The organism is Escherichia sp. KTE159 (assembly GCF_000408805.1).
Taxonomy (GTDB): domain Bacteria; phylum Pseudomonadota; class Gammaproteobacteria; order Enterobacterales; family Enterobacteriaceae; genus Escherichia; species Escherichia marmotae.
On record NZ_KE137292.1, the window covers coordinates 1 to 41,418 of the forward strand.

A 41,418-nucleotide genomic window follows, 5' to 3' on the forward strand; every position below is an offset into this window, starting at 1 on the left:
CGTCACACTATCATTAACTGAATCCATAGGTTAATGAGGCGAACCGGGGGAACTGAAACATCTAAGTACCCCGAGGAAAAGAAATCAACCGAGATTCCCCCAGTAGCGGCGAGCGAACGGGGAGGAGCCCAGAGCCTGAATCAGTATGTGTGTTAGTGGAAGCGTCTGGAAAGGCGTGCGATACAGGGTGACAGCCCCGTACACAAAAATGCACATGCTGTGAGCTCGATGAGTAGGGCGGGACACGTGGTATCCTGTCTGAATATGGGGGGACCATCCTCCAAGGCTAAATACTCCTGACTGACCGATAGTGAACCAGTACCGTGAGGGAAAGGCGAAAAGAACCCCGGCGAGGGGAGTGAAAAAGAACCTGAAACCGTGTACGTACAAGCAGTGGGAGCCTCTTTATGGGGTGACTGCGTACCTTTTGTATAATGGGTCAGCGACTTATATTCTGTAGCAAGGTTAACCGAATAGGGGAGCCGAAGGGAAACCGAGTCTTAACTGGGCGTTAAGTTGCAGGGTATAGACCCGAAACCCGGTGATCTAGCCATGGGCAGGTTGAAGGTTGGGTAACACTAACTGGAGGACCGAACCGACTAATGTTGAAAAATTAGCGGATGACTTGTGGCTGGGGGTGAAAGGCCAATCAAACCGGGAGATAGCTGGTTCTCCCCGAAAGCTATTTAGGTAGCGCCTCGTGAATTCATCTCCGGGGGTAGAGCACTGTTTCGGCAAGGGGGTCATCCCGACTTACCAACCCGATGCAAACTGCGAATACCGGAGAATGTTATCACGGGAGACACACGGCGGGTGCTAACGTCCGTCGTGAAGAGGGAAACAACCCAGACCGCCAGCTAAGGTCCCAAAGTCATGGTTAAGTGGGAAACGATGTGGGAAGGCCCAGACAGCCAGGATGTTGGCTTAGAAGCAGCCATCATTTAAAGAAAGCGTAATAGCTCACTGGTCGAGTCGGCCTGCGCGGAAGATGTAACGGGGCTAAACCATGCACCGAAGCTGCGGCAGCGACACTATGTGTTGTTGGGTAGGGGAGCGTTCTGTAAGCCGTTGAAGGTGGCCTGTGAGGCTTGCTGGAGGTATCAGAAGTGCGAATGCTGACATAAGTAACGATAAAGCGGGTGAAAAGCCCGCTCGCCGGAAGACCAAGGGTTCCTGTCCAACGTTAATCGGGGCAGGGTGAGTCGACCCCTAAGGCGAGGCCGAAAGGCGTAGTCGATGGGAAACAGGTTAATATTCCTGTACTTGGTGTTACTGCGAAGGGGGGACGGAGAAGGCTATGTTGGCCGGGCGACGGTTGTCCCGGTTTAAGCGTGTAGGCTGATTTTCCAGGCAAATCCGGAGAATCAAGGCTGAGGCGTGATGACGAGGCACTACGGTGCTGAAGCAACAAATGCCCTGCTTCCAGGAAAAGCCTCTAAGCATCAGGTAACATCAAATCGTACCCCAAACCGACACAGGTGGTCAGGTAGAGAATACCAAGGCGCTTGAGAGAACTCGGGTGAAGGAACTAGGCAAAATGGTGCCGTAACTTCGGGAGAAGGCACGCTGATGGTAGGTGAAGCGACTTGCTCGTGGAGCTGAAATCAGTCGAAGATACCAGCTGGCTGCAACTGTTTATTAAAAACACAGCACTGTGCAAACACGAAAGTGGACGTATACGGTGTGACGCCTGCCCGGTGCCGGAAGGTTAATTGATGGGGTCAGCCGCAAGGCGAAGCTCTTGATCGAAGCCCCGGTAAACGGCGGCCGTAACTATAACGGTCCTAAGGTAGCGAAATTCCTTGTCGGGTAAGTTCCGACCTGCACGAATGGCGTAATGATGGCCAGGCTGTCTCCACCCGAGACTCAGTGAAATTGAACTCGCTGTGAAGATGCAGTGTACCCGCGGCAAGACGGAAAGACCCCGTGAACCTTTACTATAGCTTGACACTGAACATTGAGCCTTGATGTGTAGGATAGGTGGGAGGCTTTGAAGTGTGGACGCCAGTCTGCATGGAGCCGACCTTGAAATACCACCCTTTAATGTTTGATGTTCTAACGTGGACCCGTGATCCGGGTTGCGGACAGTGTCTGGTGGGTAGTTTGACTGGGGCGGTCTCCTCCTAAAGAGTAACGGAGGAGCACGAAGGTTGGCTAATCCTGGTCGGACATCAGGAGGTTAGTGCAATGGCATAAGCCAGCTTGACTGCGAGCGTGACGGCGCGAGCAGGTGCGAAAGCAGGTCATAGTGATCCGGTGGTTCTGAATGGAAGGGCCATCGCTCAACGGATAAAAGGTACTCCGGGGATAACAGGCTGATACCGCCCAAGAGTTCATATCGACGGCGGTGTTTGGCACCTCGATGTCGGCTCATCACATCCTGGGGCTGAAGTAGGTCCCAAGGGTATGGCTGTTCGCCATTTAAAGTGGTACGCGAGCTGGGTTTAGAACGTCGTGAGACAGTTCGGTCCCTATCTGCCGTGGGCGCTGGAGAACTGAGGGGGGCTGCTCCTAGTACGAGAGGACCGGAGTGGACGCATCACTGGTGTTCGGGTTGTCATGCCAATGGCACTGCCCGGTAGCTAAATGCGGAAGAGATAAGTGCTGAAAGCATCTAAGCACGAAACTTGCCCCGAGATGAGTTCTCCCTGAGACTTTAAGTCTCCTGAAGGAACGTTGAAGACGACGACGTTGATAGGCCGGGTGTGTAAGCGCAGCGATGCGTTGAGCTAACCGGTACTAATGAACCGTGAGGCTTAACCTTACAACGCCGAAGATGTTTTGGCGGAAGAAAGACATCAATATCAGCTTGATACAGATTAGATTAACCGGCGATAAGCGGGTTAATAAACAGAATTTGCCTGGCGGAGATAGCGCGGTGGTCCCACCTGACCCCATGCCGAACTCAGAAGTGAAACGCCGTAGCGCCGATGGTAGTGTGGGGTCTCCCCATGCGAGAGTAGGGAACTGCCAGGCATCAAATTTAGCAGTAAGCCGGTCATAAAACTGGTGGTTGTAAAAGAATTCGGTGGAGCGGTAGTTCAGTCGGTTAGAATACCTGCCTGTCACGCAGGGGGTCGCGGGTTCGAGTCCCGTCCGTTCCGCCACTTATTAAGAAGCCTCGAGTTAACGCTCGAGGTTTTTTTTCGTCTGCAATTTCATTATTGCCAGAATCGCAAAAATCCTCTGCATTTTACGCTCTTTTTCCGCAACAATCTGAAGTCCATAATCATCTCAGTTAACGAACATATCATTAAAAGAGGCATATTATGGCTATCCCTGCATTTGGTTTAGGTACTTTCCGTCTGAAGGATGACGTTGTTATTGCATCAGTAAAAACCGCGCTGGAACTTGGCTATCGCGCAATTGATACCGCACAAATCTATGATAACGAAGCTGCTGTAGGTCAGGCGATTGCAGAAAGCGGCATACCACGTAATGAACTCTATATCACCACTAAAATCTGGATTGAAAATCTCAGCAAAGACAAACTGATCCCGAGTTTGAAGGATAGTCTGCAAAAATTACGTACCGATTATGTCGATCTGACACTGATCCATTGGCCGTCACCAAATGATGCGGTATCAGTAGAAGAGTTTATGCAGGCGCTGCTGGAAGCGAAAAAACAAGGGCTGACGCGTGAGATCGGTATTTCCAACTTCACCATCCCGTTGATGGAAAAAGCGATTACTGCTGTTGGCGCTGAAAACATCGCCACCAACCAGATTGAGCTCTCTCCTTATCTGCAAAACCATAAAGTGGTCGATTGGGCTAAACAGCACGACATTCATATTACCTCCTACATGACGCTGGCTTATGGGAAGGCATTGAAAGATGAGGTTATTGCTCGTATCGCCGCGAAACACAATGCGACTCCGGCACAAGTGATTCTGGCATGGGCGATGGGGGAAGGTTACTCGGTTATTCCTTCTTCTACTAAATGCGAAAATCTGGAGAGTAACCTGCAGGCAGTAAATTTACAGCTTGATGCCGAAGACAAAAAAGCGATCGCCACGCTGGATTGCAACGACCGCCTCGTAAGTCCGGAAGATCTGGCTCCTGAATGGGATTAAACTTCTCTGACAGCTCCTCCGGGAGCTGTTTTTATATGCTCACTAAGGAAATCGATAAAGGCTCGTATACGGGTGCTCACTGCACGGTCGCTGTAATAAACGGCGCTGAAAGGCATTTCCACTGGCAGTACTCTATCTGCCATTAACTCTACCAGTTCACCACGTGCAATTTCTTTGTCGATCATATAGTCAGATAAACACGCGATCCCGTTGCCACTCAGGCAAAGCTGTTTCAACGTTTCCCCGCTATTGGATGACAAACCGTACTTCACCTCATGTAATTGCCCATCGCTACAGGCTATCGGCCAGGTATTGAGGGAGGCTGGTTCAGTGAATCCCAGGCAAACATGCTGCTTTAAATCGTCGATAGTTTCTGGCTTCCCGTGGCGGGCAATATAATCGGGGGAGGCGATAATTTTTCGATAGCTGTTAAACAACGGTCTGGCTCGGAGGCTGGAATCCGTTAATGCGCCGGCGCGAATCGCAACATCCACTTTTCTTTCGATCAAATTAATAATGGTTTCGGAGGAGACTAGCGATAAAGTAACTTCCGGATAGCGTTCACGAAATGGTTTAATCAACGGCATCAGAAAGTGCAATATCACGGGGGTCGCGGCATCGATTCGTAACAGTCCGCGTGGCGTATTACGTGTCTCCATGATTTCTGATTCTGCTGCGGCCATTTCCTGCAAAATCGACTGCACACGCCGAAAATAACGTTCCCCTTCCTCCGTCAGGCTAAGTTGCCGCGTGGTGCGATTAAGCAGGCTAACGCCAAGTTTCATCTCCAGCTTTTTCACCGCCCGGCTTACCGCAGAGTTCGCTTGTCCTAATTGTTCTGCCGCCCGGCTAAAACTTCCGCTTTCGACTACCGAAACAAAAATGGCGAGTTCTTCCGACGTGGCTTTCATTTTTGCTCCTGTTGCAAAATATAAAAGAGATTTTGAATTTATTTGTTATTAAACCATTCGGACAGGTGATAAGTCATCCGATTTAATGATCATCAATGATGAGCCAAATTCTGTCCGATGTAAGCACTTGCTTACATAACAATATACAATTGCTCGTTGAAAGAGTGAGCTAAAATCCCTATAACAGTAGAACCCTCCCGAGTGCGGAAGGGTTGACGTAATAGAGGTTTCAAAGTCAAAAGTGCGAAAAAACACCTATGCCATGCGCTATGTTGCCGGACAACCTGCGGAAAGGATCTTACCGCCAGGGTCTTTTGCGAGCATCGGCCAGGCATTACCCCCCGGAGAGCCGTTAAGTACCGAAGAGCGTATTCGGATCCTGGTGTGGAACATTTACAAACAGCAACGTGCTGAATGGTTGTCGGTACTGAAAAATTACGGCAAAGATGCGCATCTGGTGTTATTGCAGGAAGCGCAAACAACACCAGAGTTAGTGCAGTTTGCGACCGCTAACTATCTCGCCGCTGATCAGGTGCCTGCTTTCGTACTGCCACAACATCCTTCCGGTGTTATGACGCTTTCGGCGGCGCATCCTGTTTATTGCTGCCCGTTACGCGAACGAGAACCTATTTTGCGTCTGGCAAAGTCGGCGCTGGTGACGGTCTACCCATTGCCAGATACGCGTTTATTGATGGTGGTGAATATTCACGCCGTTAACTTCAGCCTGGGCGTGGATGTCTATAGTAAGCAGTTACTTCCTATTGGCGATCAGATAGCCCACCACAGCGGCCCGGTCATTATGGCGGGAGATTTCAATGCCTGGAGCCGTAGAAGGATGAATGCCTTATACCGCTTTGCGCGGGAAATGTCGCTGCGTCAGGTGCGTTTTACTGATGATCAACGCCGTCGGGCGTTTGGTCGTCCGCTCGACTTTGTTTTCTACCGTGGGCTGAATGTTAGTGAAGCTTCCGTACTGGTTACGCGTGCTTCCGATCACAATCCGCTACTCGTTGAATTCGGTCCCGGCAAGCCTGATAAATAAGGTATGTCAGGTCTGCCACAGGGCAGACCAATGTTTGGCGCTGCCCTTTAATACTCAAACAACTAAAGGACAGCGCAATGACAACACAATCCCACCATGACCATGTAGAAAAGCAGTTTAGCTCGCAGGCCAGTGAGTATTTAACCAGTACCGTGCATGCATCCGGGCGAGACTTGCAGCGTCTGGCTGCGCGTCTGGCCGGATATCCTGAAGCTTGCGTGCTTGATATGGGCTGTGGAGCAGGACATGCCAGCTTTGTCGCGGCGCAAAATGTGCAGGCGGTGGTGGCGTATGATTTATCTTCACAAATGCTGGATGTTGTTACACAAGCGGCCAATGCACGGCAACTGACAAATATCACTACTCGCAAGGGATATGCTGAATGCCTGCCATTTGCCGATCGCTCTTTTGATATTGTTATCAGTCGTTATTCTGCCCATCACTGGCATGATGTCGGTGCGGCACTGCGTGAAGTAAATCGGGTACTGAAGCCCGGTGGTCTGTTGATTGTGATGGATGTGATGTCACCGGGTCATTCGGTGCGCGATATTTGGTTACAGACGGTAGAAGCGTTACGTGATACTTCTCACGTGCGCAACTACTCCAGTGGCGAATGGTTGGCGTTAGTCAATGAAGCCAGTCTGGTTGTTGATAACTTGATCACCGATAAATTGCCGCTGGAATTTTCTTCGTGGGTCGCGAGAATGCGCACGCCAGAAGTATTAGCAGACGCTATTCGTGTTTACCAACAGAGCGCATCTACAGAGGTGAAAACGTATTTTGCCTTGCAGAATGATGGCTCTTTCACCAGTGATACTATTATGATTGAAGCTCATAAAGCGGCATAAATAAAAAAGGCACCGGGGGAATCGGTGCCTTTCTGTTATCTGGTTTGTCAGGAATCTGGCATGTTGTTGTTTTTTACAAACAACGTCAGCTTATCGCCTGGTTGCAGATTCGCAGTGTCGCTGTTCCAGCGCATCACATCTTTGATGTTCACGCCGTGACGCTTAGCAATGCTTGAAAGCGAATCGCCTTTGCGCACACGATACGTAATGCTATCGCTGTTGTTTGCCAGCCGCTGTGCGCTATTACCCGCGCCAATCGTCAGACTTTGGCCGGGTTTCAGCTTAGAACCGCGCAGATTGTTCCACTGCTGCAAATTCTTTGTGCTTACGCCGAGACGTGAAGCGATGCTTGAAAGCGTGTCGCCAGAGCGTACGGTGTAAACACGGCTGTTAAGTGGCGTATTGTCGGCAACCAGTGTTGATTGTACGGCAGCAATTTCGCCTGAAGCCAGAGATTCACGCAGTTGATCTGCATGTTTCTTTGGCACCATCACGTATTGCGGACCACTTGCGCCCAGCGTGGAACCTTTTACGCCAGCGTTGAATGTCTTCAGCTTGCTGACAGAAATTCCCGCCATGTCTGCAACCTTCGCCATTTCAACTGGGCTACTCAGGTGTACACGCGCCAGAGCACGGCTTTCATCGGTCGTCGGTAGACGTACGCCATAACGCTTGCTGTTCTTGAGAATATCACTCAATGCCAGCATTTTAGGCACGTACTGCTTCGTTTCCTGTGGCAACGGTAACGACCAGAAGTCCGTGGATTTACCACGCGCTTTGTTCGTTTTTATTGCCTTCATGACTCGACCTTCGCCGCTGTTATAAGCCGCTACGGTCAGAAGCCAGTCGCCGTCAAACATTTTGTTCAGACGCTGCATCATGTTCAGCGCAGCCGTTGTTGAAGCAACAACATCGCGACGCGCATCATAATTGCGGGTCTGTTTCAAACCATAATTGCGCCCCGTGCTCGGAATGATCTGCCAGATGCCTGCGGCATTGGCGCCAGACGTTGCGTGAGGATCAAAAGCGCTCTCCACTATGGGTAGTAGTACCAGTTCCATAGGCATGTTACGTTTTTTAACTTGCCCGGCAATCCAGTACATATACGGCTCTGCCCGTAAAGTTACATCGTGGAGATAGCTCTTATTGCGTAAATATTTCTGTTTCTGTTCGCGAATCCGGTCATTTTCCGGAATTCCCATCTTTAGCTCGTCGCCTATGAAAGCCCACAAGTCACCATCTGGCGCGATAGACGTCCCATCGTCCATCCATCGTGCCTGACTTGTAAACTTTGCTGCTTCCCCTTGACCAGCTGCAGAAAGGCTCTGTGCGTGCTGTTGAACGTTACCGGTACTCTGGCAACCTACGAGCAGGACAGAGGCGAGTAATATCGCTTTTGCCTTCATGTGTGTGTCAATAGTTGCTTAAAAGACGACCGATCATAACGGCGAACGAAGCCAATGACAAGAAAGTTTTATCAGAACCTATCTTTCTTTGACCTTAACCATGCAAAACGCTCTTCAGGTTGTTGCAATAATGTTTCTTTATTAATTACATTAATTAAATCAATATCTTCTGTTCTCAAAAAAACATTAATTTGTCGCTCATTTTTCAGAATTACGGGGAGTGTTATTTGATTTTTTGCCCGTAACTCCTTAACTTTACGATAATAATCATTTATGGACAAATCGTGCGGAAGAATACTCAAGGCAAACTTCATATTTGATAAAGTATATTCATGAGCACAACACACCAATGTATCATCAGGAAGTTCACTTAGTTTTTTAAGTGATTGATACATCTGTGGTGGAGTACCTTCAAATATCCTCCCGCATCCTCCAGAAAACAAAGTATCGCCGCAAAATAGATAAGGATTACTGAAGTAACAGATATGTCCTAAAGTGTGACCTGGTGTAGCAATTACACTAAATTCATGCCCTAAAACGAAGGCAGTATCGCCATCTTTGACTACCTGCGTTGTTCCCTTATCTTGTGTCTCTTCGGGTCCATACACCACAATTTGCGGATACTTTTCTACCAGTTCTTTTACACCGCCAACGTGATCGTGGTGATGGTGAGTGAGGAAAATCGCTACTGGTTGCCAGTTGTTATCTGAAATCGCCTTTAATACAGGTTCTGCCTCTCCCGGATCGACAATCAGGCAACGACCTGCTTCATCAGATAAAACCCAGATGTAATTGTCATCAAAGGCGGAAATACTGTTAAGATTCATAGATTACCTCTCAGTGCGAAACGGAAGGTTGTGATGAAACCGGCAAGGAACCCTCAAACTGTCGTGGCTCCTGATTGCTGGGGCGATTTGCCCTGGGGAGAGCTTTATCGCAAGGCGCTGGAGCGTCAGCTCAACCCATGGTTCGCTAAAATGTATGGTTTTCATCTGCTTAAGATTGGCAATTTAAGCGCAGAAATCAATTGCGAAGCGTGCGCGGTTTCTCATCAAGTGAATGTTTCTGCACAAGGAACGCCCGTACAAGTGCAGGCGGATCCGCTTCATCTTCCTTTTGCCGATAAATCCGTCGATGTTTGTCTACTGGCGCATACGTTGCCGTGGTGCACTGACCCGCATCGTTTATTACGCGAAGCCGATAGGGTATTGATTGATGATGGTTGGCTGGTTATTACTGGCTTCAATCCCATCAGTTTAATGGGATTACGTAAACTTGTGCCGGTATTGCGAAAAACATCGCCCTATAATAGCCGGATGTTTACCCTGATGCGGCAACTGGACTGGCTTTCTTTGTTGAATTTTGAAGTAGTGCATGCCAGCCGTTTCCATGTTCTCCCGTGGAACAAATATGGTGGAAAACTATTGAGCACGCATATTCCTGCGCTTGGTTGCTTACAACTTATTGTTGCCCGGAAACGGACTATTCCTCTAACGCTCAACCCGATGAAACAGAGCAAAAACAAACCGCGAATTCGCCAGGCGGTTGGTGCCACCCGGCAATTTCGTAAGCCGCAGGCTTAAACTTCGGCTTGATAGCCCGTATCTTCCAGCGTGGGATTCATCGCTGCTGCGCGAGCCAGTTCATCGCAACGTTCGTTTTCCGGATGCCCGGCATGGCCTTTAACCCATTCCCATTTGATTTGATGCTGACCCAACGCGGCATCGAGACGTTGCCAGAGATCGACATTTTTTACCGGTTTTTTGTCTGCGGTTTTCCAGCCCCGTTTTTTCCAGTTATGGATCCACTGGGTGATCCCCTGGCGGACATACTGGCTGTCGGTACTCAAAATGACTTCGCAATGTTCTTTTAACGCTTCCAGCGCAACAATAGCAGCCATCAACTCCATACGGTTGTTGGTGGTGCGGGTGTAGCCTGCGCTAAAGGTTTTTTCGCGTCCGCGATAGCGTAAAATAGCGCCATAACCACCCGGCCCGGGATTACCCAGACACGAACCATCGGTGAAAATTTCTACCTGTTTAAGCATCTCTGGTAGACTTCCTGTAATTGAATCGAACTGTAAAAAGACAAGTCTGACATAAATGACCGCTATGAGCACTGCAATTACACGCCAGATCGTTCTCGATACCGAAACCACCGGTATGAACCAGATTGGCGCGCACTATGAAGGCCACAAGATTATTGAGATTGGTGCCGTTGAAGTGGTGAACCGTCGTCTGACGGGCAATAACTTCCACGTTTATCTGAAGCCCGATCGGCTGGTAGACCCGGAAGCCTTTGGCGTACACGGTATTGCCGATGAATTTTTGCTTGATAAGCCCACGTTTGCCGACGTAGCTGATGAGTTTATGGACTATATCCGCGGCGCGGAGCTGGTGATCCATAACGCAGCGTTCGATATCGGCTTTATGGACTACGAGTTTTCGCTGCTCAAGCGCGATATTCCAAAGACCAATACCTTCTGTAAGGTAACCGATAGCCTTGCGGTAGCGAGGAAAATGTTTCCTGGCAAGCGCAACAGCCTCGATGCGTTATGCGCTCGCTATGAAATAGATAACAGTAAGCGTACGCTGCACGGGGCATTACTCGATGCTCAGATCCTGGCGGAAGTTTATCTGGCGATGACCGGTGGTCAAACGTCGATGGCTTTTGCGATGGAAGGAGAGACACAGCAGCAACAAGGCGAAGCGACAATTCAGCGTATTGTGCGCCAGGCAAGTAAGTTACGCGTTGTTTTTGCGACAGATGAAGAGCTTGCAGCGCATGAAGCCCGTCTTGATCTGGTGCAGAAGAAGGGCGGAAGCTGCCTCTGGCGGGCATAATTATCCGTTGAAGGCGCTAAAAATAGCACGTTGGGCGATTTTTGCAGCAAACGATTCAAAAGATGAGAAAAACCGTTGACGAAGAACGAGGCAGTCCGTAATATTCGCCTCGTTCCCAACGGAACACAACGCGGAGCGGTAGTTCAGTCGGTTAGAATACCTGCCTGTCACGCAGGGGGTCGCGGGTTCGAGTCCCGTCCGTTCCGCCAGTATTCAGAAAGCCCGAATCAGTAATGATTCGGGCTTTCGTCGTTTTGGACGCTGAGGGAATTTGTTGCCCCAGAATTAAAACGGATATGATTTAAAAAATGGCCACATAATATAATGGCCAGCCGTTATACATTCCGTCCATTTCTGTTATTCCAGCGCATCCCATTTCTCCAGCAGTTCTGCTGGAATTTCATTTATTACCTCCGAGAAGCGTTTTCCAATCAGCCGTTCCGCCTGGCGCAGCAAGGGAATAGTCGGGCTGCTCGGTTCGCTGTGCTCAAACCATCGACGTATAACTCGTAAACGTTCCAGCGCGTCGTTCCGGTCACGGATCTGCCGGGGTTCTGCGCCGGGCAGCGGAGATATTCCCACCGCAGTATGTACCGGTGGCACAACGTGCTCTGCCTGTATCTGTTCAGTATGATCGATGGCGGCGTTCTCCGGCTGTTCAGCCTGCGGTTGCGGCGGGATCTCCGGCGTGGTGCTCTGCACCGCTCCTGGCAATAGGGCCAGCAATTGTGTAAGACGCGAAAAGTCCGGGGCATGATCATTCAGCGTTGCACGCGCATGACATTGCAGGCGCTCTGTGGTCTCCGAGGCCTGGCGAAAGGCATCCAGCGGCAGTGCGCCTTGAGCTTCCAGGTCGGCCAGTTGCTGGCGTACTGATTCTGGTGCCAGCGCATCCGTCGGGCGTGATGCAGACAGCGAACGCTCCACATCCCGTACCTGAAGGCGCATAGCAGCATTGTTTGACAGCATAATGCCACGAATATCCGCCATTACTCCTTCGTGGTCCAGCAGCGCCGACAGCGCGTTACTGCGTGCTACTGTAGCATCTTCGGCGGTGATATCTTCAGTCGCGAGCAGTTGTGGATGGATGGTGTCCGGGTACGTGGCGCACAGCATTTCCAGTAAGGTAAATGCCTCCGCCAGCCCTCTGGCACCGGCCTGCTGGATCCGGCAGCGCAGCAGGACAACCAGAATACGGATATCTTTACTGCGCGTCAGCAGGCGGCGGGCATCCCGCTCAAGCTCCGCCCAGTTAATGGTTTCCGGCGTACTGACAAAATCGCCGTATTGCGCTTCTTCACGTGGCGTTGCGCGGGTGAACAGCAGCAGGTATTCAGGATCGTACTCCAGATCCGGGCCACATGGGCATTCAGCCGAAACAGGGTCAGCCAGAGATGTTTCCATTAAATTATCCTCAGTACGCCAGATAGTGTTCAGGTTCGAAAATCATGCCCGTCACCGGGTTATCATGCATGGCCTTTCCAGCCCAGGCAGTCCAGCCAAGCTGGTATGGGCCGCCTGTAACAACCGGAGGTGCAGTGTGTGGTTTAAGCTGTAGCTCAATTTCCCAGCAGTATTCAAAACCGGTGAAGGCGCGAACCAGTTCCGTCAGCACCGGCAAATTATTGCCGCCAGGCAGAAAACGTTGGTAATCCTCTAGTGTCAGCGGACCAATGACCAGCCGAAACTTATACTGCATGTCCGGTACGGCCTGTCCTATGAGTGCGCCGTTGCCAATAACGGAAGAGGGGGCAGGAATGCCCAGTCGGGTGATCTCGTCATTTGCTACGGCTATCCAGTGCAAAACGTACTCCTGTACCCGGAATGGCACGCCGAAATAGTGCGCCAGCGTGGCTGCCAGTCCGTCCGGATTGCGGGATTCACGCACCAGATGAGCCGATGCCGCAAGGCGAACGTGATCCGGCAACGGGCTGTCGGCGCATTCCCGCAAATCCTGTCCGCTGAGACTGGCGATATAAAAGGCAAAGCGGTCATGTTGCGGATTATCCAGACCGCCCCCGGCGGACTGAGCGCTGCGCCATGCCTGGTAAAATTGCGTCAGCCAGCGGTGATGAAAAAGATCGGAAAAACGAGTTAGTGTCGGATCGCGGCGGCTTTCGGTCCGGTTATGTGCCAGTTCTGTGTAGTGCAGCGGTAGCGGGCCGTTCGGCCCCCACAGCCCGAGGCTGTAAAGGCTGATGTTCAGTCGTCCTTCCTGCCAGCTCACACTGGCGATTTCCCTTGGTGCAAAGGTCAGCGCAGGTGTTTGTCCCAGGCGAAATTTTTCCATCCTCGGTTGCCATGTGCCGCCAGCCGGGATGGTGCACAACTGCACATCAACGCGACGCATCAGGTTCAGAAAACCGTAACGCCAGGGAGTTTCCTGCGCCTGCGTGAAATTGCCGCTCATATGCTTCCCCGCTGTCCAGCCCTGACCGGCCAGGTCATAATTCTGCCGCGCTGCATGCTGTGTAGCGTCATTTGCGAGAAGGTGTTAATGGAAACATGACGGGCGATATAATGCTCCAGCACCAGACCGAACAGATATGGACTGATACCCGAGAAGCCTTCTTCATCCACGGTCAGTTCACAACTGACGCCTCGACCATAGACCAGCAAACCGGAACCTGGCAGACGACGTGTGACCGGTGTCGTTTTGCAGCCAACCAGACTACGCACCTGACGCGACAGCGGACTGTCATGCGCCGGAATAAACAGGCTCAGCAGATCGCGCAACGCCTGGCCGCCGGTGCGGTGATCCAGATCGGCCAGTGGCAGATAATTAAAAGATAACTGGCGGATCAACCGCCAGGCCATTTCACGTTCAGCCAGCGGGGGCTGCGGCGGTCGCGGTGGACGGATAAGCCCGACGCCCGCCACCGGGATTGCCGCATCCACGGTCAGGTCGTTCCGGCCATTGCGTGTAATAAGACAGGGGAGATCGCGGTTGGTTATCATGGCCGTGATGGTGATATGGCGCAGATTTTCCGGGTACGGCGCTTCATACTGATCAACCAGTGACAGGAACACTTCCGAACCCGTATAGGGGGTTCGGGTGCCGTAACGGCGGGCGTTTTCTGATAAGCGGCGCGGTTCCCGGCGCAGGGAAAAATAACGCCCGTGGTTGCCTTCATCGTTATTGCGCGTGTGGTAGAGCGGGCGAAAGGCTATCTTCCGTGTGGTGTCAGTTTCCAGCCCTTCCACTTCCTGAACCGAGAACACCTCATAATCCAGTGGATGGGTTCTGTCTACTATCAGATGCTGCTCCGTCGTGCTGTGCGTGACGTCGATCCGGGCGGTGACTCGGGGGAACAGGTTGACAACCGGGGTACAGAATAGACTGAGCTGTGTGGCATCCGTCTGGTGGGTAAGCCAGTCCGGCGGCAGGCGGTTCAGCAAAATGACGATTTCCGCCACGCCGCCGTGAATTTTCTGTAGCCCGGCAGACAGTCCCGTTGGTGTGAAAAAATAAAATCGCTCCGGGCAGGCGAAATATTCATGCAACAGGTTATGGCCGTGGAATACGTTCCACGCCAGCGGCAGTAGTCCCTGATCCGGCTCCAGACCCTCATACATGACGGGCTGTTTCAGGTTCACATCCAACATGCCGTCAAAATGGCCCGGAACGCCAACCAGTGTGGCGATAGCGCTGGTATGCAGCAGTTCGAACAGGTGTGAGGCCGTGCGTTCCTCGCCGCAGAGATAAAGCGGCAGCCTGTCCAGCCCGGCAAGCTGGCTGAAAGTCAGTTCACCGAAGGTGCGCAAGGTAATACGCAGCGCGCCAGCAACGTGAATGTTAGCAGGCAGGTAGCGGTGCAGGGCGGGCATATCTGGCGGTGCGGCGGTCAGACGTGCTTCTTCGATGGCAAGTGGCCACAGTGTCACATCCTGGCTGCTGCGAAACTGACAGGCGGTGCTTTCACCTTCCGGGATGGCGGAAAAAAAGGCAGTGCTGCGCGGTACGGTGAACCCCTTTGCCAGATCACCTTCTTCCGGGTCGGGATGGAGTTGCGCCACACTCATTGAGGGCGTGGGGGTAACGTAATTAGGGCTGACGACCTCCAACAGACGCTGGGTGAGTCGGGGGAATTCAGCATCAATTTTAAGCTGCGTGCGGGCGGTCAGGAAGCTGAAGGCCTCGACCATCCTTTCTACATACGGATCGGCAATATCCGTTCCATGCATACCCAGCCGGGCGGCGACTTTAGGATGACGGGCGGCAAATTCGGCTCCCGTTTCCCGCAGATAGCTCAGTTCGCGGTTGTAGTATTCCAGTAGCCGTGGATCCATCGGTCACCTTCTGTATTAAAAAAATGTAATGTGGCTCTGTTCCATATCCAGCACGCTGCGTACCCGAAATGCTGTAGGGTACGGCTGCGTGAGGATTTCGCCGCGAATTTCAAACTGTAATGTGTTATGACCGCTCTGGCGGCGCTCATCCTGGAGCGGGATGATTTGCAGAGTGGATGCTTTCAGGCGGGGTTCAAACCGAATGATGGTACGTAAAATGGCCCTGCGGATATCGTCCCATTTGTGTTCATACAGAAAGCTGCCAGCCAGCGGCGGCAGACCGTAGTTCAGTACGGAAGCCGCAGCCTGCGGGTAACGCGCGGCATCAATATTATCTTCATGACTGACCGTGTTGAGCAAAAATGACAAATCCCTACGGATGATCTCCCTGAGCTGTACCGGACTGACGCTGATATCGTGGTCGCGCTTCTGCTGTGGAGCATCGTCACACAGTCGATCAAACAATGTAGGCATCAGGTGGTTGCTATGGCGCAGGCGAAAGTCGCTCATGCGTCACTACCTTCGGGCGCATTAAAGGTACAGGCGGTCATATCCAGCAGGCTAATATCGCCGTGACTGGTGAGCCACATTTTTTGTCCCAGTGCCGTAACCAGGGTATCTCCTGGCCCGTCCTGCCAGACGGTTTCCCGGCAAAGGCGTAAGGTGTCAGAAGCACTTTCAGAACCGCTGTAGCGGGAAAACAGCCAGGCGCTGTGCGTGTCACCGTTATGCAGGGTGATGTTGACGGGTTTCCAGAGCAAATCGGTCAGATGCACGGGCCGTGGCGATTTCAGCGAACGAATTTGTGAAAATGGCAGCCAGATATATACACCGCCCGCGATCAGTTCGAGTACCGGGCCGGTACGGGAATCACTGTCACTAATCCAGTCAAATTTACCGCCATTCCACTGCCCGGTAGTGTCTGTGATGGCCTCAAGTGCGCGGTTGCGGTGGACATCAGCTTCCTGCGCTTCACCACGGGTGTTACCGGTGAGGGCGGCCAGCAAATTCTCCATCCACGCGGGCGGGGAGAGAATAAAACCGGGACGCTGTTCCCCCTGAAAGCAGGTGTGGCGGTATATCTCACAGCGGATCAGCTCCCCAAATATCTGAGCCTCTCGGGTATAATTAGCGTCTATTCGGGCGCAAAGCTGAATTTGTTGTAGCGCCCGCGACCAACAGCCTGTCACGCACAATAACTGAAACAGATTGTGCCGATGTGAAGCCAACGTCGGCTGCTTCTTTACCTGTTGCTCCGCTATCTGAATTCCTTCCGCTACAGAATAATCCCGCAACAGCGCCGACAACATCGCCGGTAGCACGTTATTATTTGTCATGATAAATATCTCCGTGTTGTACCGGGGTGACCCGGTAATGACTGTCAATGCCGATGATGCGGTGCTCACGTTGTGTCAGGTCGGGTAGAATGGCGTTATGTATCGTTTCCTGTGCATATTCCGGGGAAAGCAGATGCAGGATATCGGGGAGAATCGTTTCGACAGGCCAGGTGGTTTCTTCTTCGCCGGTGGTATCCAGCACATCGAGAATCGCGTCAATACTTAGCCCACCAGTGACTATATCCTGCAATGTATCAGTTTCAGAGGTCAGGCTGCATAAGGAGGTCAGATCCTGTGTGACTGCCTCTTCGTACAGGGGAAAAGGATCAACATGGTGATGAATATCCTGTTCGGGGGACGACAACGCCTGGCGGTATTCTTGATAAAGAAGGGGGAGTGGGTTATCTGTTTCTGGGGCAACTTCTGTGGTGACTGCGCCGTGGATCGGAATGATATCGAACGGGTTTTGCGGTTGTGTTTGCTGTTGTCGAAACCAGTCGAGATCGAGATACTCAATCATTGTTTTTGGTGAAGCGGTAATCTGCGCTGTCGTCTTTTCCACGTGTAAAGCCGTGGATGGTAGGTTACCGCGCACAAGACACCATGAAGATAATCCCCATTCAATCAAGTCTCCTTCGTTCAGGCGCATACGGTGATGCGGCTCGACAATCTGATCATTTACCGTGCAACAATATTCATCAGACTGATTAATTATCCACCATGCCTCTTCGTGGCGGGTCAGACTGAGGGCAATCTTTACATCATCATTTGCCTCAAAAACAGGGATCCAGGGAGTGGTAACGGTGAAGATAATTTGGGTTCCTGCAGTCGCATAAATTGTGTTATCGGAGATCCCATGCGCCTGTATTTTTTGTAGTCCCCAGGTAATATTTTGTTTCATTGCATATCACTGTGTAGAGTGTTTTTTTCAACAGAATAATTAATTAAAATTTTTAGATAAGCAATACTGATCAATTTGCTTTATCAATATTAGTCTTCGCAGAAATATATAGTGGTGATTTTTAGTGTAATATATTCATAATATATATGAAATTAAATTGCTATATTGAATATCACCATAAAAAAGATACTAACTGCTATATTACATTGTGTTCTGTGATATGCATCATTGTTTCATTCCGGGTTTTTGATAATTCTATTAATTAGGAATTTTAATCGATACAGTTATGCTTATGTATCATTTATATGATTTTACATCATCAGGTGTAACAGATGGACACTCCTGTTTCACGCAGTGCACTATATGGAAAGCTGACCAAATCTTTATTTAGATCTTTGGAATCCGCGACAACGTTCTGTAAATTACGTGCTAATCCTTATGTCGAACTGACACATTGGTTGCATCAACTCATACAACAACCAGAGAATGACATTCACAATGTGCTTCGACACTATCAAATAACATCTGCTGATGTAGAGAATGCGTTAATTCGACAACTGGAGATATTGCCTGCCGGGGCGAGTGTAATTAACGATTTTTCCCATCATATCGATCTATCTGTCGAAAAAGCCTGGATGTTGGCAAGTATCCGTTTTGGTGATCAAAAAATTCGTAGTGGCTGGTTATTACTTGCCTGGTTAACCACGCCAGAATTGCATCGGGTGTTAAAAAATATCTGTGCGCCTTTGGCTGGGCTACCGGTAGATGAACTATTAGATATCCTTCCGTCTTTAATCACATCATCTTCTGAAATAACAGAAATGCCATATGGCGGCTCGGGTTTGAATTCTGCAGTACCGGGGGAAGCTAGCCAGGTATTTGCCAGCGAATCAAGCGGAAGTAAATCTGCGCTGGCGAAATACTGTCAGGACATGACTACACTGGCGCGTGAAGGCAATATTGATCCGGTCACCGGCCGCGAACACGAAATTCGTACCATGACGGATATTCTGCTGCGTCGTCGGCAGAACAATCCGCTGCTGACCGGCGAGGCGGGCGTCGGGAAAACGGCTGTGGTGGAAGGATTTGCGCTGGCGATTGCCCGGGGCGAAGTGCCGCCTTCACTGCGAAACGTGCGTCTGCTGTCGCTGGATGTCGGGGCGCTGCTGGCCGGGGCGTCCATGAAGGGCGAATTTGAATCCCGCCTGAAGGCGCTGTTGGAAGAGGCTGCGCGTTCGCCGCAGCCGGTTATTCTGTTTGTCGATGAAGTTCACACCCTGGTGGGCGCTGGTGGTACATCCGGTACGGGCGACGCTGCCAATCTGCTGAAACCGGCGCTGGCGCGTGGCACCCTGCGCACCATCGGCGCAACCACCTGGAGTGAGTACAAACGCCATATCGAAAAAGATCCGGCGCTGACCCGGCGTTTTCAGGTGTTGCAGGTGGCAGAGCCGGAAGAGGTTGCTGCTGTTGAGATGGTACGCGGGTTAGTCACCACGCTGGAAAAACACCATGACGTCCTGATCCTTGATGAGGCTGTGCGCGCCGCCGTACAGCTTTCTCACCGTTACATTCCGGCCCGGCAGCTACCGGACAAGGCTATCAGCTTGCTGGATACGGCGGCGGCCCGTGTAGCGCTGTCGCTGCATACCCCACCAGCGAAAGTCCAGTATCTGCGTCAGCAGCTCAATGCCGCCGAACTGGAGCAGGAGTTGTTATTAAAGCAGGAAAAAATGGGTATCCGCGCAGAGCGGGGCGACATACTGACGATACGGATCGCCTCACTGAATGTAGATCTTTCTGACACCGAAGCGCGCTGGCAGCAGGAACTGGAGTTGGTTCATACCTTACAGGAACAGCGTGCCGCAGAGCCCGATGAGCGTGATGAAACCACGTTACAACAGTCGGAAACTGCATTACGAGTCTGGCAGGGTGAAAACCCCATTGTGTTCCCGGAAGTTAACGCGGCGGTGGTGGCAGCGATTGTCTCCGACTGGACAGGCATTCCCGCCGGGCGCATGGTGAAAGATGAAGCCAGCCAGATCCTCGAACTCCCCATCCGTCTGGCGCAGCGTGTTACCGGGCAGATGGATGCGCTGGTGCAGATTGGTGAGCGTATCCAGACCGCGCGGGCGGGTTTAGGTGACCCGCGTAAACCAGTGGGTGTCTTTCTGCTGGCCGGGCCGTCCGGTGTGGGTAAGACCGAAACCGCGCTGGCGCTGGCGGAAGCTATTTACGGCGGCGAACAGAACCTGATCACCATCAATATGAGCGAGTTTCAGGAGTCCCATACCGTCTCCACGCTGAAAGGTGCGCCGCCCGGCTACGTGGGCTATGGCGAAGGCGGCGTGTTGACGGAAGCTGTACGTCGTCATCCCTGGAGCGTGGTGCTGCTCGACGAAATTGAAAAAGCCCATCATGACGTCCATGAGTTGTTCTACCAGGTATTTGATAAAGGCGCGATGGAGGATGGCGAAGGTGTCCACATCGATTTCAAAAATACCACGCTGTTGTTGACCACTAACGCAGGAGCGGACCTTATCAGCCAGATGTGTGAGGATCCGGCGCTACTGCCTGATTTGTCAGGATTAAAAGAAGCCTTAATGCCGGAGTTACGCAAACACTTCCCGGCTGCTTTCCTGGGACGGGTGACGGTTATCCCCTATCTGCCGCTGGATGAGACGGCGCGTGGCGTTATTGCCCGCCTGCATCTTGACAGGCTGATGGATCGGATGGCAGAGCAGCATGGCGTTTCACTCGTCTATGGCGATGAATTAATTACGCACATAGTGGCACATTGCCCGATGCACGAAACCGGCGCTCGTTTGCTTATCGGCTATATCGAACAACATCTCCTCCCACAACTGTCCCGTTACTGGTTGCAGGCGATGACAGAGAAAACGGCCATCACGCAAATCCGCATTCGTGTTGATGAGGATGAACAGATTATTTTTGAAACGGTTCATGAAGCATGATTTATCCGTATGAACCAACTGTTTGCTGTGCATTTTTAAACTGTACCGTTGAACCGCTCTCCTGGCGGTCGGCGGCTGACTGATAAGGAAATGAAGGATTATGGCTATCAACAACAGCGCGCAGAAGTTTATTGCCCGCAACCGTGCGCCCCGCGTGCAGATTGAGTATGACGTTGAGATTTATGGCTCCGAAAAAAAAATCGAACTGCCGTTTGTCATGGCGGTGCTGGCCGATCTGGCCGGTAAGCCACGTGAAGAGTTGCCCACAGTAACCGATCGTAAATTCCTTGATATTGACATCGACAATTTCAACGAGCGAATGAAGGCTATTGCGCCGCGCGTGGCGTTTGCTGTCCCCAATACGCTGACGGGCGAAGGGCAGTTAATGGTCGATATTACGCTGGAGAATATGGATGATTTTTCACCTGCGCAGATTGCCCGCAAGGTGGACGCCCTGAACCAACTGCTGGAAGCACGTACTCAGCTTGCCAACCTACAAACCTATATGGATGGTAAAGCAGGAGCAGAAAATCTGATCAATAAACTCTTACAAGACCCGACGTTACTGAACGCTCTGGCCAGTGCACCAAAACCTGTCACTCAACAGGAAAGTGTCTTATCAGGTGAAACGGGAACAACAGACTAACTGCGATTTTATTAAGGAACTTTCATGGTAAACGATACTCTTCTGGCGACAGGCGATCTCACTGCTGAGCAAAGCACAGCCTATCAGGACACTGAATTTGATTCACTGCTGGATAAAGCCTTCCGTCCCAAGACACCTCAGGCTGCAAAGGCTGTTGAGGCTGCAGTTCAGACGCTGGCCCAACAGGCTCTGACAAATACAGTCACCGTCAGTGACGATGCTTACAAAAGTATTGCTACGATTATTGAGCAGATCGATTTCAAATTAACGGAACAGATCAAGCTAATCCTGAGTCATCCGGATTTTCAGAAACTGGAGTCTTCCTGGCGTGGGATGGAACATTTGGTTTACAACACCGAAACCGATGAAAAATTAAAAATCCGCTTTATGAACCTTTCAAAGGATGAATTGCGGAAAATATGAAGCGTTACAAAGGGATCGCCTGGGATCAAAGCCCCATGTTCAAAAAGCTGTATGAAGCTGAATATGGGCAGTTAGGCGGAGAACCCTACGGTTGTATCATTGCGGATTATTATTTTGATCACACCCCGCCGGATGTGGATCTGCTCGGCTCCATTGCCAAAGTGGCTGCCTCAGCCCATGCGCCGTTTATTGCCGGGGCCTCTCCGTCAGTGTTGCAGATGGACTCCTGGCAGGAACTGGCTAACCCGCGTGATCTGACCAAAATTGTGACCCAAAACCTCGAATATGCTCCGTGGAATTCGCTGCGAAAAAGTGAGGATTCTCGTTACATTGGCCTGACGATGCCACGTTTTCTCTCCCGTTTGCCTTATGGTGCGAAAACAAACCCTGTCGATGAGTTTGATTTTGAAGAAGATGCAGATGGTGCAGACCACAGCAAATATGTCTGGAGCAATGCTGCCTATGCAATGGGCGTAAATATCAACCGTTCTTTCAAACATTACGGTTGGTGTACGTTGATCCGTGGTGTGGAGTCTGGTGGTGCGGTGGAAAACCTACCCTGTCATACATTCCCTACCGACGATGGTGGTGTGGACATGAAATGTCCGACGGAAATTGCCATCTCTGACCGTCGGGAAGCTGAACTGGCGAAAAATGGTTTTATCCCGCTGATCCACCGCAAAAACTCTGATTACGCCGCCTTCATTGGCGCACAGTCGTTGCAAAAACCACAGGAATATTACGATCCGGACGCTACGGCCAACGCCAATCTCTCCGCACGCCTGCCGTATCTATTCGCCTGCTCGCGGTTTGCGCACTTCCTCAAATGTATCGTGCGCGACAAGATTGGCTCGTTCAAAGAGCGTGAAGATATGCAGCGCTGGCTCAATGAATGGATCATGAACTACGTTGATGCCGATCCGGTGAACTCCTCGCAGGAAACCAAAGCCCGCCGTCCGTTGGCTGCTGCTGAGGTAGTGGTGGAAGAAGTGGAGGGGAATCCGGGTTATTACGATGCCAAATTCTTCCTGCGCCCGCATTTTCAGCTTGAAGGATTAACAGGATCGCTGCGTCTGGTGACAAAACTGCCGTCAGTAAAACAGGGTACTTCCTGATTTTTATGAATATTTTAATGAATGATGTCGGGTAATACTCAGGGGGGATATATGGCATATGTTTATGGACTGGTAGATTCATTGCAGGGCACTGAAATGGTGGGAATGGCGGGGGCAGGAGACAGAAAGGAATGTGTGTTCTTGGTTCAGGTATATGCACATGTGGGGCATACCGGAACGTGGAAGCAGGGTCGGAAGGTTTTCGGAGACAAATCGATTCCCAGAGGAACAGCAATTGCGACTTTTGTGAATGGGAAATATCCATCGGGGGACAATGCTCATAAACATGCTGCTTTCTATCTCGAACAGGATGATTCGTATATTTATGTTATGGATCAGTGGACAGGCAAAGCCTCGAATGTATCTGCGCGCAAAATCTCCAGAAAAGGTGGGATGCGCAGTGATGGGACATATCATGATGCCAGTAATAACGCTGAAGCTTTTTATGTTATTGAGTAGAGGATAGATTCAATGGGGACCCGTTTTATTTTTTCTCTGTTATTGGGGTATATGTTGTTTTATTCACAATTTGTTGCAGCGTGGGAAGTCAGTTGCCCCGAGTTTATCAATATAAAATCCTCAACGACAGTACTGGAGTCGGATGTACCTGCATCCTGGCAGGGATCTTCCCGCTATGAACCCCGTCTGTGGCTGGACGGCGTAGGGATGTCGCAGGGAAAACCTGAAAATCGGATAGATCTAAAACCAGAGACAGAGAAAATAAAGGGTGAAACCAGGCAAATATGGGATACCACAATGACCACTAATCAGGATAGTGAGCGTTACTGGGTTTCTTGTATTTATAACCACGGACAGGTTTGGTTATCACAACCAGTACCAGCATCTGCAACACAGTGCCAGGCATCTTCTTTACAGCGTCAGCGGGAACAAGGAGAGTCATTGATATCTGTGATATGTAAATAGACGTAATACATTCAACATGTAAATTAATTAAATACTGGTATCTCATTACCGGAAATTATACAGCCTTCTGTTCTTCTGAAATAAAGGAGAGGGGGTTCTGTACGGCAATGGTTTATCTGCATTCAGCTATGCAGATAAATCAGAGATTATTTTTAAGTAATTCTTAATAAGGAAATAAAAATGGCTTATGACATTTTTTTGAAAATTGACGGCATTGACGGCGAGTCAATGGATGACAAACATAAAAATGAAATTGAGGTGCTGAGCTGGCGCTGGAATATCCACCAGGAATCCACCATGCACGCGGGCAGCGGCCTGGGATCCGGTAAAGTCTCCGTGACTAACCTGGAGTTTGAACATTATATCGATCGCGCCAGCCCGAACCTGTTCAAATACTGCTCCTCCGGCAAGCACATTCCGAAGTCCATCCTTGTCATGCGTAAAGCAGGCGGCAATCCGCTGGAATACCTCAAGTACACTTTTACTGACCTGATTGTGGCTGTGGTTTCCCCCAGTGGTAGCAAGGAGGGCGAGATCGCCTCCCGCGAAAGAGTCGAACTCTCTTTCAGCACCGTGAAACAGGAATACGTGGTGCAGAACCAGCAGGGCGGCAGCGGCGGCACTATCACGGCAGGTTACGATTTCAAAGCTAACAAAGAAATTTAAGCAATTTTTTTCCGGCCAGGTATATAGCCTGGCCGTTATTTATTATTTGATTTTAAAGGAAATTATAGTGAATAAATGGCGTGACCCCGGTTGGCGGTTATGGGCGGTAGCGTTGTTTTTTATCTGCCTTTTGCCCGGGTGCAGCATTGACAGCGACACCGTGCCGGACCTGATGTCACAGCGACTTGATCTGGTGATGAAGGCTTCCGATAAGGTGAACCCAGACAATCAGAAGAAAGCCGCGCCCATAGAGATACGCGTTTATGAACTGAAAAATGATGCAGCTTTCACGGCGGCGGACTGGTGGTCTCTTCAGGACAATGACAAAACTGTTCTTACCGATGATTTACTGCACCGCGACAGCTTTATCCTGCGTCCGGGCGAGGAGAAAAAGCTGCGTCGCTCTCTCAATAAAGAAACCACGGCACTGGGGATCCTTGCTGGCTATCGCAATCTGGGAAAATCGGTATGGCGAGTCACGTATAAAATTCCTGATCCCCCGGAAAAAAGCTGGTACAGCCGCTTTATGCCAAAGAAAAAAGTCGAACTGGATGCCGGTATAGAGCAAAGCGCCATAGTGATTAAAGAACGGGATGAGTAAATTATGAGTTGGAATAACCGGGTAGTCTGGAGTGAAGGGCAATTTTTGCTGCCACAGATGTTTCAGCAGCAGGAACGCTATCTGGAACATGTCATTCATTACCGCAGTTTGCCTCTTTCCCCCTTTTTCTGGGGCTTCAGTGAATACGGCATTGACAGTGAAGCACTGAACATCGGAAAGCTGGTACTCACGAAGGCTTTTGGGGTGTTTGCCGACGGAACACCGTTTAATGCGCCGGGACACACACCACTACCGCCGCCTCTTACCATCCTGCCAGAGCACCTTAACCAATTGATTTATTTGGCGGTGCCAATACGCACACCGAACAGCGAAGAAACCAGTTTTGGCAATAATCCAGAATCGCTGGCACGCTTTTCGGTTCATGAAAATGAAATCCGTGATGCAAACTCATTGGGGCGCGGCGCACAACTGTTGCAACTCAGCCACCTGCGCCTCCGTCTGTTGCCGGAAAAGGCGGTGACGGATGCGTGGATCGGCCTGCCGCTGACACGTATCACAGCATTGCATCCAGAGGGGCGGGTTGATATTGACGAAGATTTGATCCCGCCGGTGGTGAACTATCAGGCAAGTTCACTGATATGTACATGGTTGTCGTGGATCAACGATCTGATCAAAATGCGGGCAAATTCTCTGGCTGAGCGATTGACGGGCAGTGATAAACACGGCCATGAGGCGGCGGAAGTGTCGGATTACCTGCTATTGCAAATTCTCAATCGTTTTGGCCCCTTACTGATCCATATGTCGAAAACGCCGCTGTCGCCTGAAGTGCTCTATCGTAATCTTTGCGCACTGGCCGGAGAACTCTCTACCTATGTGCGTCCGCAAACACGCCGTCCGGAAAAATATAAAGAATATAAGCACCTGACGCCCTATGCCGGGCTGAAATCGGTGGTAGATGAGGTGCAGTATCTGCTAAATGCTGTGCTGATCCGCGGGGCGCAGCGAATCACTCTGGAGGAGGGAACTTACGGTATTCTCAATGCGGTGATTGAACCTACCGAACTGTCAGATTTCAGCTCGTTAGTATTGGCGGTGAAGGCGCAGATGTCCGCCGAAACCTTGCTGCAACATTTTTCGGCTCAGACCAAAATAGGGCCGTCCGAACGCCTGCCGGAGCTGATTCGTTCGCACCTGCCGGGCCTTGCTTTACAGGTGCTGCCGGTGCCGCCGCGTCAGATTCCGTTCCAGTCCGGTTATATCTATTACGACATCCGTCGCGACGGCGTGCTGTGGGAACATATCGCCCGCTATGGCGGCATGGCAATGCATACCGCCGGAGAATTTCCAGGGCTGGAGCTGTGGGGAGTTCGCGATAAATGACCGACGATATTCTGACGCATCCTGCGATGAATACCCAGCCATTCCAGCCATCAGTGGGGGAGACAAAACCACCTGATAATGAAGGTTATGATATCGCAATACAGGACAGCCTTCGCAGGGAAGATATAAAGGTGGTGGTTGAAGACGGCCCGGATATGAAACTCCGGCTGGCCGAAATCACCGCTGCGGCTAATCCCCTGCTGGCGGCGGCAAGTCCGCTGCTGTGCGCACTGGCGCAGATGCCCCGTGAACTTGCCCCTGCTTTTGTCGAACATTACCGCGCCCTGCTGGAGCGTGAAGTTCGTCGGTATCAGACGCTGTGCGACCAGGCAAACCTGCGCCGCGAACATGTGTTGGCGGTGCGCTACTGCCTGTGTACGTCGCTTGATGAAGCCGCCAACAACACCACCTGGGGACGACGCGGTGTCTGGGCTGGGAAGAGTCTGCTGGTCACTTTTCATGGCGAAAGTGAAGGCGGTATCAAACTATTTCAGATAATTGGTCGTCTGGCCTCCAGCTTCCAGGAGCACAGCGATGTGCTGGAAATTATTTACCACATTCTGGGGCTGGGTTTTGAAGGTCGCTACAGCGTACGGCCCGACGGACGTAAGCAACTGGACGATATTCGCCAGCAACTGCTGACCCAACTGGTCCAGCGCCGCGATCCGGTCACGCCGACGCTCTCGCCGGGATTTACCGGAGCTGTCAGCGGACGGATGCGCCGGATGCGCCGGGTGCCGGTCTGGCTGAGTGCCGGAATAGCTCTGCTGGTGATGCTGACGTTGTTTGGCCTTTACAGCCACCGGATGAATCTCGCCACCTTAACCGTACAGCAGCATATCGACGCCATCGGTAAACACCTGTCGCCGCCACCGATTCCGGTGCACAAACTGCGACTGAAGATCCTGCTGGCGAACGAAATTGCCCGTGGCCTGCTGACGGTGGAGGAAGATGACCATCACAGCCGTGTGATCTTCCGAGGCGATACGATGTTTATACCGGGGCAGAAAACCGTAAATGATGCGCTCCGCCCGGTGATTGATAAGGCCGCGCGCGAGATTGCGCGTGTGGGCGGTGCGGTGACGGTGACCGGTCACACCGACAGCCAGCCTATCCACTCCGCTGAATTCCCGTCGAATCAGGTGTTATCAGAAAAACGTGCGGCAGAAGTGGCTTCGTTGCTGACGTCCGGTGGCGTTTCGGCCAGCCGGATCCGGGTTGTCGGGAAAGGGGATACCGCACCAGTGGCCGATAACAGCACTAAAACCGGACGGGCGCAGAATCGCCGGGTGGAAATTCTGGTGGTGGAGTGAGAAAAATGAAGAATCTGGACTGCAATGCATCGAATCATTCACCGGTATGGGGCGTGACCGAATTTCTTTTCTGGAAATTAGCCCCAAAAAAATGGGGCGAAGGTGTACCTTATGGGCGTTATTTCAAAGATCGCTGGGTGAAACATAACCACCTTCTGATAACGTCGGCTGCCAATACATATAATTTGCCAGCGCCTTTACTGGCTGGTGTGTGTTGGATAGAAGTCGGGGGAGAGCCCTGTATTGTAGATATGCTGGCATTTGATGTTCGGACTATTAACTGGAGTGGGCCTGAGTGGATTGATGAACATATCACCATGACTTCGAGACCAGAAAAAACATCTTTTGGTGCAGTGAGTATGCAATTGCGAACCACAGCCAGAACACCTGGGCTTGATGAGTCAAAAATGGATACCTCTCAATTGCGTGAACTGGCAAATTGCCTCCAGCATGATATTTTTAATATTCAACTTGTGGCCAGACATCTTTATCAATTAGCTGAAAGAGATGGATTTCAGTCCTCCTTACCACACCTGACGGAAGAGCAGATAAGAATTATTGGTGCCCGTTATAACCGGGGTATGTCGCTTACCCTGGAGAAAATAAAGGAAGATACCAGCTATGGCAATTTTATTGTCAACAACTGGTTGCATTTCTCTCGTTTACTCATCGCCCATTAGGAGTCTTCGTGAGAAGAATAATTCAAATATCAGGATGGTTATTATTCATTATGGGTCTGATCATCATTATGCTTTTTTCCGGGAGTGAGTATCAATAGATGCAGGATATAGATCCTTCAATAACAGCGTTGCCTCAGGGAAATGGGAACAGAGAAATAATCAAAATGTTGATTTATTTTATTTTGATAATTGTTCAGATTGCTCTTTATTTTTTTTCAGTAGCCCGTATTGGACGGATTTTTTCAGCTTGCGGCATTTTGCTATTACTGATTATCGCATGGAGTTCTGAACAATAATGCAAAAATTTCTCAGTCTGCTGTTTTCCCGCCGTGCGCTGGTCGTTGTCTGCGTGGTGGCGTTGGCGCTACTGGTCTGGTTTCTCGGGCCGCTGGTGGCGTTTGATACCCTGCATCCGCTTGCATCCGTGGGGAGTAGGGTAGTCACTATCGTTCTGTTACTAATGTTCCTCGCGCTGTGGCTGGTGAATTGGTCGATGAGCATCATTGGCGTGACGGTTCTGTGCCTGGTTATCGGCTTTGTCTCACCGTTGCTGGCCTTCGGTGACGTTCGCCCGTTTGCGCCGCTGTGGCTGCGTCTGACGCTAATCGGCATGATCCTGCTGAGCTATGCGCTGTATGGCCTGTACCGGCTTTGGCGGGCGTTGCGTCTGGATGAACAACTGCTGCGCCGTTTCTTGCATCCGCGCGGGGAAGACGTACCGGTGGCAGGGGAAATTAAGGCCGATCTGCGCACCGTCAGCCATATTTTCAACCGCGCCATCCGACAACTGAAACAACTGCGTGTGGATCTACCTGGTTGGCGTAAGGTCCTGGAAGGGAAACGCTTTCTGTACGAACTGCCGTGGTTCATGGTTATCGGCAGCCCCGGTGATGGTAAAACCACCGCGCTGCTTAACACCGGGCTACAGTTTCCGCTGGCGGAACAGATGGAGCAGACCGCGCATATCCTCACCGTGCCGGGCGGCGGCACGTTGCACTGCGACTGGTGGTTTACTAATGAGGCTGTGCTCATTGACACCGCCGGGCGCTATGCCCGCCACGATGATGGCGGTGAAATCAGTGCAACCCAGCGCAACGCCGGGGAATGGCAGGGATTTCTGGGGCTACTGCGTAAACACCGTCCCGGCGCGCCGCTGAACGGCGTAATTTTGACGCTGAATGTGGCAGATTTGACCGCACAATCCCCGGCTGAACGGCTGGCTGCCTGTGCAGCCCTGCGTGCGCGGCTGGCGGAACTGCGGGAGACACTGGGCATTCGTTTCCCGGTTTATCTGGTTGTCACCAAAATGGATCTGCTACCCGGCTTTACGGAGTATTTCCGTGGATTGACCAGTCACCTGCGTGCTCAGGTCTGGGGCTTTACTCTGCCATACAGCCGCAGGCGTCACGCCAGTGATTCGCAGTCACTGCATGCGCTCTGTGGTCAGGAACTGGCAAATCTGACGCTGCGGCTGGATCAGGGGATGGATAGTCGGTTGCAGGAAGAGTACGACCTTAAAAGCCGCCAACGGCTCTACCGCTTCCCGCGTGAATTTGCCGCGCTGGGCACGCCATTGCTGGAAGCCATTGAACAGATTTTCCTCGATTCAAAATTCGATGCCACCCAGCTTAACAACACCCTGCGCGGGGTATTTTTCACCAGTGCCGCACAGGCGCAGGCAGACGCCGTAGCAGACCAGACGGGCATCTGGCAGCGTTTTGTCCGGGCAATAAAAGGGAACGAGGAGTCTCCGTCCCATACTCTGCCGGATGGCAACCGAAGCTATTTTCTCCATGACCTGCTGACTAAATTTATCTTCCGTGAAGCGCACATGGTGGAGCCGAACCTTCAGTGGGCCTGGCGTTACCGCCTGCTGCGTACCGGTGGGCATCTGCTGGTACTGGCGCTGGCTTTCTGGTTGTGGCAGGGAATGCAGGGCAGCCAGCAGGGTAACAGCGATTATCTGCATGAAATCACCAACCGGACGACCCAACTGGATGATGACGTCAAAGCCTATACCGGAAAACCCGCCATGCAGCCGGTTCCCGCATTACTGAACCAGGCGCGGGCGCTCTCTGCCTGGCCGGGGTTGGATCCGGACTCACCGCCGCTGGCCTGGCGTTATGGTCTTTACAGCGTCCCTCCGGTGATGGAGAGCGTGGCATCCCTGTATGACCGCCTGCTTGACCAGTTACTGCTACCGCCGTTGGTGAAGCGCATGGAATACGTACTTTCGGATGCGATTGCCCGTCAGGACAGTAAAGCTGCCTATGACGCTCTGCATGTTTATCTGCTGCTGAACCTCGATAAAGACCACGAGGACAAATACAACGCCGCGGAGATCCACGCCTGGGTGTTGAACGATCTGAACAACCGCGACAGCGTGGCAGATTTCGGCGGTCGCGCAGCCGTGCTGGAACATATCGATGCTCTGTTTGACGGCAGTCGCGTGGTGCATTCGCCATACGAAAAAGATGAGGGGCTGATCCGCCTGGCGCGAGCCTTTCTTGACGGTCATACCAGCACCGAGCGTATCTATACTCGTGCACTGGCTTCTATGGAGAGCGAAGCGCCGCAGGAGTTTTCGCTGGTTCGTGCCGTGGGCGCGGATGCGGGAACGGTTTTTGTCCGCACGGATGGTGCGCCATTAGATCGTGGCGTGCCTGGCATCTTCACCCGCGAAGGCTACCGGGAACTGTTCGACAAACGGCTGTCGGAGTTTGTCGCCGCCGCATCAGCGGATGACGCCTGGGTGATGGGGCGCGAAAGTGCGCAAAAAAAAACGACTGAGATTGTAATGAGCCAGTTACCGGGACAGGAACTCCCGATTACCCGTGAAGTCCGTCGCCTGTACCTCGCTGAATATGCCCGCCGCTGGCAGGATTTTCTGGCAAGCATTCACAGCATCAACAGCGCTGGGGAAGACGGCAGCCCCGGACTGGCGTATGACCTTCAGGTGCTGCGTACTCTGGCCTCACCTGATTCCCCGCTGATGCGGCTGAGTAAAGTCGTGGTAGATCAGACCACCCTGGTGCCGCCGCTGGATGCGCAGGCCAGACAAAAGCAGATGGCTCAGCGAGCGCAGGATCGGCTTTCCGGTAATGCGGGGAAAGCGGTACAGACGGCGAAGCTGTTGCAGGACATCCATCCGGAAGAACGTCTGGAGAAAACACTGGTGGATGATCGTTTTGCCGCATTGCGGGAAGTGGTTTCCGGGCGTACGGACAGCGCACAAGGGGGCAGCGCACCACAGCTTAATTCGTTGCTGACGATGCTCAATGAGTATTACACCCAGCTCACCATTGCCGACAGTGCGCTGGCGGCCAGCACATTACCGGGCCGCATTTCGGCGGCGGATAAACTTCAACTGGAGGCAGCAAAACTGCCTGCACCGCTGAAAAATATTCTGCTGGATTTAACACAGCAGGGGACGCGCAAAATCAACGCCGGAACGGGTGAAGTGCTGAATGCGCAAATGGAGGCGGTGATCGGTGATGAGTGTCGTGATGCCATTGACGGACGCTACCCCTTTGCCGACAGCCCACAGGAAGTCAGTGCGGATGATTTTAACCGTATCTTTGCCAGCGGCGGCGTGCTGGATGCTTTCTGGACGAAGCAACTTGCCCCGCTGGCGGACACTGCCAGTAACCCGTGGCGCTACAAGCCGACTGAAGGCAACATGACATTGCTCGGGCCGGATCTGACACCGTTTCAGGAAGCAAAGCAGATCCGTAGCGTTTTTTTTAACGGGGAAGGCGGGAAAAAGTTCTCCTGGGCGATGCAGGTCCGCGTCGTGGATATGGACCCTGCCATCACCGAACTGGTGATTGACATTGACGGGCAGGTGCTGCGTTACGCTCACGGCCCGGTCAGGCCGCTGAAAGTGAGCTGGCCCGGGCCGCGTAATGGCTCAATGGCGGAAATCACCGCCAGCCCGCGCATCCGCCAGGACACCTCGACGCTACTGACTAACGGGCCGTGGGCGCTGTTTCATCTGCTGGATGCGGGTAACGCGCAGGAGACAGCGGTACGGGGAACTCAGCAGGTGGAGTACAGTTTTGATGGGCGGCGGGTGGTGCTGGAGATTACCGCTGGGCGGGATTTTGACCCGGTGAACCGGGGGCTACTGCAACGCTTCGCCTGCCCGGAGAGGACGCTTTGATGCGCCGGGCTACGGCAGTATCGACTCCGGCGATGTTCGGCAGACTGCCGGACCAGCGGGACTACGTGCGCTGGCGGGTGAGTGCGAACGAAGCGCAGGTGTGGCAGGCATGGCTGAACCAGCAGACGTGGCTGGGACAGGGGCGGCATATTGTTCTGCCGGAAGGAACGGATGCTGCGAAGGCTGGAGCAAACAACGGCTGGATGCACCTGTCACCGCGTGAGAAAAAGACGCTGCCGGAGCACCACCCATTGCCGTGGAGTTTTGTGCTATCGCCGGGGTTTCTCCCCATTGGCGGGCGTGATGAATGGCTGACCGGAGTATTGACCGCATCGCGAGACAGTACGGGCAGACCGTGGCCGCTGGTGATTTATCAGCGTGCCGGACGGGAATGGCTGGAAGAGAGCCTGGATGACACGCAGGGCTGGTTGTACTGGCTGGCGCAGTTGGCGGCAGTATATGTCTCACCACAGACAGAATGCTGCGGGCGGCTGGCAGAGCAGACAGATCAACTGTGGGCGATGTGGCGGCCGGGGCCGCGCTGGGCGCAGTGGCTGCGCGGCTTGCGACGTGTACCGCAGCGTAGCCGGGAACTCACCGGGCTACCGGACGCGCCGATAGTGGAATTGCCTGGTGTGCGCCACCTGCCGTGGCCAGGCTGGCCGGACAAAATGCTGGCGCAGGCGCAGCAGGGGCAAGGCTGGTTCTGGCAGCAGAACAGCGAGGGGCGGTATGTGGATGCGCTGCGGTTGGAGAAAAAATAATGTGCCCACGAATGCTGAGAATAGCTATACAAAAATATGACGATAAACGTGTAGATGGGAAACAAATATACCCCTGAACTTCAAGTTGATTGCTATTTGTTGACTTCAGGCTACCCCTGGTCCCGTCTGCATTGGTGGGTAAGCAATCATCTTCAGGTTTATTGGATATATAGCAATATAAGGAGGTGAACATGGGTAACTCTCATGATGAGGCTATTCAGCAGGCATACGATGCTTATGACGACTTAATGCTGGATAAACGATATATCAGGGACAATGATGCCTGGGGAGATTTAAGAATTGACCGTGAAAATGGTGCAATCTCATTATTGCTGAGATGGAAATATAATTGGATAAAAAGATGGGATGCAAAAACTGATTGGACAGATATGGAGAAAAATACCTTTCATGGGAAAGTTATTTTTGTCATTAATCAAACATGGAATAATAAGGTTTTTTTATCCGTTTCTGGGAAGTCTGAGTTTGTCAGTAAGTTTAATGGTAAGGATTTACCTTTCACAATAGAAATAATTCAGACTGATCGTTATGGGTATTGGGATGTAGTGGTGTTTAAAATTGATAATGATGATCCAAATAGTTTTCGTCAGAGTTCCATTGTCTGGAATAGTCGATACGTGGAACTTGACTCTAAAGATATAGTTGCTGCAGCTAAATGTCTTGGTTCATCAAAAGTTTGCCATGAGCAAATAGGGTTGTCTCACGAGCTTGGGCATATTATTGGATATCTTACTGATGAATACTATAGTGATGATGCAGATAAAGCAACTACCCCATTTTCCGGGGATGCCAGTGCGTTAATGAATATTGGTATGGAGCTGCGCTCTCGTTATATGGGAAATGTCATTGAGCGGTTAAATAGAATGGTTCCGGGTTCTAATTTTTTTGTGAAAAGCGTAAAAAAATGAAACTAATATACGCTGTGATTATTTTTTTGATAGTGGGTGGGGCGAAAAATAACATGTCTGATATTCCTGGGCATGCTTATCTGAATGCGAGTGGTGTGTATAATGGAGTTGAAGAGAATGTTCTATTAAATAACTATGGTCAGCCAGCGTATGAATTTATAAAACCTCGTTATAAATTTGTCGGTGAATATTATATAGAAATTGAAAATACCTATCGCTCAACAAAACCTGAATTCAGAAATATCCCCATCAAAGAAATATTTTGGCATTTGCCGGGGGATTTAAATCTGACATGTTTTTTTCATTATAAAGATGGACAGTGGCGGGTTATTTCTTATTTTTTCTGGCCGCCGGGCGCTAAATTCTAATCCGATATTAAAGGAATAAATATCATGAGTTTTGTATCTACGGGTAATAAATCTGGCAGTAATGGTGGGCCAGCCATCACCACGCCGCCAATAGCCGGAGAAAGTAGTGCTGTAAGCGCAGGTTCAGCCGCAACAGATGTAGCTGATGCAGCCGAACAGATGGCAGAACAGGCAGCAGCGGATCTGTTTGGTGCGCTGCCGGAACCATCGGGACTGGTGAAAGCGGCGGTAGCCGCAGCGCAGGCCGCCGCTGCGGCGGCAGGGATCTCGGATATGGCTGGCGCAGTTCAGGATGCGGTGGCGTCGCTTGCAGCCGGTGGACCGGGGGCGCATAACATCACTGTAAGCGGTAGTGCGGTGCCACCGCAGATGCTGTTGTTCGCGGGGATGAATGGTTCGGAAGGGCTTGGAAATCTGTTTTCCTACACTGTGCAGCTTAAAACTCCAGACACCCTGAACCTGGGCTACGTTTCGCCCGCCGCCAATCTGCCGCTCAAGCCGATGGTGGGCAGAGATCTGTGCGTCAGTATCGAACTGGACGGTGGCGGAAAACGGTATATCAGCGGGCTGGTGACCGCTGCGCGGGTAGTCGGCCATGAGGGACGTTCGGTCACGTATGAATTACGCATTGAACCATGGCTGAAACTGCTGACCCACACCAGTGACTACAAAGCTTTCCAGAACAAAACCGTGGTGGATATTCTCAGTGAAGTACTGGATGAATATTCCTTTCCGGTGGAAAAGCGGCTGGTGGAAAATTATCCGCCCCGCGCCTGGCAGGTACAGTACGGTGAAACTGACTTTGATTTCATTCAGCGCCTGATGCAGGAATGGGGGATTTACTGGTGGTTTGAACACAGTGAGAACAGCCACACGCTGGTGCTGGCTGATGCCATCAATGGTCATAAAGCATGCCCGGACTCGCCGCTGGTGGAGTGGCACCAGGAAGGACTGAAGCTGGATAAGGAGTTTATCCACACCATTACGGCCAGTGAGAAGCTGCGTACTGGAAAGTGGGTGCTGGACGATTTTGATTTTATGAAGCCACGTTCGCTGCTGAAAAGTACCGTAGCTAGTCCGCGCGATACCGGTCATGCTGAATATGAGCATTACGAATGGCCTGGTGATTACTTCACTACGGGAGAAGGTGAGATGCTGACGCGCATTCGTATGGAAGCACAGCGCAGCCCCGGCAGCCGTGTTGGCGGGGCGGGAAATATCCGCACCCTCATGACGGGCTACACCTTCACGCTGATGAATCATCCGACGGCAGACGTTAACCAGGATTACCTGTTGGTACAGACCACGCTGTTTTTACGGGATAATGCGCAGCACAGCGGTCAGAACCAGCATTTTACCTATGTCACCACGTTTGAACTGCACCCCACCTGCGAAGTTTACCGTCCACAGCGAACCCTGAGCAAACCCCACACCAAAGGCCCGCAGAGCGCCATCGTCACCGGCCCGGCGGGGCAGGAAATCTGGACGGATAAATATGGGCGGGTGAAGGTGCAGTTTGGCTGGGATCGTTACGGTAACAATGACGAAAACAGCTCCTGCTGGATCCGTGTCAGCTATCCGTGGGCGGGGAAAGGATTCGGCATGATCCAGATCCCGCGCATCGGCCAGGAAGTACTGGTGGACTTTAAAAATGGTGACCCGGATTTACCGATAATCATCGGGCGCACCTACAACCAGGACACCATGCCACCGTGGGGGCTACCGGGCATGGCGTCGCAGAGCGGGATATTCAGTCACTCGTTAAAGGGCGGGCCGACGAACGGAAACATGCTGCGCTTTGATGACAAAACGGGTGCGGAAGAAGTGAAGTTTCTTGCGGAAAAAGATCTGAATACCGTAGTGAAAAATAACGAAACACACACGGTAAAGGCAGATCGGACGAAAACCATTATTAAAAATGAAACGAATACGATTAACAAAAACCGCACCACGACTGTTGTAAAAAATGACGATCTGACTGTGGAGTTGATGCAGTTTATTCTGGTGGGTAAGGAATATCGCCTGGAAGCTGGGGAGAAACTAACGTTGCGCTGCGGTGAGTCAGCAATAGTAATGGATAAAGACGGTAATATTGTTATTTGCGGCAAAACGTTACAGCAGACCACCAGTGCCGGAACGACAATTATTGGCGCACCGGTGAACATCAACCCGGATGGTGGAAAGGTATTAACAGCAGATGAAGTTGCACCATCGCCAATAAAGGAAAATGAGCCACCAGTTTAACCTAAACCTAAAAATTCTTAATGTATTTCTGGTTTTGATTAAAGATGGAGATTCAGAAAAGGCCAGAAATGTAATAGGGAAAATTTATGGTAATGGAGAGGTTACTTCAGCAAGGGGGCAGTCTTATTACGGCTACTATGGTGATGGGTACGATCTAAATTATGATAATCAGTAATAGATTTTTGTGTTTGTTAATTCTTATTCCATATAATATTGCCTATGCAGAGGTTGAAATGAAAAAGTTATGGGGAATGGTTGCGGAAGTTATGAATGAACGTTCCTTTACCAGGCCGGGTATTGAAAAAATAATGGGTGTTCATTTTAAGGAAGAAAGTAAAACAGATATACAGATATCTTTTTCAAGTTCCTGACCTGCTTTAGATAATATCAGAATTGACAAGGTTAATTTAAGGAGCAGTAGCATCGCTACTCGTAGTGGGATACTCATTCTGGATATCAGTGGATCCTGTGTATCATTGTCTGAAGTAAAGGCTCAATATCCGCAATTAAAAATCACACAAGCACCAAGAGGTGGCTCTCTGGATGATGAGACGGTATTTACCTCCGTATCTGCTTGGGGGGAAATATCGTTTGGGTTTAAAGAAAAAATAGAGATTGCCTTGCTGCTATTATTTTTGAACCAAAGGATAATATATGACAAAAAATACCCGTCTTAATTTTAGCGAAGGCAGTATTGCCATGCCGGAAGGATTCAGTGATCACACCGTGAATATGCTGGTTTTAGGTGGGCCAGAAAATTCACTCATCAATCTGAGCATAACTCGCGCACAGTTAAAACCCGGTGAAACACTGTCCGGATATGTGGATCAACAATTAAAAATACTTAAACAGCGGCTGAAAGAACATCGTGTACTTAAACGAGAAACTGCCAGGCTGGGCAGTGGTGAACAGGCTATAGAGGGCGAACAGATTGCTGCAACGCATAAACAGGGAGGTATTGTCTGGCAGTATCAGGCGGCGTTTCAGGTGAACGTGGATGGCCTGGTACTGATTTTTACGCTGACCAGCAAACAAAAACCGGATGCCGGGCAAATACAATCATGGAGTGATTGGTTAAGTAGCTTTGTGACGCGAGATATATAAACAGAATATAAAATATTCCATTTATAATATACAGGGTGTTGTTGACTGTAAATGAATGGCCTTTCTTTTTGTTGTTTTAATGATGTCAGGCAATGTCATCCCGTTTAACAAAATCCCCATGAAATATATATGCTTACTTACATTTTTGTGGGGCATTATTTCGCGAGAGGGATGTTATTCAAAATTTGCTATGCCGTTAAAAAGGAAATCAGGCGCGGAGCGCCTTAAGGATTAGTTCATGTATGAAGCGGCTCGGCTGTACGATCCAATAGAACATACTCAGGCAGCAATGGGTTTTATTTTAGGGGCCATTGTTGGAGCGGTGTTTATTGCAGTGGCATCTGCTGCCCTGGTAATTTTTGGGTGTGGTTTTTTTCTTGGCCTTTTTATGGGGTTCCTGATTGGCAAAATAGGCCTCGGCATACTGGAGGTGGGAGAGGCAGAAGGGAGAAAGCACACAGTTGTTACCGGAAAAATAACGGAAGGCTCGCATAACGTCTTCACCAACAGTCGGAAGGCAGCAATAGTCGAACGCAGTACCGCAACGTGCGAAAAACACCCTCCAGTGACGCGGGTAGCAGAGGGCTCCACGAACATTTTCATAAACAGTAAGGCGGCAGCGCGCAAAGGGGACAGGACGCAGTGTGACGCGAAAATCAGTGATGGTTCTGACAACGTTTTCTTAGGTGGAGGTGCAAAGGCTTACCTGCCAATAACCCCGGAGGTACCAGATAGCTGGCGGATATCGACAGGCTGGCTGTTTATGGCGGCCGGTTTTTTGGGGGGACTAGGTGCGGCTTTAAGCAAGATGAGTATCTCAACCTGGCGTTGCGTCCTGAAGTTTTCGGCGGGCTATTTTGCCGGTTTTGTTGCCACGAATGCGGCCATCAGCTATGCGGCAGGGCTATTCGGTTTTCCGGTAGACGTCACCGATGGTCGCAAGGTATTGCTGCCGGACGATGAAACAGATTTTGTTCTACCGGGTCGCTTACCGATCGTGTGCCAGCGGTTCTATTCCAGTGCGCTGGAAAGACAGGGAATGTTGGGCGGTGGCTGGAGAATGCCGTGGGAACTGACGTTACAGGAAACGGAAAATGGGCTGATTTACACCGATCGTCAGGGACGAGAGCATCACTCGCAGCCGCTGAACCTGGGCCAGCAGTGGTACGACCCAGCAGAAAAGTTGTACCTGTCTCGTCTTGATGATGGATTTTATGTAGCACACACCCCAGAGATGGACTTTTACCTCTTTGGCCGCCCGGATGGTAACGGTGTGATGCGACTATCGCGCATGGAAGACAGCCAGCAACAAGCGATCCGCTTTGAGTGGCAGCACGGCAAGTTACAGCGGATGGGGGACGATGCCGGTCATCTGTTGCTTATGCATTACACAGAGGTGAATGGCCAGGCTCGCCTGTCAGGTATTGAAGAGCTACAGGGTGGCAGAGGCGGCTGGCTGGTGCGTTATGACTACGATGACAACGGTTATCTGGCCTCGGTCACGGACCGTGGCGGCGCGACGGTGCGCCGTTTTGCCTACACCGACGGACGGATGACGGAACATGTCAACGCCACGGGTTTTGTCTGCCGTTACCGTTATGCCGAAGTGAACGGCACACAGCGGGTGGTGGAGCACAGCACCAGTCGCGGCGCGGCCTGGCGTTTTGACTATGCCCCGGAAGGCGGGCATACGGTGGTGACGGACACGCGGGGGCGTGCGCGTCACTGGTACTACACGTCGCAGGGCAACGTAACACGCTATGTGGATACCGATGGCGGCGAATATCACTACGAGTACAACGGTAATAACTGGCCGGTAGCCGTCAAAGGCCCGGACGGCGCTGAAACCCGCATGGAATATGACGTATTAAGCCGCCCGGTGAAGGTGACGGATACGCTGGGACGCGAAACGGCGCTGGAATGGTACGGCAACGCGTCGCTGTTAAGCCGGGTGCGGCTGGACGATGGGCGGGAGTGGCGCACAGAATACGATGCCCATTACCGGGTGGTGAAACGCGCCGATCCGGAAAACCACATCACCGGGGTGGAGTACGGCGCAGACGGCCAGCCGGTAAAAGTGACGGATGCGCGCGGCGGGGTCTCGCACCCGGACTACAGCACGCGGGGCGAACTGCTGGCCTATACCGACTGTTCAGGTAAAACCACGCGCTATGGCTACAGCGTGGACGGCTGGCTGGTGCACATCACGGATGCGCTGGGGCAGACGACGCGCATCACGCACACGGCGACGGGCCTGCCGCAGACGGTGACGCGCCCGGACCTGAAAAGCGAACATTACGAGTGGAATGCGCTGAACCGGCTGACGCGGCATGTTCAGCCGTCGGGGGCGACGGAGCGGTGGACGTACACGCCGGAGGGGTTCACCGCCTCGCACACCGATGCGGAAGGGCGGCAGGAGCGGCAGGAGTACGGTGAATACGGTGAACTGCTGGGGCTGATAAACGGCAACGGGGCGGCGTACTGCTTTGCGCACGATGCGGCGGGCCGGGTGCGGGAAGAGCGCAGGCCGGACGGCACGGCACGGGTGTACCACTGGCAGCATAACCAGCTTACGGGCATCACGCAGCGGGGAAGCCTGGGCGGTGAGCGGCACACGCGCTATGAGCATGACGCGGCAGGGAGGCTGACGGCGGCCATCAGCAGCCACAGCGAGCGGCGCTACGGCTATAACCGTCTGGACCAGGTGACGGAGGTGGTGCTGACGCCGACGGAGGCCGGGGCAGCGGAAGGGGTGGCGGCAGACCGGGTGGCGTTTGACTACGACCGGGCCGGGAGGCTGACGGCAGAACAGGGCGCACAGGGGGCGATTCGTTACCGGCGCGATGCGCTGGGCAACCCGGAGAGCCTGACGCTGCCGGACGGCAGAAAGACGGAATGGCTGATGTACGGCAGCGGGCACGTGCAGGGTATCCGGTATAACGGCAGGCTGGTGAGCGACATCACGCGTGACGGGCTGCACCGGGAGATAATACGCAGCCAGGGGGCACTGACGCAGTACAGCGGTTACACGCGAAGCGGGCAGATGGCGTGGCAGCGGATAATCCGGGGAGAGTACGCCGGGAGCGGCATTCCATCAGCGGAAGAAAGCGAGAACCGGAAGGACTGGCGCTACAGCGCGGACGGCGAGCTGATAATGGAGACGGGGCCGCACGGTGCGGAGCTGTATGACTACGACCGTGCAGGCTGGCTGCGCAGCCACGCTCCGGCACAGGGCGTGCAGGAACGTTTTCACTGGGATAAAGCGGGCAACCCGGTGAATGAGTATGAAACGGTGGCGGACAATCGCGTCAGGGCATGGGGCAAATACCGTTACGAATACGATGAATGGGGCCAGGTCATTCTGCGCGGGGAGGGCCATCGCGAGAAAACGCTGGCGTGGGATGCCGACGGTCACCTGCTGCGGGTGATATCAGGCGACCGGACGACGCACTACCGCTACGACGCGCTGGGCCGCCGGACCCACAAGGTGACGCGCACCGACATGCAGGACAGGG

At 51.9% G+C, this 41,418-nt stretch carries 32 protein-coding genes, 2 tRNA genes, 2 rRNA genes and 1 pseudogene; 27 read left to right on the plus strand and 10 right to left on the minus strand.

The window, feature by feature from the left end:
- The 4 genes from A31E_RS21125 to dkgB all read left to right on the plus strand — a co-directional run.
- A 23S ribosomal RNA gene (locus A31E_RS21125) occupies positions 1-2,764 on the plus strand; the annotation flags it as partial.
- Between the two features lie 96 nt (positions 2,765-2,860).
- Positions 2,861-2,976: ribosomal RNA gene (rrf, locus tag A31E_RS21120) — 5S ribosomal RNA — on the plus strand.
- Between the two features lie 54 nt (positions 2,977-3,030).
- Positions 3,031-3,107 (plus strand) — tRNA-Asp (locus A31E_RS21115).
- 162 nt (positions 3,108-3,269) lie between these two features.
- Positions 3,270-4,073 (plus strand): 2,5-didehydrogluconate reductase DkgB, encoded by an 804-nt coding sequence (gene dkgB, locus A31E_RS21110; RefSeq protein WP_016248312.1) that lies wholly within the window; start codon positions 3,270-3,272, stop codon positions 4,071-4,073.
- Here the strand turns inward: dkgB and yafC are convergent.
- Complete coding sequence (yafC, locus tag A31E_RS21105; protein ID WP_000648552.1) at positions 4,070-4,984, minus strand: DNA-binding transcriptional regulator YafC; 915 nt, start codon at positions 4,982-4,984, stop codon at positions 4,070-4,072. The genes dkgB and yafC overlap by 4 nt on opposite strands.
- 241 nt (positions 4,985-5,225) lie before the next feature.
- On the opposite strand from yafC, the gene A31E_RS21100 reads away from it, so the two are divergent.
- A complete protein-coding gene (locus A31E_RS21100) occupies positions 5,226-6,026 on the plus strand; it encodes an endonuclease/exonuclease/phosphatase family protein (protein WP_001230982.1) in 801 nt (266 codons plus the stop codon).
- A gap of 77 nt (positions 6,027-6,103) precedes the next feature.
- A complete protein-coding gene (locus A31E_RS21095; protein ID WP_000211694.1) occupies positions 6,104-6,874 on the plus strand; it encodes a class I SAM-dependent methyltransferase in 771 nt (256 codons plus the stop codon).
- Positions 6,875-6,921: 47 nt separating this feature from the next.
- Here the strand turns inward: A31E_RS21095 and mltD are convergent, their stop codons facing one another.
- Both mltD and gloB read right to left on the minus strand, forming a co-directional pair.
- The gene (gene mltD / locus A31E_RS21090) at positions 6,922-8,280 is read right to left on the minus strand and encodes a murein transglycosylase D (protein WP_000644687.1); all 1,359 of its coding nucleotides are present in this window, start codon (positions 8,278-8,280) and stop codon (positions 6,922-6,924) included.
- A gap of 71 nt (positions 8,281-8,351) precedes the next feature.
- Entirely contained in the window at positions 8,352-9,107 is a 756-nt protein-coding gene (gene gloB / locus A31E_RS21085; RefSeq protein WP_001515750.1) for a hydroxyacylglutathione hydrolase, read from the minus strand.
- Between the two features lie 33 nt (positions 9,108-9,140).
- Here gloB and A31E_RS21080 point away from each other — a divergent pair, with 33 nt between their 5' ends.
- Positions 9,141-9,863, plus strand: coding sequence for a class I SAM-dependent methyltransferase (locus A31E_RS21080; protein WP_001515751.1), 723 nt, complete (start codon positions 9,141-9,143; stop codon positions 9,861-9,863).
- Here A31E_RS21080 and rnhA read toward each other — a convergent pair.
- Positions 9,860-10,327 (minus strand): ribonuclease HI, encoded by a 468-nt coding sequence (gene rnhA / locus A31E_RS21075; protein ID WP_000917882.1) that lies wholly within the window; start codon positions 10,325-10,327, stop codon positions 9,860-9,862. The two genes, A31E_RS21080 and rnhA, sit on opposite strands and share 4 nt — an antisense overlap.
- Positions 10,328-10,391: 64 nt before the next feature.
- Between rnhA and dnaQ the strand changes: the two genes are divergently transcribed.
- Together dnaQ and A31E_RS21065 are read left to right on the plus strand one after the other, a co-directional pair.
- A complete protein-coding gene (gene dnaQ, locus A31E_RS21070) occupies positions 10,392-11,123 on the plus strand; it encodes a DNA polymerase III subunit epsilon (RefSeq protein WP_010379295.1) in 732 nt (243 codons plus the stop codon).
- 132 nt (positions 11,124-11,255) lie between these two features.
- Positions 11,256-11,332 (plus strand) — tRNA-Asp (locus tag A31E_RS21065).
- Positions 11,333-11,480: 148 nt separating this feature from the next.
- Here the strand turns inward: A31E_RS21065 and A31E_RS21060 are convergent.
- Genes A31E_RS21060 through tagK form a run of 6 tightly spaced genes read right to left on the minus strand, consistent with a single transcriptional unit; the run spans position 11,481 to position 17,651 of the window.
- Positions 11,481-12,527 (minus strand): type VI secretion system protein TssA, encoded by a 1,047-nt coding sequence (locus tag A31E_RS21060; protein WP_000450215.1) that lies wholly within the window; start codon positions 12,525-12,527, stop codon positions 11,481-11,483.
- 10 nt (positions 12,528-12,537) lie between these two features.
- Positions 12,538-13,533 (minus strand): type VI secretion system baseplate subunit TssG, encoded by a 996-nt coding sequence (gene tssG, locus A31E_RS21055; RefSeq protein ID WP_001515752.1) that lies wholly within the window; start codon positions 13,531-13,533, stop codon positions 12,538-12,540.
- Positions 13,530-15,413, minus strand: coding sequence for a type VI secretion system baseplate subunit TssF (gene tssF / locus A31E_RS21050; RefSeq protein ID WP_016248313.1), 1,884 nt, complete (start codon positions 15,411-15,413; stop codon positions 13,530-13,532). Before tssF ends, tssG begins: the two co-directional genes overlap by 4 nt.
- Before the next feature lie 15 nt (positions 15,414-15,428).
- Entirely contained in the window at positions 15,429-15,923 is a 495-nt protein-coding gene (tssE, locus tag A31E_RS21045) for a type VI secretion system baseplate subunit TssE (RefSeq protein ID WP_001515754.1), read from the minus strand.
- Positions 15,920-16,750 carry a type VI secretion system accessory protein TagJ gene (locus A31E_RS21040; protein WP_000183894.1) on the minus strand — a complete coding sequence of 277 codons (831 nt, stop codon included), beginning with the start codon at positions 16,748-16,750 and terminating at the stop codon, positions 15,920-15,922. Before A31E_RS21040 ends, tssE begins: the two co-directional genes overlap by 4 nt.
- The gene (tagK, locus tag A31E_RS21035; RefSeq protein ID WP_000812393.1) at positions 16,740-17,651 is read right to left on the minus strand and encodes a type VI secretion system-associated protein TagK; all 912 of its coding nucleotides are present in this window, start codon (positions 17,649-17,651) and stop codon (positions 16,740-16,742) included. The genes A31E_RS21040 and tagK overlap by 11 nt, the downstream gene beginning before the upstream one ends.
- A 332-nt stretch (positions 17,652-17,983) precedes the next feature.
- On the opposite strand from tagK, the gene tssH reads away from it, so the two are divergent.
- The 18 genes and pseudogenes from tssH to A31E_RS23740 form a co-directional block, all read left to right on the plus strand.
- A complete protein-coding gene (gene tssH, locus A31E_RS21030; protein ID WP_016248314.1) occupies positions 17,984-20,626 on the plus strand; it encodes a type VI secretion system ATPase TssH in 2,643 nt (880 codons plus the stop codon).
- 100 nt (positions 20,627-20,726) lie between these two features.
- A complete protein-coding gene (tssB, locus tag A31E_RS21025) occupies positions 20,727-21,272 on the plus strand; it encodes a type VI secretion system contractile sheath small subunit (protein WP_000996822.1) in 546 nt (181 codons plus the stop codon).
- A 24-nt stretch (positions 21,273-21,296) separates the two neighbouring features.
- A pseudogene (tssC, locus tag A31E_RS0122060) lies at positions 21,297-22,810 on the plus strand (type VI secretion system contractile sheath large subunit).
- 51 nt (positions 22,811-22,861) lie between these two features.
- On the plus strand, positions 22,862-23,269 hold the full coding sequence (locus A31E_RS21020) for a BPSL0067 family protein (RefSeq protein WP_000332236.1): 408 nt from the start codon (positions 22,862-22,864) through the stop codon (positions 23,267-23,269).
- Positions 23,270-23,281: 12 nt separating this feature from the next.
- On the plus strand, positions 23,282-23,734 hold the full coding sequence (locus A31E_RS26545; protein ID WP_001515757.1) for an STY0301 family protein: 453 nt from the start codon (positions 23,282-23,284) through the stop codon (positions 23,732-23,734).
- A gap of 180 nt (positions 23,735-23,914) precedes the next feature.
- Entirely contained in the window at positions 23,915-24,400 is a 486-nt protein-coding gene (locus A31E_RS21010) for an Hcp family type VI secretion system effector (protein ID WP_000312805.1), read from the plus strand.
- A 67-nt stretch (positions 24,401-24,467) separates the two neighbouring features.
- Positions 24,468-25,001, plus strand: a complete 534-nt coding sequence (gene tssJ, locus A31E_RS21005; RefSeq protein WP_001045927.1) for a type VI secretion system lipoprotein TssJ — start codon at positions 24,468-24,470, stop codon at positions 24,999-25,001.
- Between the two features lie 3 nt (positions 25,002-25,004).
- A complete protein-coding gene (gene tssK, locus A31E_RS21000) occupies positions 25,005-26,342 on the plus strand; it encodes a type VI secretion system baseplate subunit TssK (protein ID WP_016248317.1) in 1,338 nt (445 codons plus the stop codon).
- Complete coding sequence (gene tssL, locus A31E_RS20995) at positions 26,339-27,655, plus strand: type VI secretion system protein TssL, long form (protein WP_016248318.1); 1,317 nt, start codon at positions 26,339-26,341, stop codon at positions 27,653-27,655. Before tssK ends, tssL begins: the two co-directional genes overlap by 4 nt.
- A 5-nt stretch (positions 27,656-27,660) precedes the next feature.
- A complete protein-coding gene (locus A31E_RS20990; protein ID WP_016248319.1) occupies positions 27,661-28,335 on the plus strand; it encodes a hypothetical protein in 675 nt (224 codons plus the stop codon).
- Between the two features lie 295 nt (positions 28,336-28,630).
- Positions 28,631-32,497 carry a type VI secretion system membrane subunit TssM gene (gene tssM / locus A31E_RS20985; protein WP_001515761.1) on the plus strand — a complete coding sequence of 1,289 codons (3,867 nt, stop codon included), beginning with the start codon at positions 28,631-28,633 and terminating at the stop codon, positions 32,495-32,497.
- The gene (locus A31E_RS20980) at positions 32,497-33,261 is read left to right on the plus strand and encodes a TagF domain-containing protein (RefSeq protein WP_016248320.1); all 765 of its coding nucleotides are present in this window, start codon (positions 32,497-32,499) and stop codon (positions 33,259-33,261) included. The genes tssM and A31E_RS20980 overlap by 1 nt, the downstream gene beginning before the upstream one ends.
- A 191-nt stretch (positions 33,262-33,452) precedes the next feature.
- Positions 33,453-34,187 carry a hypothetical protein gene (locus tag A31E_RS20975; protein WP_016248321.1) on the plus strand — a complete coding sequence of 245 codons (735 nt, stop codon included), beginning with the start codon at positions 33,453-33,455 and terminating at the stop codon, positions 34,185-34,187.
- Positions 34,184-34,555, plus strand: a complete 372-nt coding sequence (locus A31E_RS20970) for a hypothetical protein (protein WP_016248322.1) — start codon at positions 34,184-34,186, stop codon at positions 34,553-34,555. The genes A31E_RS20975 and A31E_RS20970 overlap by 4 nt, the downstream gene beginning before the upstream one ends.
- 24 nt (positions 34,556-34,579) lie before the next feature.
- Positions 34,580-36,799, plus strand: a complete 2,220-nt coding sequence (locus A31E_RS20965; protein WP_016248323.1) for a type VI secretion system Vgr family protein — start codon at positions 34,580-34,582, stop codon at positions 36,797-36,799.
- 233 nt (positions 36,800-37,032) lie between these two features.
- Positions 37,033-37,170, plus strand: a complete 138-nt coding sequence (locus A31E_RS26035) for a hypothetical protein (protein ID WP_154663957.1) — start codon at positions 37,033-37,035, stop codon at positions 37,168-37,170.
- Between the two features lie 283 nt (positions 37,171-37,453).
- Complete coding sequence (locus A31E_RS20960) at positions 37,454-37,903, plus strand: DcrB-related protein (RefSeq protein WP_016248324.1); 450 nt, start codon at positions 37,454-37,456, stop codon at positions 37,901-37,903.
- A gap of 238 nt (positions 37,904-38,141) precedes the next feature.
- A partial coding sequence (locus A31E_RS23740; protein ID WP_016248325.1) for a DUF6531 domain-containing protein occupies positions 38,142-41,418 on the plus strand: 3,277 nt, incomplete at its 3' end.

What these genes read in the sequence shown, in the direction of transcription:
- dkgB (WP_016248312.1), top strand. Translation starts at nt 3,270, where the DNA reads ATGGCTATCCCTGCATTTGGTTTAGGTACTTTCCGTCTGAAGGATGAC.
- tssK (WP_016248317.1), top strand. Translation starts at nt 25,005, where the DNA reads ATGAGTTGGAATAACCGGGTAGTCTGGAGTGAAGGGCAATTTTTGCTG.
- A31E_RS20970 (WP_016248322.1), top strand. Translation starts at nt 34,184, where the DNA reads ATGAAACTAATATACGCTGTGATTATTTTTTTGATAGTGGGTGGGGCG.
- A31E_RS20965 (WP_016248323.1), top strand. Translation starts at nt 34,580, where the DNA reads ATGAGTTTTGTATCTACGGGTAATAAATCTGGCAGTAATGGTGGGCCA.
- tssG (WP_001515752.1), bottom strand. Translation starts at nt 13,533, where the DNA reads ATGAGCGGCAATTTCACGCAGGCGCAGGAAACTCCCTGGCGTTACGGT.
- dnaQ (WP_010379295.1), top strand. Translation starts at nt 10,392, where the DNA reads ATGAGCACTGCAATTACACGCCAGATCGTTCTCGATACCGAAACCACC.
- rnhA (WP_000917882.1), bottom strand. Translation starts at nt 10,327, where the DNA reads ATGCTTAAACAGGTAGAAATTTTCACCGATGGTTCGTGTCTGGGTAAT.
- tagK (WP_000812393.1), bottom strand. Translation starts at nt 17,651, where the DNA reads ATGAAACAAAATATTACCTGGGGACTACAAAAAATACAGGCGCATGGG.
- tssL (WP_016248318.1), top strand. Translation starts at nt 26,339, where the DNA reads ATGACCGACGATATTCTGACGCATCCTGCGATGAATACCCAGCCATTC.
- A31E_RS21010 (WP_000312805.1), top strand. Translation starts at nt 23,915, where the DNA reads ATGGCTTATGACATTTTTTTGAAAATTGACGGCATTGACGGCGAGTCA.
- tssF (WP_016248313.1), bottom strand. Translation starts at nt 15,413, where the DNA reads ATGGATCCACGGCTACTGGAATACTACAACCGCGAACTGAGCTATCTG.
- tssM (WP_001515761.1), top strand. Translation starts at nt 28,631, where the DNA reads ATGCAAAAATTTCTCAGTCTGCTGTTTTCCCGCCGTGCGCTGGTCGTT.
- A31E_RS21060 (WP_000450215.1), bottom strand. Translation starts at nt 12,527, where the DNA reads ATGGAAACATCTCTGGCTGACCCTGTTTCGGCTGAATGCCCATGTGGC.
- tssB (WP_000996822.1), top strand. Translation starts at nt 20,727, where the DNA reads ATGGCTATCAACAACAGCGCGCAGAAGTTTATTGCCCGCAACCGTGCG.
- A31E_RS26035 (WP_154663957.1), top strand. Translation starts at nt 37,033, where the DNA reads ATGAAAAAGTTATGGGGAATGGTTGCGGAAGTTATGAATGAACGTTCC.
- gloB (WP_001515750.1), bottom strand. Translation starts at nt 9,107, where the DNA reads ATGAATCTTAACAGTATTTCCGCCTTTGATGACAATTACATCTGGGTT.
- A31E_RS21020 (WP_000332236.1), top strand. Translation starts at nt 22,862, where the DNA reads ATGGCATATGTTTATGGACTGGTAGATTCATTGCAGGGCACTGAAATG.
- tssE (WP_001515754.1), bottom strand. Translation starts at nt 15,923, where the DNA reads ATGAGCGACTTTCGCCTGCGCCATAGCAACCACCTGATGCCTACATTG.
- A31E_RS21080 (WP_001515751.1), top strand. Translation starts at nt 9,141, where the DNA reads ATGAAACCGGCAAGGAACCCTCAAACTGTCGTGGCTCCTGATTGCTGG.
- A31E_RS20980 (WP_016248320.1), top strand. Translation starts at nt 32,497, where the DNA reads ATGCGCCGGGCTACGGCAGTATCGACTCCGGCGATGTTCGGCAGACTG.
- A31E_RS26545 (WP_001515757.1), top strand. Translation starts at nt 23,282, where the DNA reads ATGGGGACCCGTTTTATTTTTTCTCTGTTATTGGGGTATATGTTGTTT.
- A31E_RS21040 (WP_000183894.1), bottom strand. Translation starts at nt 16,750, where the DNA reads ATGACAAATAATAACGTGCTACCGGCGATGTTGTCGGCGCTGTTGCGG.
- tssH (WP_016248314.1), top strand. Translation starts at nt 17,984, where the DNA reads ATGGACACTCCTGTTTCACGCAGTGCACTATATGGAAAGCTGACCAAA.
- A31E_RS21095 (WP_000211694.1), top strand. Translation starts at nt 6,104, where the DNA reads ATGACAACACAATCCCACCATGACCATGTAGAAAAGCAGTTTAGCTCG.
- mltD (WP_000644687.1), bottom strand. Translation starts at nt 8,280, where the DNA reads ATGAAGGCAAAAGCGATATTACTCGCCTCTGTCCTGCTCGTAGGTTGC.
- yafC (WP_000648552.1), bottom strand. Translation starts at nt 4,984, where the DNA reads ATGAAAGCCACGTCGGAAGAACTCGCCATTTTTGTTTCGGTAGTCGAA.
- A31E_RS20990 (WP_016248319.1), top strand. Translation starts at nt 27,661, where the DNA reads ATGAAGAATCTGGACTGCAATGCATCGAATCATTCACCGGTATGGGGC.
- A31E_RS20960 (WP_016248324.1), top strand. Translation starts at nt 37,454, where the DNA reads ATGACAAAAAATACCCGTCTTAATTTTAGCGAAGGCAGTATTGCCATG.
- A31E_RS20975 (WP_016248321.1), top strand. Translation starts at nt 33,453, where the DNA reads ATGGGTAACTCTCATGATGAGGCTATTCAGCAGGCATACGATGCTTAT.